Source organism: Singulisphaera sp. GP187 (genome assembly GCF_900129635.1).
GTDB lineage: Bacteria > Planctomycetota > Planctomycetia > Isosphaerales > Isosphaeraceae > Singulisphaera.
Genome location: NZ_FSRB01000001.1, coordinates 2,557,230 through 2,614,900, shown reverse-complemented (window position 1 = coordinate 2,614,900; position 57,671 = coordinate 2,557,230). Strand labels below are relative to the sequence as shown.

Annotated in this window: 42 protein-coding genes (2 of these 42 cut by a window edge); 27 read left to right on the top strand and 15 right to left on the bottom strand. The window is 63.5% G+C overall.

Translation table 11 applies throughout. The features are described 5' to 3' along the window. The 4 genes from BUS42_RS10205 to BUS42_RS10190 form a co-directional block, all read left to right on the top strand. Positions 1–399, top strand: partial view of a Mur ligase domain-containing protein gene (locus BUS42_RS10205; protein ID WP_074306819.1) — the 3' portion only. It extends 987 nt beyond the left edge of the window; only the last 399 of its 1,386 coding nucleotides appear in the window; its start codon lies beyond the left edge, outside the window; it ends in the stop codon at positions 397–399. After that, a complete protein-coding gene (gene murB, locus BUS42_RS10200) occupies positions 356–1,237 on the top strand; it encodes a UDP-N-acetylmuramate dehydrogenase (protein WP_074306818.1) in 882 nt (293 codons plus the stop codon). Before BUS42_RS10205 ends, murB begins: the two co-directional genes overlap by 44 nt. A gap of 78 nt (positions 1,238–1,315) precedes the next feature. Continuing rightward, positions 1,316–2,341 (top strand): cell division protein FtsQ/DivIB, encoded by a 1,026-nt coding sequence (locus tag BUS42_RS10195; RefSeq protein ID WP_074306817.1) that lies wholly within the window; start codon positions 1,316–1,318, stop codon positions 2,339–2,341. A 159-nt stretch (positions 2,342–2,500) separates the two neighbouring features. Continuing rightward, complete coding sequence (locus BUS42_RS10190) at positions 2,501–4,450, top strand: preprotein translocase subunit SecA (protein WP_074306816.1); 1,950 nt, start codon at positions 2,501–2,503, stop codon at positions 4,448–4,450. Positions 4,451–4,479: 29 nt separating this feature from the next. Here BUS42_RS10190 and BUS42_RS10185 read toward each other — a convergent pair whose 3' ends face one another. After that, the gene (locus BUS42_RS10185; RefSeq protein WP_083670534.1) at positions 4,480–5,481 is read right to left on the bottom strand and encodes a DUF1570 domain-containing protein; all 1,002 of its coding nucleotides are present in this window, start codon (positions 5,479–5,481) and stop codon (positions 4,480–4,482) included. A 287-nt stretch (positions 5,482–5,768) separates the two neighbouring features. Between BUS42_RS10185 and BUS42_RS10180 the strand changes: the two genes are divergently transcribed. Continuing rightward, a complete protein-coding gene (locus BUS42_RS10180; RefSeq protein ID WP_074306815.1) occupies positions 5,769–6,761 on the top strand; it encodes an ROK family protein in 993 nt (330 codons plus the stop codon). Positions 6,762–6,913: 152 nt separating this feature from the next. Here the strand turns inward: BUS42_RS10180 and BUS42_RS10175 are convergent, their stop codons facing one another. The 3 genes from BUS42_RS10175 to BUS42_RS10165 form a co-directional block, all read right to left on the bottom strand. Continuing rightward, positions 6,914–7,480, bottom strand: coding sequence for a hypothetical protein (locus tag BUS42_RS10175; protein ID WP_074306814.1), 567 nt, complete (start codon positions 7,478–7,480; stop codon positions 6,914–6,916). A 103-nt stretch (positions 7,481–7,583) separates the two neighbouring features. Further along, positions 7,584–8,573 (bottom strand): DUF1559 domain-containing protein, encoded by a 990-nt coding sequence (locus BUS42_RS10170; protein ID WP_074306813.1) that lies wholly within the window; start codon positions 8,571–8,573, stop codon positions 7,584–7,586. Positions 8,574–8,801: 228 nt separating this feature from the next. Continuing rightward, a complete protein-coding gene (locus BUS42_RS10165; protein ID WP_074306812.1) occupies positions 8,802–9,428 on the bottom strand; it encodes a GntR family transcriptional regulator in 627 nt (208 codons plus the stop codon). A gap of 487 nt (positions 9,429–9,915) precedes the next feature. Between BUS42_RS10165 and BUS42_RS10155 the strand changes: the two genes are divergently transcribed. From BUS42_RS10155 to BUS42_RS10135, 5 genes are read left to right on the top strand one after another with little or no spacing between them, the layout of a single operon-like run. Further along, positions 9,916–13,266 (top strand): PSD1 and planctomycete cytochrome C domain-containing protein, encoded by a 3,351-nt coding sequence (locus BUS42_RS10155; RefSeq protein WP_074306810.1) that lies wholly within the window; start codon positions 9,916–9,918, stop codon positions 13,264–13,266. Between the two features lie 49 nt (positions 13,267–13,315). After that, positions 13,316–14,719 carry a DUF1501 domain-containing protein gene (locus BUS42_RS10150; protein WP_254053425.1) on the top strand — a complete coding sequence of 468 codons (1,404 nt, stop codon included), beginning with the start codon at positions 13,316–13,318 and terminating at the stop codon, positions 14,717–14,719. A 42-nt stretch (positions 14,720–14,761) separates the two neighbouring features. Beyond that, positions 14,762–15,793, top strand: a complete 1,032-nt coding sequence (locus tag BUS42_RS10145; RefSeq protein ID WP_074306809.1) for a M14 family metallopeptidase — start codon at positions 14,762–14,764, stop codon at positions 15,791–15,793. A 45-nt stretch (positions 15,794–15,838) separates the two neighbouring features. Next, positions 15,839–16,960: a mandelate racemase/muconate lactonizing enzyme family protein gene (locus BUS42_RS10140; protein ID WP_074306808.1), complete on the top strand. Its 1,122-nt coding sequence runs from the start codon at positions 15,839–15,841 to the stop codon at positions 16,958–16,960. Further along, positions 16,960–18,405, top strand: a complete 1,446-nt coding sequence (locus BUS42_RS10135) for an MFS transporter (RefSeq protein WP_074306807.1) — start codon at positions 16,960–16,962, stop codon at positions 18,403–18,405. Before BUS42_RS10140 ends, BUS42_RS10135 begins: the two co-directional genes overlap by 1 nt. A gap of 161 nt (positions 18,406–18,566) precedes the next feature. Here BUS42_RS10135 and BUS42_RS10130 read toward each other — a convergent pair whose 3' ends face one another. Then, a complete protein-coding gene (locus tag BUS42_RS10130) occupies positions 18,567–19,433 on the bottom strand; it encodes an SMP-30/gluconolactonase/LRE family protein (RefSeq protein WP_074306806.1) in 867 nt (288 codons plus the stop codon). A 493-nt stretch (positions 19,434–19,926) separates the two neighbouring features. Here BUS42_RS10130 and BUS42_RS10125 point away from each other — a divergent pair, with 493 nt between their 5' ends. From BUS42_RS10125 to BUS42_RS10095, 7 genes are all read left to right on the top strand, one after another. Next, positions 19,927–20,229: a hypothetical protein gene (locus BUS42_RS10125; RefSeq protein ID WP_254053424.1), complete on the top strand. Its 303-nt coding sequence runs from the start codon at positions 19,927–19,929 to the stop codon at positions 20,227–20,229. A gap of 133 nt (positions 20,230–20,362) precedes the next feature. Then, positions 20,363–21,550 carry an acetyl-CoA C-acetyltransferase gene (locus BUS42_RS10120; RefSeq protein WP_074306804.1) on the top strand — a complete coding sequence of 396 codons (1,188 nt, stop codon included), beginning with the start codon at positions 20,363–20,365 and terminating at the stop codon, positions 21,548–21,550. Positions 21,551–21,626: 76 nt separating this feature from the next. Continuing rightward, positions 21,627–23,234, top strand: a complete 1,608-nt coding sequence (locus tag BUS42_RS10115; RefSeq protein WP_254053423.1) for an acyl-CoA carboxylase subunit beta — start codon at positions 21,627–21,629, stop codon at positions 23,232–23,234. Positions 23,235–23,449: 215 nt separating this feature from the next. Continuing rightward, positions 23,450–24,838, top strand: coding sequence for an acyclic terpene utilization AtuA family protein (locus BUS42_RS10110; RefSeq protein ID WP_074306802.1), 1,389 nt, complete (start codon positions 23,450–23,452; stop codon positions 24,836–24,838). After that, entirely contained in the window at positions 24,838–25,197 is a 360-nt protein-coding gene (locus BUS42_RS10105; RefSeq protein ID WP_074306801.1) for an AtuA-related protein, read from the top strand. The genes BUS42_RS10110 and BUS42_RS10105 overlap by 1 nt, the downstream gene beginning before the upstream one ends. Further along, positions 25,194–26,000, top strand: coding sequence for an enoyl-CoA hydratase/isomerase family protein (locus BUS42_RS10100; RefSeq protein WP_074306800.1), 807 nt, complete (start codon positions 25,194–25,196; stop codon positions 25,998–26,000). The genes BUS42_RS10105 and BUS42_RS10100 overlap by 4 nt, the downstream gene beginning before the upstream one ends. Before the next feature lie 9 nt (positions 26,001–26,009). Then, positions 26,010–27,692, top strand: a complete 1,683-nt coding sequence (locus BUS42_RS10095) for an AMP-binding protein (protein ID WP_074306799.1) — start codon at positions 26,010–26,012, stop codon at positions 27,690–27,692. Between the two features lie 70 nt (positions 27,693–27,762). Here the strand turns inward: BUS42_RS10095 and BUS42_RS44315 are convergent, their stop codons facing one another. Further along, positions 27,763–29,478 carry a hypothetical protein gene (locus BUS42_RS44315; protein WP_216821021.1) on the bottom strand — a complete coding sequence of 572 codons (1,716 nt, stop codon included), beginning with the start codon at positions 29,476–29,478 and terminating at the stop codon, positions 27,763–27,765. Between the two features lie 568 nt (positions 29,479–30,046). On the opposite strand from BUS42_RS44315, the gene BUS42_RS10085 reads away from it, so the two are divergent. The 5 genes from BUS42_RS10085 to BUS42_RS10065 all read left to right on the top strand — a co-directional run bounded on the left by BUS42_RS10085 (position 30,047) and on the right by BUS42_RS10065 (position 37,283). Next, the gene (locus BUS42_RS10085; protein WP_254053422.1) at positions 30,047–31,936 is read left to right on the top strand and encodes a hypothetical protein; all 1,890 of its coding nucleotides are present in this window, start codon (positions 30,047–30,049) and stop codon (positions 31,934–31,936) included. 317 nt (positions 31,937–32,253) lie between these two features. Beyond that, positions 32,254–33,603: a hypothetical protein gene (locus BUS42_RS10080; protein WP_074306798.1), complete on the top strand. Its 1,350-nt coding sequence runs from the start codon at positions 32,254–32,256 to the stop codon at positions 33,601–33,603. Between the two features lie 211 nt (positions 33,604–33,814). Beyond that, positions 33,815–34,093 (top strand): acylphosphatase, encoded by a 279-nt coding sequence (locus BUS42_RS10075; protein ID WP_074306797.1) that lies wholly within the window; start codon positions 33,815–33,817, stop codon positions 34,091–34,093. Between the two features lie 306 nt (positions 34,094–34,399). Then, the gene (locus tag BUS42_RS10070; RefSeq protein WP_074306796.1) at positions 34,400–35,221 is read left to right on the top strand and encodes an ABC transporter permease subunit; all 822 of its coding nucleotides are present in this window, start codon (positions 34,400–34,402) and stop codon (positions 35,219–35,221) included. An 85-nt stretch (positions 35,222–35,306) separates the two neighbouring features. Next, entirely contained in the window at positions 35,307–37,283 is a 1,977-nt protein-coding gene (locus tag BUS42_RS10065) for an ABC transporter ATP-binding protein (RefSeq protein ID WP_074306795.1), read from the top strand. Positions 37,284–37,534: 251 nt separating this feature from the next. Here the strand turns inward: BUS42_RS10065 and BUS42_RS10060 are convergent, their stop codons facing one another. Together BUS42_RS10060 and BUS42_RS41795 are read right to left on the bottom strand one after the other, a co-directional pair. After that, positions 37,535–38,269, bottom strand: a complete 735-nt coding sequence (locus tag BUS42_RS10060; protein WP_074306794.1) for an SDR family oxidoreductase — start codon at positions 38,267–38,269, stop codon at positions 37,535–37,537. 114 nt (positions 38,270–38,383) lie between these two features. Then, positions 38,384–40,201 (bottom strand): S8 family peptidase, encoded by a 1,818-nt coding sequence (locus BUS42_RS41795; RefSeq protein ID WP_159452193.1) that lies wholly within the window; start codon positions 40,199–40,201, stop codon positions 38,384–38,386. A 655-nt stretch (positions 40,202–40,856) separates the two neighbouring features. Here BUS42_RS41795 and kdsB point away from each other — a divergent pair. The 3 genes from kdsB (at position 40,857) to BUS42_RS10035 (ending at position 45,813) form a co-directional block, all read left to right on the top strand. Beyond that, positions 40,857–41,612: a 3-deoxy-manno-octulosonate cytidylyltransferase gene (gene kdsB, locus BUS42_RS10045; RefSeq protein ID WP_074306793.1), complete on the top strand. Its 756-nt coding sequence runs from the start codon at positions 40,857–40,859 to the stop codon at positions 41,610–41,612. 389 nt (positions 41,613–42,001) lie between these two features. Beyond that, positions 42,002–42,403: a BlaI/MecI/CopY family transcriptional regulator gene (locus BUS42_RS10040; protein WP_074306792.1), complete on the top strand. Its 402-nt coding sequence runs from the start codon at positions 42,002–42,004 to the stop codon at positions 42,401–42,403. Then, a complete protein-coding gene (locus tag BUS42_RS10035) occupies positions 42,400–45,813 on the top strand; it encodes a M56 family metallopeptidase (RefSeq protein ID WP_074306791.1) in 3,414 nt (1,137 codons plus the stop codon). The genes BUS42_RS10040 and BUS42_RS10035 overlap by 4 nt, the downstream gene beginning before the upstream one ends. Before the next feature lie 67 nt (positions 45,814–45,880). On the opposite strand, the gene BUS42_RS10030 is transcribed toward BUS42_RS10035, so the two are convergent. Beyond that, positions 45,881–49,663, bottom strand: a complete 3,783-nt coding sequence (locus BUS42_RS10030; RefSeq protein ID WP_254053421.1) for a HEAT repeat domain-containing protein — start codon at positions 49,661–49,663, stop codon at positions 45,881–45,883. Positions 49,664–49,850: 187 nt separating this feature from the next. Then, positions 49,851–50,414: a hypothetical protein gene (locus BUS42_RS10025; RefSeq protein ID WP_074306789.1), complete on the bottom strand. Its 564-nt coding sequence runs from the start codon at positions 50,412–50,414 to the stop codon at positions 49,851–49,853. Positions 50,415–50,745: 331 nt separating this feature from the next. Here BUS42_RS10025 and BUS42_RS10020 point away from each other — a divergent pair, with 331 nt between their 5' ends. Continuing rightward, positions 50,746–51,417 (top strand): RNA polymerase sigma factor, encoded by a 672-nt coding sequence (locus BUS42_RS10020; protein WP_074310921.1) that lies wholly within the window; start codon positions 50,746–50,748, stop codon positions 51,415–51,417. 207 nt (positions 51,418–51,624) lie between these two features. Beyond that, a complete protein-coding gene (locus BUS42_RS10015; protein ID WP_074310919.1) occupies positions 51,625–52,017 on the top strand; it encodes a hypothetical protein in 393 nt (130 codons plus the stop codon). Between the two features lie 87 nt (positions 52,018–52,104). On the opposite strand, the gene BUS42_RS10010 is transcribed toward BUS42_RS10015, so the two are convergent. The 5 genes from BUS42_RS10010 to BUS42_RS09990 all read right to left on the bottom strand — a co-directional run. Further along, entirely contained in the window at positions 52,105–54,378 is a 2,274-nt protein-coding gene (locus BUS42_RS10010; protein WP_074310917.1) for an alpha/beta hydrolase family protein, read from the bottom strand. Between the two features lie 182 nt (positions 54,379–54,560). Next, positions 54,561–55,808 carry a PDZ domain-containing protein gene (locus BUS42_RS10005; protein WP_074306788.1) on the bottom strand — a complete coding sequence of 416 codons (1,248 nt, stop codon included), beginning with the start codon at positions 55,806–55,808 and terminating at the stop codon, positions 54,561–54,563. Between the two features lie 47 nt (positions 55,809–55,855). Further along, positions 55,856–56,572, bottom strand: a complete 717-nt coding sequence (locus tag BUS42_RS10000; protein ID WP_074306787.1) for a hypothetical protein — start codon at positions 56,570–56,572, stop codon at positions 55,856–55,858. After that, positions 56,569–57,147 (bottom strand): RNA polymerase sigma factor, encoded by a 579-nt coding sequence (locus BUS42_RS09995; RefSeq protein ID WP_074306786.1) that lies wholly within the window; start codon positions 57,145–57,147, stop codon positions 56,569–56,571. The genes BUS42_RS10000 and BUS42_RS09995 overlap by 4 nt, the downstream gene beginning before the upstream one ends. A gap of 186 nt (positions 57,148–57,333) precedes the next feature. Then, a protein-coding gene (locus BUS42_RS09990) for a hypothetical protein (protein ID WP_074306785.1) crosses the window boundary here: on the bottom strand, positions 57,334–57,671 show its 3' portion. 613 nt of this gene lie beyond the right edge of the window; the window shows 338 of its 951 coding nt (coding positions 614–951); the start codon falls outside the window, past its right edge; its stop codon occupies positions 57,334–57,336.

Here is a 57,671-nt window from a genome sequence, read left to right as displayed (position 1 = left end):
GATGACGCGGGCTGTGACCCCGAATCGGTCGCCGAGACATTGTCGATCGCCCGCCAGGTCTTTGGACCGCGTCCGATCTGGGCGGTGATCTGTACGGGCGAGGACGCGAGGAGCGCCGCGGCGGAAGCCGGTTATCCGACCGCGCTGGCCACGGCGGACCATGTCTTGGTCACTGAGGGAAGTCAGGTGGGTGGGGGGCGGAGGGCGAATTCGCTCGTGGAGGCCCTGATCGCGTCCGGAGTGAACGCCCGAGAGGCGACCGGGCTCGACGATGTGATCCGTGAGCTGGATAGGAATCTGGAACCCGGTGACGTGCTGGTGACGCTCGGGGCTGGCGATGTGGGAACGATAGCCGATGCATTCATTCGACGACTTTCGCGCGATCATCAAGGCCGATGAGCCGCTGGCACCCCATATCTGGTTCCGGCTGGGTGGTCCGGCGGCGTTTTTGGCTCGGCCAAGGACGCTCGACGAACTGGTCGGCCTGCTGCGCCGTTGCCACCAGGAGCAGGTCCCGGTCAAGATCCTGAGCGGGGGCTCGAACGTCTTGGTCCGCGATGAAGGGGTGAAAGCCATGGTGATCCACCTGGAGAGCCCGGCCTTCTCGGACGTGACCGTGCGCGACAACATCGTCGAAGCCGGGGCGGCGGTCCCGCTGACCGCCTTGATCTCGCAGACCGCGCGCTCAGGTTTAGCGGGTCTGGAGTTCCTCACGGGGATCCCCGGCACGGTCGGCGGAGCGGTCCGCGGCAACGCCGGCGATCGCCAGGTCGCGATCGGCCAGCTCGTCCGCAAGGCCACGGTGATCGACGCCTCCGACGAGATTCAGGTCCGCGACCGCGATGACCTGAGCTTCGCCGATCGCGCGTCGAACCTCGATGAGCCCGTGATCCTCTCGGCCGAGTTCGAGCTGGAAGGCTCCGACCCCGAGGCGGTCGTGCGGCGGATGCGCCGGATCTGGATCGTCAAGAAGGAGAACCAGCCGTACGGCCACCAGTCGTCGGGCTGCATGTTCAAGAACCCGACCGCGGACGTTCCGGCCGGCACCTTGATCGAGCAGGCCGGGCTGAAAGGGACGCGGGTCGGAGGCGCGGAGGTTTCTGACCGGCACGCGAATTTCATCGTGGCCCAGCCGGGCGCGAAGGCGGACGATGTGCTCCACCTGATCGACCAGATCCGCCAACGGGTCTGGCAGCAGTTTGGCTACGAGCTCGAGCTTCAACTTCAAGTTTGGTAAACGGTTGGTGGAATCCCTCGTGTCTGGTTTCCGGACATTGCCCCCGTTCTGGTCGAGCGAGCCGCAGGAGGCCAGGTGATGGAACACCGCGAACCTCCTCGGATCGCGACGGCCGACGAACCGGCGGATGAGACGGATCGCGATCCGGCTCGGGGCCGTCGCTTTGCACGCTTCGTCACGCCGCCGAGCGTGCGCCGACTTTCACGGCCGCGGATCGTGCTGGCGATTCTCGCGACCGCGGGGCTGTTGTACGCCTTCTCCCTGGCCGGGCTCCACGGGCTGCGGTCGCTGCGGACCTTTGTCCACAAGCAGGATGAGTATCAACTCGCGTTCAGCGCGATTGTGCTCGAGCCCCCGCCCCCCGGCTGGTATCGAGGGGGATCCAAACCGTTCTTGGAGCGCGTTCTCAAGGAGAGCGGTCTGCCTGAGCGGTTCTCGCTCCTCGACCTGGATACCGAAAAACTCAAGCTTGCCTTTCAGCGCGATGGCTGGGTTCGCAAGGCGGTGGTCACGCGCCACAATCCTAACCGAGTCGTCGTGCACCTGGACTATCGTGAGCCGGTGGCTTTGGTGTCGGTGGAACATTCCAAGACTGAATTGATCGACCAGGATGCCGTGATCCTCAATAAGGATGACGTCATCCTGAATGTCGCGGCCACCGTGCAGCTCGAACGTGTGAATCAACCCCCTCCGTTCAAGCGCAACACGGGCGAATCGTGGAAGAAGGCGAGCGGCCCCAACCGAGACTTACCCGTGGTTGACGAAGGCGTGCTTGCGGGAGCCAAACTTGCCAGCTTCTTGAGGTCGATGCAGCGTGACCACCTCATCAAACGCGGCCCAAACCTGTTCCAAGCCGTTGTCGTTGACTTGGAGTCGAGACTCTGGGTGCAGTCGGGAGCGAACTTGCTGGTCCTCTGGGGGATGCCCCCCAACGAAGAACGGCCCGGTGAACTCTCCTACTCCGAGAAGTGGCAGGTGCTCAGCGACTGGATCAAGCAGTATGACCAGTCTAAGAACGCCCCAGAGATGGACTACTACTTCGCGTTCGATGGAGCCCATATTACAGACGCCGGGACTCGCCCTCGCAAGAAAAAAAGCCCCTGATCGATTCGCGCCGGGAGAACTTGGGGACTCGCTGTCCCGTTGTCTTGGAAGGTTGCGCGCGGCGGGGCAAGTTCTCCAACCGAATGATGAGAGCCGGACAGAACTGGCCCGATCGTCGGGAAGAACATCTTGAAGGTCAGCCGAGGAGGAGCACGGGTCATGGCGAGTCGACTGGGCCCGAAGTGGTTGAACCAGGTGCGGACGATCGCGGGACCGACCCATCAAGGGCGGCTCAGCCGTTACGCCGTCTACGCGGCGCAGATCAACGCGATGGAGCCGACGCTCGAAAAAGAGAGCGACGCCCAGATCGCCGAGCGGAGCCGGCAACTCAAGCTCAAGGCACGGCAGGGCGACTCCCTCAACGGCTTGCTCGTCGAAGCCTTCGCCCTGGTGCGCGAGGCGGCCAAACGCACTGTCAAACAGCGGCACTACGACGTCCAGATGGTCGGAGGCGCGGCGATTCACAACCGCTGTATCGCCGAGATGGAGACCGGAGAGGGCAAGACCCTCGTTGCGACTCTCCCCACCTACTTGAATGCGTTGCAGGGTAAAGGCGTTCACGTCATCACGGTGAACGACTATCTCGCCTCCCGCGACGCCGAGTGGATGACGCCGATCTACAACCTGCTCGGAATGAGCGTCGGCTGCATCCAGACCGGTCAGCCCGACCCGGTCCGACGCGCAGCCTATGCGTCCGACATCACCTACGGGACGAGCAAGGAGTTCGGCTTCGACTTCCTCCGCGACGAACTCAAGCGGCTCCAACTCGGTGACACCCATCGCAAGTCGTTCGAACAAGCGTTTCTCGGTACGGGCGCTCACGCCGAGTCCGAGACCCCCGTGCAGCGCACCCACCACTTCGCGGTCGTGGACGAAGCCGATAGCATCTTGATCGACGAGGCCCGAACCCCGTTGATCATCGGAGCGAACAACCAGCCGACCCAGGAGGAGGCCGCCGCCTACTACGGGGCCGACGAGCTCGCCGCGACCCTGATCCGCACCAAGGACTTCAAGTACGATCCGGCCGAGCGCAAGGCGGAACTGAACGCGACCGGACGCCGCAAGGTGCAGGCCGTCGCCGGCCACTCGTCGTTCGTTACCCTGACGGTGGATGGGCTCTACGAGTATGTCGAGCGTGCCCTCCGCGCCCAGATCGCCTACCTGAGGGATCGCGACTACGTGATCTCCGGTGACGAGATCGTCATCGTCGACGAGTTCACCGGCCGTATGATGCCCGGCCGCCAGTGGCAGGATGGGCTCCACCAGGCGATTCAGGCCAAAGAAAAGCTCGAAGTGACCCTCGAGACAATCACCGCCGCGCGGGTGACCGTGCAAGACTTCTTCTTGAAGTACAAGAAGCTGGCCGGGATGACCGGGACGGCGGCGAGCGATGCGGCGGAACTGCGGCGGATCTATAAGGTCAAGGTGTTCAAGGTCCCCACCAACCGTCGTTGCAGCCGGGTCTGGATCGAAGACCGGGTCTTTTCCAACGAGTCGGAAAAGTTCCAGGCGGTGGCCGACCAGATCGTCGCCTGGCACAAGCTCCAGGTTCCCGTGCTGATCGGTACACGCTCGATCGAGAAGTCGGAGAAACTCAGTGCGCTCTTGAATGCCGCCAAGATCGAACATCAAATCTTGAACGCCAAGAACCACGAGATCGAAGCCCAGATCGTGTCCCAGGCCGGGCAGCCGGGTCGAGTGACGGTGGCCACCAACATGGCCGGTCGCGGAACCGACATCAAGCTGACGGAAGACGTCTCCAAGAGCGGCGGGCTCCATGTCATCGGCACCGAGCGGCACGAGTCGCGGCGGATCGACCGCCAGCTCGCCGGCCGTTGTGCCCGGCAAGGGGATCCGGGGCATTGCCAGTTCTTCGTCTCCCTCGAAGACGAGATCATCGACGCCTACGGCGAGAAGCCGGCCGCCCGAATTCGCCGCCGCTACAAGGATCGAGGCGAATTGACCAGCGGGTCGATGCGCCGGCTCGTCCTCAGCGCCCAGGCGAAGAAAGAGCGGCAGCACTTTCGCGATCGCAAGATGCTCATGAATTACGAAAAACAGCGTGCCGAGATGAGGAAGAACATGGGCCTCAACCCGGTTCTCGGTTGACGCCGCCCAGATGATTGATCCTCCACTTCTCAGCGGCGGAGCTGTTTATTTGCGTACTGTTTCAGGTCTTTGTCGAGGCGAGCGAGCTCGCCGAGATGGGTCCTGGCATCCTCAAGGCGGTGCGACGGATCGCGCCGCTTGCGGAGTGCGTCGAGGTAGGCGCGAAACTTCGTGAGCTTCGCCGGCGTTGACCTCATGAAGTAGTGCACGAAGACCCAACTCTCCGCATAGGCGACCTGGACGGTGTCCGGATCCGTGAACAGGTCGTCCTTGGTGAGGAGCTCTTGCACCGGAATCCAGGCCGCCTGGCCGCCAGGCTGGGTGAAGACGGCTAGACGCGCTGAGTTCGTCACGCCCAGCGTCGAGCGCTGATTGGACTGCTGCCAGAGCTCGCCGAACGTCGCGAACCCTTCGCTGAGCGCGACGGGGACGTCGCCCACGCGTTCGAGCAGGCCCGTATTATAAGTCAACTGGTGGATCGCTTCGTGGACGAGCGTGAACGTGTTCACTCGTTTGGACGCGGCACGCCCGTCGTCATTGTGCCGGGAGTCGAAGACCACGAGCTGGTTCGCGTCGACGTCGTAGTGCCCGCCCACCTCGGCTCCCACGTCAGCCCCTTCCCCAGGGCCCACGAACGCCTTGTACGACTCCTTATCCTTCAGGATCACCATGATGAGGCCTGATTCGGGAGTACCGACCTCGAACCCTTTGGCCTCGAAGTAATCGCGATAGAGCTTGGCCAGCGACTCGCAAATCGAAAGCGCATCGGCGCGGAAGTCGGCGGGGGCATCACCGATCCCCACGTACTGCTTCTCCTTGGACTCAGTCACCTGGAAATCACCGAGCTTGGCCTTCTTGGCTCGCGCCAAGATGGAGGCAAGCTCAGCCGAGGTTGTTTCCGGTGGGGGCGAGCACCAACCTGAGCGGGACGTGGCAAGCCCGACCGCGCCGAAGAGTGAGCCGAGCAGCCACTGTCGCCTCGGGATTCGCTGGTCCCATCGGCTGAGTTGTGTCACCGGCGACTTCGGCATGATCGTTCCCTTTTTTTTCTTTCGGAGAATCCGGTCGGTTCGAGTCTGGCGCGGTTCGTCGCTCACTTGATCAAGCAGGACGAACGCGTCGTGGTTCGTATTCATTATAACGCGACGGAACGACGGTGGTTTTCCCAGGGAATTCAGAAGAATCGGCGGTTGCGATCCTGATTCAAGCGGGCTGGCCGGGCGACCCTGTCGACCGCTCCACGCCTTTCCTGATAAACTGAGACAGGAGTGGAAGATAGGTTTCCCTCGACTTGAATCTGATTCACTGAGACTTCTCAATGAGCGCCGCCCGCCGCCCTCCGTACTATCTTGGAATCGATCTTGGTGGCACGAATATCAAGAGTGGCGTTGTCGACGACGCCGGCCAGTCCTGCTCCTCCGTCAGCATGAAAACAGAGGCGGCGCGAGGGGCCGACGTGGGCTTGGAGACGCTGGCCGAAGCGGCCCGCCGGGCCGTCAAGGCATCAGGTCTCGACTGGAAAGACATCGAGGCCGTCGGACTGGGCTCGCCGGGCACGATGGACATTGAAGCGGGCCTGCTCCTCGATCCTCCCAACCTACCGGGCTGGGACAACCTGCCGATCCGCCAACGCCTGGCCGACCTGCTCCACAAGCCGACCTTCCTTCAGAACGATGCCAACGCCGCGGCTTACGGGGAATACTGGGCCGGCGCCGGCCGCGATGCCAAGAGCCTCGGGCTGTTTACTCTCGGCACCGGGATCGGCTGCGGGATCATCGATCACGGGCGAATCATCGTCGGTCGTCACAGCAACGGGGCGGAATGCGGACATCTGATCATCCAGATGGAAAACGCCCGCCAGTGTTCCTGTGGCGCCTACGGCCACCTTGAGGCCTACGCTTCGGCCACCGCACTCGTCAAGCGTGCCAACGAAGCCCTCGAGGAAGGAATCTCCTCACGATTGCACGAGGCACGGGCCAAGGGCGTGCTCACGAGTCGCGCGATCGCCGAGGCCGCCGAGGCAGGGGACGTGCTCGCCCGCCGCCTGATGCGAGAGACGGCCCGTTATCTCGCCGTCGGCGCCGTGAACTTGATGAACACGATCGACCCCGACATGATTCTGTTCGGTGGGGGAATGATCGCGGCGGGGACGACCCTTCTGAATGATATCCGCGGCGATATCCAATCGCTCGCGTTTCCCATCCCGGCCGCCTCGATCGTGATCGAGTATGCCGCCCTGGGCGGTGATGCCGGCTACATTGGCGCAGCGGGGTGCGCAAGGCTCATGCACCAAGGGGCGTCCGCCTCTTGAGTGAACCAGGCGGTGCGTTCTGCGTCAGCACTCGATGAGTCAGCGCCGGTGGGCCGTGCCCACCCTACAAAACAGGATAGGTAAATCCGATTTTGTAGGGTGGGCACGGCCCACCATGGGGAATTCGGCCTGGGTGGAACGGCCACTTCGCTTCAGTGCGAGATCTCAGCGGTCCCATCTTCTTTGATGGTAATATTCACCGTGTTCGAGCCGCGGCCCACGCTCGCCTTGATGTTGGACGTACTCGGATTACCAAGCTTTTCAGGGATGGTGATCCGAAACACTTTTCCATCCTTGTCGGTAAAGGTGGGGACTTCGGCTTTTTTCGTGAAATTGGTGCGTGTGCCCGCTTGAGTCTTGGCGATCATGAACTCCCGGGGCGAGGTCACGGGATCGGGCATTGCCTTTTGCGGTGAGTCTGGCATCGGTTCAAGCCCGACCACTGCAACTCGATGCAAACCAACGATGGCGCCGTCACCCGATTCTTCGGTCGACATGGTGAACGAGCCATCGCTCGTAATCGAGCCCACGGCCGCCGGACCGTTCGTACCCCGCGAAGTATCGGGCTCGAACATGATGGTGCCGTACGTGATCGGTTGGCCCTTGTACGTCACTTTGCCGTGGACCTTGGCGAGATGAAGCCCATTGTTCGCGCCGCAACCGGCGGCCGTCGTCAAGGCTGCAACGAATAAACATACGAAAGTATTTTGGAATTTCATGGCAATCTCCCGGCAATGGATCTCGGCTAGGGAGAGCCGCCCTGTCAGGCCGTATGGCTCGAAAGGGCGGCTTCTGGTTGACCGCGGTCCAAGCGATGAAGGCTTAGTAGGAGTCGGCCGAGATCACCTCAGACTTGGCCCGAGTGCTGAGTGCGGTGTAAGTTCTCGGGTTGATCGTTTGCTTAATGAATCGAATGGAGCCGTCGGAAAAACAGAAGTTGGCGCCTCCCGCATGCTTGCTCTTGAATGCGAAATTGTAGACCTGGTTGCGGAAGCAGTGGGTCGCCTGGACCGAGGTGATGTAGGCGGTACTGCAAACCGTCCCGTCGGTTGCGTCCGTTTCTCCATCCTTGAGGTTCGTCTTCCAGTTGAGCGGGATGATTGACCCACCATACGCACCGTGGCCGTTGACCCAGAGGAGTTGGCCGTTGTAGTGAGGCGAATTCTCCCCGACCAGGAAGGTATTGCTGGTCCCGTCACTACAACTCGCCAACGTCGTCACCGCGCCTGAACTGCAATCGCCGAACATGCCGGAGAAGGTGTTTCCGCAACCCCAACTCCGTCCCGCCGGTTCCGTGGAATAGATGTCGAAGATCGGGTTGCCGGTCCTCTGGTCGCCCCAACTTACAATGTAATTGAGAGGGGCTGCCGTATAGGAAGTCCCTAGATCATTGATATTAGTCCACTTGCGATCGTTAAAGAGTCGATTCGAGTCGTCGGAAGGGCAGAGGTAAGTGGCGATGAGAGACGTGTAGACGGTCTTGTGCTCAACGCTCATGTCCGCCCCATTCGCCAACGAGAAATTAATCGCGTTGTAGAGGTTGGTTTGCTCCATTTGAGGCAGAATGAAGACCGACCACGCCCACCAAGAACCACTCCAGCCGACGTTGACCATCGAACCAGGAGGAAAACTACCGAGCGTGTCATGGTAGTTGTGCATGGCCAGGCCGACTTGCTTCAGATTGTTGACGCATTGGGACCGCCGTGCCGCCTCGCGGGCCGCCTGAACGGCGGGGAGGAGCAACGCGATCAAGACGGCAATGATAGCGATGACGACCAGCAATTCGATCAAGGTAAAGCCGCGACGGCGCATGAGAGGACTCTCCTTACCGGGGTTGAAGTATTGACGCGAAGTGGAAGTCAAACAGCCAGACCCTTCCGCACTGGAGAGATGGACTCGGATGAGAAATCTTCTTTACGATGCCGATCCATGAATGCTTCTTAAAAAATCAACTTGCCATGTTTGTTGAAAATCGAGATATTAGCAATATTGGATGCATGAGTGCAGTCAAGCTTGTCGGTGGGTTCAGCCGGCCGCAAGTCATGCAATCTTTTCCTTGAGCAACCGCGTGGCGCTGGCCAGATCTTTGCCGCGGAACGATTCGAGGATGGCGCGGTGCTCCTCGTAGATCTCCATGGCATTCTCGTACCGACGTTGGGTTCGTCGGAAATGGAAGCGGATCCGGCCGACCAAGGTTTCCCAGATCAGGATCAGGTCGGGCTGTCCCGCCCGCTTCACGAGCACCCGATGGAAGGCGATGTCTGCCTCGGCGATCGCGTGGTAGTCGCGACGTTCGCAGGCATCCTGCATCCGTTCGAGGATCTCTTCCCAGAGGATGAAGTCTTCCTCCTGCAACTCGTCAAACGTCAGTTGCAACGCATAGACCTCAAGGGTACGCCGGATCGGGACGATGAGATTGCGGATCTCCCGAGGCGCTTCGGGGGCCACGATCGCACCTCGATTCGGTCGGCTCACCAGCAGACCTTGCAAGGAAAGGGTCTGGACCGCCTCCCGGACCAGGCCCCGGCCCACTCCAAATCGCTTCGAGAGTTCGGCCTCGGTCAACCTCGAGCCGACCTCAATCCGGCCCGAGAGGATTTCCTCACGCAATTGATTGGCAATCCGGCTTGATCCTGAGGAGTCGGCCGCTTCTTCTGTTGCTGCCATGGCGAGTCGTTCTCAAAAGACCAAAAGTGCTGACAAAGCGCCACGCGCCGATGACGCCCAGGCGCATCGGTGAAGACAGAAAGCTTAGATCCGGGAGCATGTCATCGAAACAAATCGGAGAGGAAGGCACACGTTCATTCCGACCGTGTCGACCGATTGTCGCCAATCAACTCTTGATTGTCTACAATCTTCCGGAAGAAGACGATCGCTTTTGTGAATTTTTTTTCGAGCCGGCCGATGAATGGGGGTGTGAGATTATTGTCGTCAATCACGTTCCGATTGTCTACAATCTTCTCGGAGGTGGATTTTTCGGCCCAAGACCCAGGGATGGGCTGCGAATTTTCCGAAAATGGCTAGTGGATTGTCGACAATCTTGTTTGGATTGTCTACGATTTGCTGGGGGATGACTTCTCCGGCCTCGACGCTCTTCTCGAGAGGCGCGATCGACTCGCTATTCCGACCCCAGGCGTTCGAGCGAGCTTTAACCATGCCTGACGACCGGCTTCGACGCAGAATCGTGTGTTTGGCGGCGACCCTCGTCGCCTTGCTTCAGGTCGTCGTGGTCGCCCAGCCGACGGCGGACCTCGAGGCGTTCGAGAAGGATGTCCGGCCGCTTTTGATCGAAAGTTGCGGCAAATGCCATGGCGCTGAGAAGCAGAAGGCGGGCTTGCGGCTCGATGCGCGACAATTTCTGCTGGAGGGGGGCGAGTCGGGGCCTTCGATCGTCGCCGGCCGGCCGGACGAGAGTCTGCTGATCGAGGCGGTTCGCCAGGACGGCGACGTGAAGATGCCCCCCGGTCGGAAGCTCGCTCCCGAACAGATCGCCGCGCTCGAGCGTTGGGTCGCCGCGGGTGCCCCTTGGCCCGCCGGCCAGGCACCGGTCGTCGATCGTCGCAAGGAGGCCTGGGCACGTCACTGGGCATTTCAGCCGGTCGCCGACCCCCAGCCACCCAAGATCAACGACGGTGCCTGGTGTCGAACTCCGATCGACGCGTTTTTGAAGGCAGGGCTGGAGGCGAAAGGGTTGGCCCCGTCGCCCCCAGCCGATCGGTATACCCTCATCCGACGCCTCAGCTACGATCTCACCGGTCTGCCGCCGAGGCCTGAAGAGGTCGATGCGTTCGTCGCGGACACCGACCCCGACGCCTACCCGAAGCTGGTCGACCGGTTGCTCGCGTCGGACCACTACGGGGAACAGTGGGCTCGCCATTGGCTGGACGTGGCGCGCTACGCCGACACCAAGGGCTATGTCTACGGCCGTGAAGAGCGATTCCTCGTACAGGCCCCTGCCTATCGCGACTGGGTGGTGAAGGCGTTCAACCGCGACCTGCCCTACGACCGGTTCCTGCTCGATCAGATCGCGGCGGACCAGGCCGAGCCTGACGATCGCTCGGCGCTGGCGGCAATGGGATTCCTGACCGTCGGCCGGCGCTTCTTGGGAGTGACGCACGACATCATCGACGATCGGATCGACGTTCTCACTCGTGGCACGATGGGGATGACGGTCGCCTGTGCCCGTTGCCACGACCACAAGTATGACCCGATCCCGACCGCCGATTACTACTCACTCTACGGGGTCTTCCAGAACTGCACCGAGCGCCTGGTGCCGATCGCCGAACCAGCCTCGCGGGACGACGCCTATCGGACCTTCGAGAAGGAACTCGAACTGCGTCGCGAAAATCAGCGCAAAGGGATGGCGGAGAGCCGTGCCGAGGCCGCAAAACGAGTTCGCGAGCGGATCGCGGCGTACCTGCTCGTCCAGCGCGATCTGTCGAAGGTGCCCCAGGAAGATTTTTCCACCATCCTAGGCACGGACGATCTGATTCCGGGCTTCGTGGGGCGCTGGCAGGCCTATCTTGCCAACGCCGCGAAGGTCGATGACCCGATTTTTCGCCCCTGGCGCCGGTTCGCGGCGTTGAGTGACGCCGAGTTCGCCGTCAAGGCTCCGGTCGTGGCCCAGGAACTGATTCGGGCCGGTGCGCCTGCCTTGAATCAAAGAGTTGCCGATGCGTTTGCCACTCCGCCGGCGACCATCCAAGAGGTGGCCGAACGTTATCGCAAACTCTTCAGTGAGGTCGATCACCGCTGGCAGGAGTCGCAGAAGCCTGCGGGCGCGACCGCCTCGTCTGCTCCCGCGGTCTTGGCCGACCCGGACGACGAGGCACTGCGACAGGTCCTCTATGCGGATCGATCCCCTTGCCAGGTGCCCGGCGAGCCGATCGTGACGACCGAGTGGTTCTATGATACGGGCACCGTCGTCAAGTTGTGGACCCTCCAGGGGGAGGTCGATCGTTGGTTGATCCAGTCACCACTGGCCCCGCCACACGCGGTGGCCGTTGTTGACCGCGCGGAGCTCCGCGAGCCGCGGATCTTCAAACGCGGCAGCTCGGCGAATCGAGGCGATGAGGTACCGCGCCAGTTCCTCTTGGCGATCGCGGGGCCCGATCGAAAGCCGTTCGCCCAGGGGAGCGGCCGCCTGGAACTGGCCCGTGCGATCATCGATCCGTCCAACCCACTGACGGCTCGGGTCTGGGTCAACCGGATCTGGATGCACCACTTCGGCGCGGGGCTGGTCCGCACTCCCAGCGACTTCGGCATTCGGGCCGAGCCGCCGAGCCATCCCGAACTGCTCGACTGGCTGGCCCGCCGCTTGGTGGGGGAGGGCTGGAGCACCAAGGCGATCCACCGGCTCATCCTGCTCTCGGCCGCCTATCAACAGCAATCGAGGAGCCCGGCGGACGCCGCGGCCCGCGACCTGGCACTCAAGGTTGATCCTGAGAATCGGTTGCTCTGGCGGATGAACCCACGCCGTCTGACCTTCGAGGAAGCGCGCGACACCCTCCTCACTGTGACCGGGGAGCTCGACCACGGCATGGGCGGCCGGTCCACGAACCTGTTCCCAACGACGGGGACCAACACCCGGCGCTCGCTTTATGGCTTGGTGGACCGTCAGTTCCTGCCGAACGTGCTCCGCGTCTTCGACTTCGCCAATCCCGACCTCCACATCCCGATTCGGAGCGAAACGACCGTTCCGCAGCAGGCCCTGTTCGCGATGAACCATCCGTTCCTCGCCGACCGTGCCCGGATCTTGGCGGGTCAGCTCCCGACCGACGACCCCGACGCCGCGATCCGCCGACTGTTCCGCGCGGTCTACCAGAGGGATCCGACCGACGCGCAGCTTCAGGCGGCCCGCGCCTTCCTTGCCGCGCCCCTCAATGAGGGGGCTCCGGTCGTTCCTCCCGAGACCCTGGCCTGGCAATACGGCTTCGGTGCGGTGGATCCGGCGTCGGGTCCGGCCCGTACGGACTTTCAGCGGCTCCCCCATTTCAATGGATCGGCGTGGAGCGGCGGTCCGCAATGGCCCGATGCCAAGCTCGGTTGGGTGCAGCTCACCGCTCAAGGAGGGCACCCGGGCGACGACCTCAAACGCGCCTCGATCCGCCGCTGGACGGCCCCGATCCACGGCAAGGTGGCGATTCAGTCGACCCTGGTGCATGCGGAGGCCACCGGTGACGGCGTTCGCGGCTGGCTTGTTTCCAGCCGTCATGGCGTCCTCAAGACGGCGCCCGTGCATAACAGCCGACTCGATTTCAACGCCGACTCGATCGCCGTGGAGCCGGGTGATACGATCGACTTCGTCGTCGACATTCGCGATGGCCTGAACAGCGATCAGCACCTCTGGACCGCCAAGATCCGCGAATTGGGCGACTCCGCGGGCGCGGCCACGACCTGGGACTCGGCCCGTGACTTTTCCGGACCCCCCACCCGCCAACTGAAACCGTGGGAGCAACTGGCCCAGGTGCTTCTGATGGCCAACGAATTGATGTTCGTAGACTGAACCAATGGGGGATGAGGCCATGCCCGACCACACGCAAGATCCATCGCGGATGAGCCGCAGAAGCCTGCTCCAGCGCTCCGCGCTCGGCCTGGGGGCGCTCGGTCTGGGCGACCTCTTCAGCGAGCAAAAGGCGTACGCTGGCACCGCTCTCGAAGGCGGGGTAGGGGATGCCCTGGCGACGAAGTTGCCCCATTTTCCGGGCAAAGCCAAACGGGTCATCCACTTCTTCCTCAACGGCGGGCCCAGCCAGGTCGACACGTTCGACCCCAAGCCGGCGCTTTTGAAGTACGCGGGCCAGCCCGCGCCCGATCACCTCAAGACGGAGCGCAAGACCGGCGCGGCGTTCCCCTCTCCGTTCAAGTTTCAAAAGTATGGACAGAGCGGCATCGAAGTCAGCGAACTGTTCAGCAAGACGGCCCAACACATCGACGACATTGCCGTCATCCGCTCGATGGTCGCCCAGGTGCCCAATCATGAACCATCACTGATGCTCATGAACTGCGGTGATTCCGTGCTTTCACGACCCAGCGTTGGCGCTTGGGTGATGTACGGACTCGGCACCGAGAACCAGAACCTCCCCGGCTTCGTGGCGATGTGCCCCAGCGGATTGCCGATCAAGGACTCCGAGAACTGGCAATCGGGCTTCCTGCCGGGAATCTTTCAGGGCACGTTCATTGACCCTCAGTATACGGAAATCGATAAGCTGATCGAAAATATCCGGAGCCCGCACGCCACCCAGGCGGTCCAGCGCCGGCAACTCGACCTCTTGCGCTCCCTGAACGCCGAGCATCGCGAACCGAGGGTCGATGCCCGGCTCGACGCCCGCATCCAGTCGTTCGAGATGGCCTTCCGGATGCAGATGGAGGCCGCCGACGCGTTCGATATCGTGCGGGAGCCGCAATACATCCGCGAATCGTATGGCAACGGCGTCCACGGCCGTCAGACCTTGATCGCCCGTCGCCTTCTGGAGCGTGGTGTCCGTTACGTTCAGCTCTGGCATGGCGCGGGGCAACCTTGGGATCATCACGCCCAGATCGAGCAGAATCATCGCAAGCTGGCGGCGGAAATCGACCAACCGATCGCCGCGCTGTTGACGGACCTGAAACAGCGAGGGATGCTCGAAGACACCCTTGTGATCTGGGGCGGTGAATTCGGCCGGACACCCACCGTCGAGCTTGACGGTAATGGCAAGTCCGCGCTCGGCCGCGATCATAATCACTACGGTTTCACCGTCTGGATGGCGGGCGGTGGCATCCGCGGTGGGACGATCCATGGCGCCACCGACGATTTCGGATTCAAGGCGGTGAAAGATCCGGTCAGCGTTCATGATTTTCATGCGACCATTCTTCACCTGCTTGGTTTTGACCACGAACGATTGACCTACCGTTACGCCGGCCGTGATTTTCGCCTCACCGACGTTCATGGACAGGTCGTGCGCTCGATCCTGGCCTGAGCTTTTGTCCCCTTCCTCTTTTCTCGCGGGAAGACCGAACGCATGACACGGATTGTGGCTCGTCCCGACCGACTCGACCTCGATTCCCCCGGCCGGCGCGACTACTGGGTCGCCCTGGAACACGACAGCGTCTGGGGCGACCATTTGCTCCCCCTGACGGTCTGGGTGGGCCCGGAGGCACAGCCTGACCGTGGCCTCGTCGCCTTCGGATCCAACCACGGCAACGAGTACGAAGGGCCGATTGCGCTCAAGCACCTGCTGCGTGAGATCAAGCTCGAGGATGTGCGCGGCCGGATCATCATCATTCCCGTACTGAACCCTTCTGCGTTTCGCACCGGAACCCGCGAGAGCCAGGGGGACGACGGCGTCAACCTGAACCGCGCGTTCGTTGATGGGGCGGGGGTCACCCCGGCCCTGGCCGGCATCACTCACCGGATCGCCGCGTTCGTCCGGTCGTCGATCTGGCCTCGGGTTCACACGGTCCTCGACCTCCACTCCGGCGGCGATGTCGCCCGCTTTGCCCTTTGCGCCAACTACCACCCGGTCGACGACCCGGCGCTCGCCGCCGAGATCGAACAGACCGCCCGCTGGTTCGGCACCCCTTGCCTGATGGTCTACCAGAACGTCACCCCCGGCCTACTGCCGAGCGAGGCCGAACGGCTGGGCAAGATCACGGTCGGCACCGAGCTGGGATGGGGCCGCGCGGTGAACGTCGACGGTGTTCGCTACGGCAAACAGGGCGTGCGCGCGGCGGCGATCCATCAAGGCCAGCTTCGCGGCGAGATCGAGCCGATCGACTATCACAAGGCGGGGACTCAGCGTACATTGGAAATGGTCGACCGCGACTGCTTCACCGTCGCCCCGTTCGACGGCCATTATGAACCGCTGGTGGAATGCGGCACGGCCGTGCGTCGCGGCGAGACAGTCGGCCTGCTTCATGATTTTGATCATATTGACATGGATCCATGGCCAGCAGTGGCCGGAGTCGACGGCGTTGTGCTCGCTCAGGCCTGGGCCTCCCAGATTCCCCGAGGCCAGCATATCGTCGTTGTCGGCCGCGACATCTCCGCCTGATTCGGGTCCTTGGCTGGCCATCTACTCACCCGCTCGGAAGCGTGCATGAAAATCACTGAGATCGTTTGCCAGATCCTTCGCATCCAGAACGTTGAGGCGAAGACGGCGAGCAGCCAAGACTCCGTCCTGGTGCGAGTCCGGACCGACAACGGTTTGGAGGGGATCGGCGAGGCTGACTCGTCTCCGGAGATGGTCAAGGCCATCATCGACGCCCCGTTCAGCCACAACATCGCAACCGGTCTGCGCTCGCTGCTGATCGGTGAGAATCCGCTCGAAACCGAGCGGATCTGGCAGAAGATGTACCGTCGGACGATGTACTGCGGCCGACGGTCGACGACCATCACCGCCATGGCGGCCATCGACATGGCGCTCTGGGACCTCAAGGGCAAGCACTTCGGCGAGCCGATCCACCGGCTCCTGGGGGGAAAGCTCCACGATCGCTTCCCCGCCTATGCCTCGATCTTGTTCGGCCGCGACGGCAAGGAAACCGCGGCGATCGGCCGGCGCTGGCGCGAGGCCGGCTACCGCGCGGTCAAATTCGGCTGGGAGCCGATGGGGCAGAGTGAGGCCGTCGACCTCGACCTCGTCGCCGGAGCGCGGCGGGGGCTGGGCGATGACGGCACTCTGCTGATCGACGCCGGCTGTGTCTGGGATGCACGGACCGCGCTGGAGCGGGCCAAGGCGTTTGCCGACTTCAAGATCGGCTGGCTCGAGGAACCACTCGGCCCCGACGACTACGAGGGCTATCGCTGGCTCCGCGACCGTTCCCCCGTCCCGATCGCGTCGGGCGAGGAAGAGTGCGGGCGGCAGTCGTTCCGCCCCTTGATCGACGGCCGCTGTCTCGACGTCTACCAGGTCGATCTCTCGCGCAACGGCTTCACCGAGGCCGCCTACATCCGGCAACGCGTGGAGGAGATTGGCGCCCGACTCTGTAACCACTGCTACACCAGCCCGGTCACGGCCGCCGCCAGCCTGCACTGGCTGTCGACCTGTCGCGACGCCTTCCTCTTTGAAGACTGCGTCGAGGATTCGCCGCTCCGGCACGAGCTGACCTTGGAGAAGATTCAGGCCGAGGACGGCTGGATCCTCGTGCCCAACCGCCCCGGCCTCGGGGTCACGATTAACGAGGACTTCGTCCGATCCGTCCTCATTAGCGAGTCGCGCTGATGACGGAGTCACGGCCCGCTTCGCCGTCCGCCGCGCCGACGAGCGTCCGCTACCGGGTGCTCGGTTTCGCCTGCACGCTGTCGATGATCACCTATCTCGACCGGGCCTGTTTCGGCGTGGCGGCCCCGTCGATCGCGGGCGAGCTTGGCCTGACCGACGTCTCCCAGCTCAAGTGGGCGATCACTTCGTTTGCGATCGCCTACGCCGTCTTCGAGATTCCGGCCGGGGCGATGGGCGACCTGATCGGTCCGCGTCGCACTTTGATCCGGATCGTGGTCTGGTGGTCGGCCTGCACGGCCCTCACCGCCGCGGTCGGCCTTCGGGTCGGCGGGACCCTGGTCGGTGGCCTGGGCGCTCTCATCGCCCTGCGCTTTCTCTTCGGTGCGGGCGAGGCGGGCGCCTATCCCAACATTACGCGGGCGCTTCACAACTGGTTTCCCGCGCGAAGCTGGGAGATGGCGCAGGGGCTCGTCTTCATGTCGGGCCGGCTCATCGGCGGCCTCACCCCGCTGATCCTGGCAATTCTGGTCGGCGGAACCGCCACCTCCGCTCCGCTGATGGGCTGGCGATCGGCCTTCCTCCTGTTCGGCATGATCGGCCTGGTCTGGTGCGTTGCGTTCGGCCTCTGGTTTCGCGATCGCCCCGATGATCACCCCGGGGTCAACGCCGCGGAGCGCGACCTGATCGGCTCCGAGTGGAATTCCTCGACCACTCACTCGCGCGTCCCCTGGCGGGCCTTGCTCACCAACCGGAGCCTGTGGGCGCTCTGCCTGATGTATTTCTTTATCAATTATGCCTGGGCATTCAATATGACTTATTTGCCCACCTACATCGAAGAACGCTTTTCGATGTCGGCGGGCGACAAGTTCGGCGCGATGTATAAAGGGGCGCCCCTCTGGATTGGAGCGGCCGGCTGTTTCTTGGGTGGGTTCTGCGTGAATGGGCTGGCGCGTCTCCTGGGGGATCGACGGCTGGCCCGGCGCGTGCTCGGCATGACCGCGCTCTCCACCGGGGCGGCCTGCTGGTGGGGTGCCAGCCACACCGATAACGTTCACCTGTTCTGCCTCCTGATCTCCCTCGCCGCCTTTTGCGTCGACCTGACCCTCGGTTCCTCCTGGGCCACCTGCCAGGATCTTGGCCGCGAGCACGCCGCGGTGACCGCAGCCTGCATGAACACGATCGGAACCCTCGGCAACGCCCTGGCTGGCTGGTTAACAGGGACGCTGGTCGAGCGCTCCCTCGCCACCCGGGCGGCTGCGCAAGAGCTCACGATCACCCAACTCCCCTCGATCGACCGCCATCTCGCCGTCCTTTCCGGTTACGATTCGGCGTTCGCCACGTATGTCGCTGTGTTTATCATGGCCGCCTTGTGCTGGACCTTGATCGACCCCTCGAAACCGATCGCCGTCGATCAACCTCCCGTTGAGCCGGGACTGCTTGCATGATCCCGAGGCGAGCGGGGAGGGTGAGGTCTTTGGCTGAATTGAAGGATGGACATCGTTGTGAGATCGACAGCCAGCGCAGTGGTATGGCTCAGTGTGAAATAAAGAAACCGGTGGTCAGGAGAAAAGGCAGGGTCACAGTGGATTCGGGCCTAGTTCGAGTCCTATCTGAACCCCTCCGGGAGTCGTCGATCGAACTCGGCGTTCGGGATGAGCCACTTGGCCCTGTAGGCCGCACCCATCTTTTCGACCTGGGTGACCCCGTGCCTCATCCCAAGATAGATCGCTCCCGACGGAGCCAGGATCATCGACTTCGGGTCGAGTCCGCCCCAGAAGGCATCTTTCAGGAGCACGTCGATACTCCCGGAGTCAAGATGGACGCGAAGCAGTCGGTCATGCGTCGCCACGATCAAGGCCCCGTCGGCACCTATGACGGCCGTCTCCGGAGCCCCCTTCAGATCGACAAAATGCTCCGAATGCCAGAAACCATCTCCGCCCCTGGTCAAGCGGATGATCCGGCCGCGTGAGATGGTCCCGTGTGCGATGCCCGACAAGGCCAGCAGTCCCGCGTCGGTCTTGAAGAAGCCGGAAACTTGGTCGCCCGAGATCTTGTACCGCTTCTTCCCGTCGGGCGAGAACCACCAGAGCGCGCCACCCCACTCGCCCTTGTCGAAGCCAATGACCCAGCCGTCGGTCACTTGGACGCTAAACCACTCCCCGGAGAGCCCCTCCTGCATTGAACCCTGCTGGATGGTGAAAGGCATCGGCGGATACGCCTCCTGCCTCTCGGGGTAGGGTGAGCCCTTCTCCCGAGCGTCGATGCGCGGGCGCACCGACGGTCGATCGCCGCGCAGGAGGACGACCCACTCATGTTGGGAGTCGGCGTTCGCGGCGTTCCAGCGATCGTCGCCCACTTGGGGCGGTGGTAACGTGATCCAGTTCGACAGGTCGGTGGGGGAGTCGATCAACCCGGCGGCTATGCCCATCGGGGTAAGCAGCACGGCCAGAACACAGCCAGCGATCCGACCCATTGAGGGCTTCTCCTGGTGCGAACTCAATTCTCTACATCGTCCTTTTAGCAGACCGGCGTCGCCGTAAATTCTTGTCAATGGTATCAGAAACCGCCTGGCCCGGCGATTCTCGCAACGCCGTTTCCGCGTACGGGCGGCCGCCGGGACGAACCCCTTGGGATGTGCGGTTCGATCAACGCCCATGAAGCTTCGGTGATGTCGCCAGGTTGGTGGTGTGTTCTGGTGCTACTTATGCGTTGTTCGGGTGCTTTTATGTTCCCCTTATGGGACAGTCTAGGCGAAGTGCCAGCGCCCAGCCGGGGCTCGCTCGCCTGAGGAAATCAGGGGATTCTGCATCCACACAATCCGAATAATAGGATGTGCCGAACCTGATTTTGAGGTCTGTCCGACTTGCCAAACCGCCTCTGACTACGTACTATTTGTATAGATGGAGGCGCCGCCAATGATTCATGAGCGCGGTCAGTCGTTCGGGACTCAAACGCGAGACCAAACGGTGTTGAGCCACCTATATTTGACAATCAATCAAAGCCTTTACCTGGTGGAGCCGCTCGAATGCGGACCGGGTGCCGCTTTGCGTGCGTTTCGCTTGAATAAGGCGGATGGGACGCTCTACGACGTGGCTCAGACGAGTTTCGGGCCTGAGTGCGACTGCCCTGATTTCGTCTTCCGCCGCGCCGGTCTCGATCCGTTGGGGTGTAAACACGTCAAAGCGCTCGTGGGTCAGGGGTTGATTGAGGCCGGAGCGGCCGCGAGCGCCCCAACCGAGCGGGATCGACGGATTGTGCGTCGTCGTTGACCTGTCCCTCGGTGGCTCTTAGAATCCCCTTGGTGGTGAGGCTATGTCGCCGGTCTTTTGGGACGGCGCGGCATGGATCGTGCGAGGTAGGCATCAACGGATTGCCTCCCTACCCAATCTCGAGGGGACCGCTATGTCGCGTCCGATTCCCGTGATTCTCTCGGCTTGTCGGACGCCGATCGGCCGCTATCTCGGTGGCCTGTCCGGTCGGTCGGCGGTGGACCTGGGGGTCGTCGCGGCCAAGGAAGCGCTGGCGCGATCCCAGGTGGATCCGGACCAGGTCGACGAAGCGATTGTGGGGAACGTGCTGGCGGCGGGTCTCGGCCAGGCTCCGGCACGACAAGTCGCGATTGGTGCCGGGATCCCGACGAAGGCCAGCGCCTTGACGATCAACATGGTCTGCGGCTCGGGCTTGCGGTCGGTCATGCTCGCGGCAACGGCCATCCGTGCGGGGGACGCCGATGTTGTTCTTGCCGGGGGGATGGAAAGCATGAGCAATGCCCCCCACCTGCTTCGAGGAGGGCGCAGCGGCTGGAAGCTGGGCGACGGGGTGCTGGTTGACTCGATGCTGCACGATGGCCTGACCTGCGCGGTCGAAGGCTGGCCGATGGGCGAGGCTGCCGAGCGGACGGCCGATATGTGTAAGCTCTCGCGTGAAGAACTTGATAGTTTTTCATGCGAGAGCCATCGCCGTGCTCTCGAGGCGCAGCGTTCCGGGGCCTTCGACCTTGAGATCGTCCCGGTGACGATCGAGGGCAAAAAAGGGGTCTCCACGACGATCAAGGGCGATGAAGGGCCGCGGGCCGAGTCGGACCAGGCGGCCCTGGCGCGGCTCAAGCCGGCATTCTGTGCCGAGGGGGTGGTGACGGCGGGTAACTCGTCGAGCCTGAGCGATGGGGCGGCGATGTTGGTGGTCGCCTCGGAGGCGAAGGCCGAGCAGTTGCGGGTCCGACCGGTCGCGCGGATCCTCGCGACGGCCATCTCGGGCCTTGACCCGTGCGACCTCTTTCTCGCTCCCATCGGCGCGATTCGAGCCGTCCTGGCCAAAGCCAGGCTAACGCCCCAGGACGTTGATCTCTACGAGATCAATGAGGCGTTCGCCTCGCAGTTGCTCGGCTGCGTGAAGGGGCTGGAGATCGACCTCGCTAAGGTCAACGTCCACGGAGGTGCGATCGCGCTGGGGCATCCGATCGGTGCCAGTGGCGCTCGCGTTCTCGTGACACTCGTTCATGCTCTTGAACGTCATGGCAAGAAGATCGGAGTCGCCGCGCTCTGCCTCGGGGGAGGCAACGCCGTGGCCTTGGTCGTGGAGCGGGCTTGATTCGCGGGGTCCTTTTGCCAAGAAATGACAACACGATATGCCGGCCGCTGAATCAGGCACCGATCACCGACGTCCCATGGAACCCGACCTGCGCGAAGTGACCGTGCGCCTGCTCGCCGAGGCGGACGGGATCCGCCAAGGGGGCGGGTCCGAGGCGATCGCGCGGCAGCATGCCAAAGGACGAAAGACCGCGCGCGAACGGATTACCGCCCTGACGGACCCTGATTCGTCATTTCTTGAGCTCGGGCTCTGGGCCGGCTATCAGTTGTACGAAGAGTGGGGCGGGGCCCCGGGCGCGGGGGTGATCACGGGAATCGGCGTGGTCGCCGGGCGGCGTGTGATGGTCATCGCCAATGATGCCACGGTCAAGGCCGGCGCGTTCTTCCCGATGACGATCAAGAAGGTGCTCCGAGCCCAGACGATCGCGGGGCGGAACCGGCTGCCACTGCTCTACCTCGTCGATTCTTCGGGCGTCTTTCTGCCGATGCAGGATGAGGTCTTTCCCGACGACGACGACTTTGGCCGGATCTTCCGTAACAATGCCGTCCTCTCGGCGCAAGGGGTCCCCCAAATCGCCGCGATCATGGGCAACTGTGTGGCTGGAGGGGCGTATCTGCCGGTCCTCTGTGACACGGTGCTGATGACCGAAGGCTCCGGCCTCTACCTCGCCGGTCCCGCCCTGGTCAAAGCGGCCATTGGCCAGGATATCACGCACGAGGAGCTCGGTGGCGCGGGGATGCATGCGGCGATCAGCGGGACGGTCGACTACCACGAGCCCGACGACGATTCCTGTCTCGCCCGCTTGCGCCGGCTGGTCGCTCTGCTCCCTCCCGATCCCAAGGGATCGGCCGAGGGGGTTCCCGTCGATCCCCCGGCGCGATCGGCCGACGATCTCTTCTCGATCGTTCGGACCGATCCCTCGGCGCAGTACGATGTGCGCGACCTCCTGGCGGCGCTGGTCGACGGCGGCCGGTTCGACGAGTATCGCGCCGATTACGGCAAGAGCTTGTTTTGCGGGTTCGCCAGGTTGGGGGGAATTCCCGTCGGGATCGTGGCCAACCAGCGGCTCCGGTTCCGGCCCGAGGGGGGAGGTCCTTACCAGTTCGGCGGCGTCATCTATGCCGATAGCGCCGACAAGGCGGCCCGTTTTGTGCTCGATTGCAACCAATCGCGAGTTCCGTTGCTCTTCATCCAGGACGTCAACGGGTTCGATGTGGGCCGCGATGCCGAGCGGTCGGGGATCATCCGCCGGGGCGCCAAGCTCGTGAACGCGGTCAGTAACAGCATTGTTCCGAAACTGACCCTGATCGTCGGCCACTCGTTCGGCGCGGGGCACTACGCGCTCTGCGGCAAGGCGTTCGACCCGAATTTCTTGTTCGCGTGGCCGGGTGCCCGTTATGCCGTGATGGGCGCTCAGCAGGCGGCTCGGACGATGCTCGACGTCCAGGTTGCCACCGTAAAGCGGCAAGGCAAGCAGGTTGACGACCGCGAACTGAACGCGATGGCCGATGAATTGCGGGCCCGGTACGACCGCGAGACCGATATCCGCTATGCGGCGGCCCGAGGTTGGGTCGATGCCATCATTGATCCTCTGCAAACCCGTGAGGTCCTCGTCCTGGCGCTCGACGTGGCGACACGACAGCGTGAGACCGATGGATTTCCGGTCGGTGTCTTTCAGGTCTAAGCTCAGTTTAAGAGTCTGTCCAAAAGGTGAATCCCACGGGGGTTTTTGATGATCTGCCGGGTGCCATGCGGTTCCGTACTTGGAACCCATGTGGGAATGCTTTGGCCTGGCGCGCACGGGTTCCGAGTACGGAACCCGTGGCACCCAAACGTCCTTCATTTCCCGGTTCACCCTGACCTTCTGAGACGGACTCTAATCTAAGGAGGCCAGCCACGATGGCGAACCGCCCACTTCGTGTCGGCAACGGCGCTGGCTTCTGGGGCGACAACCTCGATGCGCCCTTTCTCCTGGCCAGCGCGGGCCAGCTCGATGTCCTGACTCTGGAATATCTCGCCGAACTGACCCTCGCCATCCTGAGCCATCTCCGCACGAAGGATCCAGCCGCCGGCTACGTCGCCGACTTTCCCGAATTGCTCGAGCGGTTGACGCCACTCTTGAAGGAACAGGCGGGCCTGCGGGTCGTCACCAATGCGGGCGGGCTCAATGCGAGTGCGTGCGCCCGGCGGTGTGCGGAGATTCTCGAGGCCGCGGGGCAGGGGGCCGAGCCGCTCGGGGTCGTGACGGGCGACGACCTGCTGGGCTCGATCCCGCGCTGGATTCGAGAGAATGTTGACCTCGCGCACATGGAGACCGGGGAACCGATCGCGACCGTGGCCGATCGCCTGGTCAGTGCCAATGTTTATCTGGGCGCGGAGCCGATCGCCGAGGCACTTCGAGGGGGAGCGCGGATCGTCCTGACCGGGCGGGTGGCCGATGCCTCGTTGACCCTCGGGCCGGCCTGCGCCCACTTCGGGTGGGCCTGGGACGACTGGACGCGGCTGGCGGGTGGGTCGGCCGCCGGTCATGTCATCGAGTGCGGGGCGCAGGCGACCGGCGGGCTCTGGCATCGCTGGCATGAGATCCCCAACCTCGAGAACATCGGCTACCCGATCGCCGAGATCGACGCCGACGGCACGAGCGTGATCACCAAGCCGGACGGAACCGGGGGGCTGGTCAGTGTCGGGACGGTGGCCGAGCAGATCGTCTACGAGATCGACGACCCCACCTGTTATCGAACGCCCGACGTCGATGTGGACCTGACCACGATCTCACTGACCGAGGATGGCCTGAATCGCGTGTTGCTTCGGGGAGCGACCGGCCGGCCGCCGAGCGATCGGCTCAAAGTCGCCGCGGTCTATCGCGACGGCTGGACGGCGAGCGGTTTGCTCGCCGTGGTTGGCCGTGGGGCCGAGGCGAAGGCGCACGCGTCGGGTTGGATCGTGCTGGAGCGGGTCCGGCGCGCGGGGTTTGAACTGGCCAACTCGCTGGTCGAATGCATTGGCGCAGGGAGCGTGGTGCCGGGGGTGGTGGGGGCATCGTCTCCTCCCTTCGAGGTCATGCTGAGAGTCAGCGTGCGCGACCCGAACCGCAAGGCGGTCGAGCGGTTCTGCCGCGAGTTCGCCCCCCTGGTCACTTCGGGGCCGTCGGGGATCGCGGGCTATGCCACGGGCAGGCCCTCGGCCCGCCCTGCTTTCGGGTACTGGCCCACGCTGGTCCCCCGCCACCTGGTTGAGGCCAGGACGGAAGTCAGACCGGCCGCGGAATGGTTGCGGAGGACGCTTTGATGTTCAGCGATCACCCGTCTGCCTCGCTCGTTCGCGTTGGAGACGTCGCCCACGCCCGGAGTGGCGATAAAGGGAACCGAGCGAACATCGGCGTCGTTGCGAACGATGCGTCTGGTTATGATTGGCTTAAGGAGATGTTGACTGCGGAGGCGGTCGCCGAATTCTTTCGACCGCTCGGGATTGGCGAAGTCCGGCGGTACGAGCTTCCCAACATTCATGCGCTGAACTTCGTGTTGGAGAACGCTCTGGGTGGAGGCGCGAGCCGGTCGCTCCGGATCGACTCGCAAGGCAAGGCCTTGGGGGTGGCGTTGCTCGAGATGCGGCTGCCTGGAACCGAGACCGCGAAGGGGGAATCATGAATGAACCGACCATTCTCCGGCACGATCAGGGGCCGGTCGTCATCCTGACCTTGAACCGTCCCCAACGTCGCAACGCCCTGTCACGGGACCTGGTGGCCGCGCTGAGCGATCACCTCACCAAGATCGAGGCTGAGCATAGCTCGCGCGCCGTTGTGCTGACGGGGGCCGACCCCGTTTTCTGCGCGGGGATGGACCTGAAGGAGTCGCTCCTCTCCGGAGAGTCCGAGGAGTCCGAGAAGCAGGCGATCGCCGACGTCCAGGGGATTGCCGACCTCGTGGATCAGGTCCATCGCCTCTCGAAGCCCACGATCGCTGCGCTCAATGGCGACGCCTTCGCTGGCGGGGCGGGGCTGGCTGTGGCCTGCGACTTCGTGATCGCGGCCGAGCATGCCAGGATCGGCTATCCCGAGGTCCGCCGCGGTCTGGTTGCGGCGGTCGTGATGTATGACCTGGTGCGGCAGGTCGGTGAGCGGAGGGCCCGCTCCTTGCTGTTGACCGGGGAGCCGATTTCGGCCGCCGAGGCCGAGCGCTGGGGATTAATCAATCGGGTCGTCGACCGTCGAACCTGCCTGAGTCAGGCGATCGAATTCGGTGTCTCACTCCTGGCCTCCGGGCCCCGGGCGGTGGCCACGACCAAGCGGCTGCTCGACGAGGTCAACGGCCGCCCCGCCAACCTGCGCGGTCCGGCCGCCGTGACGGCCGCCGTCCGTGTCTCCGAGGAAGCCGAGGAAGGGATGCGTGCGTTTATCCACAAGCGACCACCGCTGTGGAATTGGGGGCGTGATCGAGCCGCCGAGGAGTGAGCCCGAACCATGGCCCCTCAAAATGACCTATCGACCCCCTGGGTTTCTGACCTGACCGTGGGAGCCGTGCTGCGCCGGACGGCCGCGCGCTATCCCGACCGGGATGCCGTGGTTTTCCCGTCGTTGGCGATCCGCTGGTCGTGGCGCGAGTTCGATCGGCGGGTCGACTCGGTGGCCTCCGGCCTGCTGGCGCAGGGGGTCGAGCGCGGCGAGCACGTCGGCATCTGGTCGATGAACGCCCCGGAGTGGGTCATCGCCCAGTTCGCGGTGGGCCGGATCGGAGCGATCCTGGTCAACATCAATCCCGCGTATCGGCTCCACGAGCTGGAAGGGATGCTCGCGATGGCCGACGTCGCGACCCTGATCGTGGGCGATTCGTTCAAGGATTCCCACTTCGGGCAGATGGTCGAGACGATCTGTCCCGAGGTGGCTCGGGCCACGAGTACGAGTTGGACCTCGGCGAAGCTCCCCCAGCTCCGGCGTCTGATCTCCGTGAGCGATCGCCCCGGCCCCGGTTGGCTGAGCTGGACCGACCTCGAAACCGACGTCGTGCATGAAGCGTTACACGAACGTGAGTGCTCGGCGCAAGCGACCGAGGTCTACAATATCCAGTTCACTTCGGGAACCACGGGACTGCCCAAAGGGGCGATGCTTACCCATCGAAACGTGTTAATGAACGCGTTTTATATTGGTAAGCGCGTTCGGTACGGACCCGACGACCGAGTCTGCGTTCCGGTGCCGTTCTACCACTGTTTCGGGTGCGTGCTGGGGACCTTGGTGTGTGCCCTGACCGGTTCCGCGCTGGTGGTGCCGGCGCCGAGCTTCGATCCCGGGTTGACCTTGGCCGCGATCGACTCTGAGCGTTGTACCTCAATCTACGGCGTTCCCACCATGTTCGTGGCGGAACTCGGCCACCCCGATCGAACGCGTTTCGACCTCTCGAGTTTGCGGACCGGGATCATGGCGGGAAGTCCCTGTCCGTTGCCGTTGATGGAGGCCGTGGTCCGCGACCTGGGGGCGTCGCAAATCACGATCGGCTACGGTCAGACGGAAGCTTCGCCCATCATCACCCAGACTTCGGTGGATGACCCCATTGAGGTACGGGTCGGCACGGTCGGCCGGCCGATCCCAGGGGTCGAGGTGCAACTCGTCGACCCGGTCACGCGCCAGGAAGTCGAGGCGGGGCAAGCGGGAGAGTTACGGGTCCGAGGCCACGGCGTGATGGCCGGCTATTACAAGGCCCCTGAAGCGACGGCACGGGTCATCGACGCGGCGGGATGGCTGTACACCGGGGATCTCGCGATGCGGCGCGAGGATGGAAACTACCGGATCGTTGGCCGTTGCAAGGAGTTAATCATTCGAGGCGGTGAGAATATCTATCCGCCCGAAATTGAGGAGTTCCTTCATCATCATCCGGCCGTCGCCGAGGTGGCCGTGGTCGGGCTACCCGACGCCAAGTATGGTGAGGTGATCGCCGCCTGGGTCGTGCCTCGGCCAGGCCAGACCGTGACCGAGGATGACTTGCGCCACTATTGCCGGGGGCAAATCGCCCACTTCAAGGTTCCCCACTACATCCGGATCGTCGGCCAACTCCCCAAGACGGTGACGGGAAAGATCCGCAAGGTGGACCTCCGCGCCGAGGGCATCAGTCATTACGGGCTCGAGACCACCGAGACGATCCCGACGGCCTGAGCCTGCGTTCCCCCAAAAAAATAGGGACGGGCAATCCGGTCTTTGCACCGGATCGCCCAACCCCGTTCGATTAGAGCCCGCTGAGGTCGGCGGCGAGGAGGTCGATTCCCTTCTTGAGGTTCAGCCGGTCCACCGTGTCCGCCGCGATCGATACGGTCCACGACCGCCGGGGGGGCAGGCAGAAGCCGGCCAGGGTTGAGGGGAGGGCTGCTTCTTCCGTGGCGTCCGCATCCTTGGGGCCTCCCAAGGTCAGTCCGTTCAAAATCAGGGGTGAGCCGTTGTCGATCCGAATTTTGTAGGTCTTCTTCCCCTTGCTCATCTCTCCTTTGGAGAGCTTGCAGTGGACGAGCCGACTGAGGATCCCCGCCGCCGTCGAATCGGCGATCGCGGCCGCCTGATGAGCGACCTTCGCTTCCGCTTTATCGCTCGAGACCGGATCGATCTTCAACGTGAAGGAGCCGAGAGGGACCCAGGCTGCGCCTTGGCCGTCGGTAGAAGCCACCTGGATTTCGGCTTTCACGTCATCCAGGGCGGCCCGGAACGCGATTGCGGGCCCGGGCGGGCGGGCGGGGATGCTTCCCTTGGTCCGGAGACCGAGCATCGTCGATTTCTCTAAGAGGGTGCGAAGCTCGGCGGCTAAGGTGACGGTCGCTCCCTCGGTAGTCCGTACGTCCCAGTAGATCGTGCCCGACTCAAGTTCAGGCTTCCCACCCTTTATTGGATTGACCTGTGCGACGAATTGTCGCGCGAGCGCGATCTCATAGTCATTCGCCCACGGTTCGGCCATTCGCCTGACGTTCGGCCAGTCGATTCCCGCCGCGGTGTGCCACATCACGAGCTGGCAGACCGCCTGCGGCGCCTTATCCGTGGCGAGCCGCTGCAACGCGGCCTGGGTTCGCGGGTCGAGATTTAACTGACTAACATCACCGATCGCAAGCTTTTCACCCTTTTCGGGAAACCTGACCGTCGTCGCGTTGCCCGGATCGTTCAGGCTCACCAGGGCGGTGGGAAGGTGGCGCGTCTGCTTCGGATTGAGCGTCGTCTCTGGCAGGCTCGTGGGGGGAACCGAGCGGAACCCTCCCCCCATCATGCCACCCATACCACCGCCCATGCCACCCATGCCGCCCATGCCTCCCATGCCGCCCATGCCCATCATCATTCCTGACATGAGCGATTTCTGATCCCAACTATCCCGATCGCCGACGAGCGACATGATGAGGCGTCCGAGCATCATCATTCCCATCGACGCGGGCATTGTCCCACCCGACATGCCGCCCCTGCCGCCCATCATGCTGCCGCCCCTGCCCCCCATGCCGCCGCCCATGCCTCCCATGCCGCCACCCATACCCCCCATGCCGCCACCCATACCCCCCATACCGCCGCCCATACCCCCCATACCACCACCCATGCCCCCCATGCCTCCGAACTGGCCCGAGGCTCCGGTGGCGAGGAGCCCTGGGGGGAGGACAACACGGAGCTTCTGTTTCGACCGGTTGGTCAAATTAAGCGTCATCCGGCCGTCACCCGTGCCTTCGGCCTTGGCGGCGAGCTGCCCCGAGCGGAGTCCTTCGAGGACGTCGATCGTTTTGACGGTGTCCGCATCCTCGACGGTCACCTCGGAGCTCGTCGGCGCTTCGACAAGGTCGGACTCCCGGGCACGTCTCAAGACGGTTCGGACTCCGCGGGTCGGATTGGGACCCGCGTAGATCAAACCCGCGGGAACGACGGCGAACAGCCCTCCCGAGAGAAACGCAGGCAAGACGAGTACGCGTAGACTCAAGGCCATGAGAGACCCCCCTTTTCCGAAGTGAAGAGACAAAGCCCATGCGACGAAACAACGAAGACCCCGAGCGTATTCGGAATCAAGGCTCGCGTGGGGGGGAATGATGCAGAAGCATCAGCGCTGAGGGGAGGGATGCACAAGCACCAGCGCGGGGGGATGGGATGCGAAGGCGTCGACGCTTTTGTGACTCGGCAGTCAAAGAACTATAACGCGCAACGCCGGCATGCGAAAGAACATTCTCACTCACGTTTGCGCCCTCGATTCGTCCGATCAATCCGAAGCTTTTGGGACTCGCGGGGCCCGACTCAGGTCGTGCCACGAAATTGGGGGCTTCGGCATGAGGTTCCCCTCGCGACGGAGCACTCAGAAGCGGTATGCTTCTGGAGGGCGCAAAGTCATAGGAGACTGAATCCCTCGACGAGAACGCGCCTGGGAGTCGTTCGGATCCCGATCCGCCGGGTTGAATCGAGGCGGGCTCAATCGGCGCCTCGGGGATCCGGTTTTTGTTGCGAGTTTGCCGCCCCAAGCCGTGATCGCTCGCCCCAATCCGACGGGTTCGGAGTCGGTCCTTTTGCTCCACCGCTTGTGGTCAAGCCCCTTGAAACCGACTCTCAAGGATCGAGGGATCGCGCTGGTCTGCCTTCTTGGGTTCACCCAAGCCCTGGCTCAAGGCCCATCGCCCCCTTCGGCGTCGCGAGCGTCCCTCAAGGAACCGGTCCTTACGGGGTTGTCCCCCCCGGGCGTCACCGTGGGTCGTACGACGAAATGGACGCTCAGCGGGCGAAACCTTGATGGGGGCACGCGGCTCCGGAGCTCCGGAGTCGGGGTCGAGGTCTTGGAACCGAAGCTGACGGCCGACGGTCGGCTCGTGGTGTCGGCCCGTGCCAGCGCGTCGGCAGTGCCTGGAATTCGTGAGCTGAGGGCCGATGGCCCGTTCGGGCTCTCCAACCTTTTGCTCTTCCGCGTCGACACGCTCGATCCGTTCCCGGAAGTCGAACCGAATGACGACTCCGCCCACGCGAATTTACAGCGAGTGAACACGGTCGTCAGCGGAGTTCTCGAGGATCGCGACGTCGATCACGTTCGAATCGATGGGCCCGCGGGCGGGCCGCTCACCGTCGAGGTTGAGGCGCGTCGGTTGGGCTCACCCCTCAGGCCGGTTGTTACCCTCCTCGATCGCGAGGGCCGTTCCCTGATCCAAGGACGGGAAACCCCTGGCCTTGACGGTGACTGCCGTGTCACGTCGCGGTTTCCGTCCGATGGAACGGTCATCGTCCGGGTCCACGACGCACTCTTCCAGGGGGGCGAAGCGGCGAGTTACCGAATCCGCGTTTTTACGACTCCGTTCGCCACGGCGCTCTTTCCACTGGGGGGACCGCGCGGAGAGTCGATCGATGTCACGGCCTCCGGCGGCACTCTGGACGTCCCCCTGCACCAGCGGATTCTGCTGCCCGATCACCCTGGCTCGCTCGTCGAGCTCACCCCGTTTGACGGGCCGAGCGGGCGCCTACTCGTGCCCCACCGCCTCGTCGTGGGCGAAGGACCGAACCTTGTCGAACCGCGACTCGCACCGCAGGACCGGTCCGGGACGCGGCTCCCACGAGGTTCCACCGCCAACGGTTGGATCGCGATGCCAGGAGAGGTTGATCACTATCGCGTGGCAGTCCGGCGGGGTGAGCGACTCCGAGTCGCGATCCAGGCGGCGTCGCTCGGTTCGTGGCTCGACTCGGTGGTGACGATCCGCGATGACCAGGGGCGTCGAATTGCGGAAAACGACGATCCGATGGAGGGCGGCCCCTCTCTCGTTCCTCCTTGGGCTCCAGGTCGAGGGGCTTTTCCCACCGACAGCTTGCTCGTTCAAGAGGCGGAGGCCGATGGAGAATGGATCATTGAGGTTGCCGACCGTTACGACCATGGAGGCGCTGAGTTTGCGTACCGATTGACCGTCGAGCCGGCTCGGCCCGACTTCCGCGTGGCCTTCCCGCCGGATCTCGGTGCCCCGCGCTTCGGCTCAGGGGCCGACTCGCAAGGGCCGGAGCGGTTGAGCGGCCCGGCAGGGGTTTTGAACCTGGCCCCTGGATCGCGTTGCCGCGTGAACTTGAGGATCGCGATCGACGGTCGGATTGGCCCCATCGTACTGCGCGCGACCGGCCTGCCGGCCGGGGTCACGGCCGAACCGGTGACGATCCGGGCGGGCGGCAGTCGACCCACTACCGGGACAACTCGTCCACCGAGCCTTGTCGCGACGTTGATACTGCAGGTCGCCGACGATGCGGGGCCGGCCCTGGGGGAATTGAAGGTCATTGCCACGAGCACGTTGGCCGACGGGTCGGCCCTCACGAGGGGGGCGACGGTGTGGGTTCCCCTCGGGCTCGGGGATGACACACCGGCTCTCCGGCCGGTCTTCCGCGAGCTGTCCGCGGTACCGGTCAAGGTTCTCGGCCGGCGGGAGCCGAAGTGACCCGGAGGATCGCAAGGGGAGGGGGGCTTGCGTCGTTACGTGGGACCGGTCGTCGTTGGCATGACCGTTATTTGAGGGACATCAGAACCCCTGGTTGATTGCGTTTCCCGAAATCGACCGATGGCGAATGGTCGAGTTGCCGAAGAATAAGGGGAGACCCGTTCGAATAAACCGGGGTCGTCGGACGTCCAACGTCCTTGGAGCCTCACGGTTGGGACGGGTCAGTTTGGGAATACACTGGTGAATAATTCGGGCCAGGGAGGGCGATCTTTGAACGGGTCCTCCAGCAGCGGCCCCGTCCAGAAAGGTCCAACGCGATGTTGTGGCGACACCTTTGCCTGGCCCGGGCCTGGTCGGCCGCGGGCCTCTCGACCTGTTTGATCTTCGCAGGTTCGGCGTTCGCCGAGCCGGAAGAGCCGTCGCCCGCGGCCGGAACCGTCACCGAGACGGTTCGCGTGCTTGATGCGCGGCAGGCTGGCGATATTGAACTCGAGGTTCGCGGACAAGGTCAGGATCGGGTCCGATTTGCGATCCGCAATACCTCTGCCAAGCGATTGAACGTGGTGCTTCCTCCAGGCTTGGTGGCCGCGAGTGCCACGGGTCAGCGGGGCGGCGGTGGCGGTGGGTTCCAGAGCATGGGCCTGGGAACTCCGACCAATCAGCCCGGGGGATTCGGCCAGTTCCGTGGCGCGGTCGGCAGCGATGCCGGTCTCCATTCGATTCCGGTCGCTCCGACCGACGCGCAGACGAGCACCGTCACCGTTCCCGCGGGAAAGACGATCGACCTGACGCTCCCGGCGGTCTGCCTGAATTTCGGCATGCCGACGCCGACCGGTCGTGACCGGTTCGAGCTGATGGACGTCAACGAGTACACAGGCGACGCTCGGGTTCGCAAGGCTCTGCGAAGCCTCGCGACCCTTGGCACCAGCCAGGGTGTGGCCCAAGCCGCCATGTGGCGCGTATGCAATGACGTTCCGTTCGAGTTGATGCGCGCCCAGGCGAGCAAGGTGATCAACGGGCACGAAGTGGCACTGGCCGCGCGGTTCGTCGAAGCGATCGACGCATCGGGTGAGTCCGACGTGATCGAGCCAAGTTATCTCGCCGAGTCGCGTCTGTTCATCCGGGTTCAGGGTGAGGGTGAACTCGCGACCGAGGCGGCTCGTCTTCAGGAGGCGCTCCAGGGCTTGCACCTGATGGGCCTGCCGCTGTGCGTCGTCAGCGACAATGAGGAGCCCACGGCCGCCGTCCCTGCCCTCTTCTTGAATGTCACCCTGACCTCGAGCCAGGCGGGGGAGACTCGCGGCCGCGTGTTGGTGAGCCGTTCTTCGCAGCGGGAAGGGTGGCTTCCCTTGGGTAAGACGAGCTTCACGGAAGGCTCCACAGTTACGGTTCTCGACGGTCCGGGACTCGCCCGGGCGCTTGACCATGCCATGGCCGCCACGTTCGTCTCCGTCAAGGTCGCCCGCAAGGGAGCGAATAGCACGACTTTGAAGGTTGAGAACCGACTTCCCTTCACCCTGGCCAACGTCACCATCAAGGCGGGCGGATCGTCCGGTTCCCCGGCCGCACCGTACCGGGCGCTTGGAATTGGGCCGGCCCGTACCGGGCAGGTTTCGATCCAGGCCGCCAGTGGAACGATCGACCGCATCGAGCTCAACGGTCTTTGATCGCAGGCCCGAGGCCACACTCGAATCGGCGGCGCGGACTTCGCTCTGAAGACCGCGCCGCTTTGTCGAATCGTTCGGGACCAAGCTTCATAGGCTCGCGGTTTGCCAGGCTTGCCTTCGCCAGTTCTCTCCCGCTAGAATACAAATGTTGAAGCGCGACGGACCCGCTTGAGGTTCGTCGTTTCGATCGGCCTTTCGCGAGTGGAGTCTCATGCCGTTGGAGCGTCGCCGAGTGTATTACTCGGGCCGGGTGCAAGGCGTGGGATTTCGGTTCACCACCCAGCATCTCGCCCAGTCGTTTGAAGTCTCGGGCTATGTTCGCAACCTCGACGATGGTCGGGTCGAACTGGTCGCCGAAGGGGAGACGGCCGAACTTCAGTTGCTCCTCGACTCCATTCATCACGCCATCGGAGACAAGATCCACGCAGCGCGAACCGAAAGCCTACCCGTGGGCGAGCCCGAACTTCAGGGCTTTGAGATCCGGTATTAGTCCTCGTGTTTCTTGATCTCTGGCGAATCCAGGTGGCTCCAAGGCCGCCTCGAGCGGGCTCCTCAGTCATCGCTTCGAGGATTGTGGTTCGCTTCGGGCTTCGGCAGGGTTCAAGAGGACGATCAGGCGAGCGGCCTCCTTTTCCTTGGTTTCGACGGTTTTCGGGGGAGCATTCCTGATTCGTTTGTCAGACGGGGCCGGGATTTCAGGACGCATACGATCACTCAGGGGATTCTCAGGTCTCATAATCTCGGCCGAGCCAAATCTAGGGGTAAGGCCTCCTCCATCTTTCGAGTTATCGCCTCCATGAAAGCTCTCACCATCGCGTTCGCGACCGCCAAGGAAGCGATCAGGCAACCGGCCTTCTTCGTCCTGACGTTCATCGCCGGATCGTCCTTGATCTGTTCGGTCTTCGTGTCGTACTTTACGTTCGGCGAAGACATCAAGATGTACAAGGATACCGGGCTGACCACGATCTCGTTCGCCGGCCTGCTGCTGGCGCTGCTCACGGCCAGCTCGACGGTTGCCGAGGAGATCGACGGGAAGACGGCGATCACGCTGCTCTCCAAGCCGATCAATCGCCGGCAATTCATCATCGGCAAGTTCTTGGGAATCGAGATGGGGGTCTTGCTCCTGTTCCTGATCCTCGGATCGCTCTTCGGGATGGGCGTTTGGTACAAATACGCCTACGACCTGAGGGAATCGGCCGGTGGTGTTGCCGAATCCGCCAAGCAGCTCGATCAGGTCAAGCAGGTCTTGCCGGGCCTGGCCCTCGGGTTCTTTGAAGTGACGGTCCTGGCGAGTCTGAGCGTGGCGATCTCGACGCGCTTGCCGATGCTCGTCAACCTGGTGGTCTGCATCGCCGTGTTCTTCCTCGGTCACCTTTCGCCGGTCCTCGTGGATGTGACGGGCGGCGGCAATGTGAACGAGCTGATCAGCTTCATGGCGCAGCTTTTCGCCTGGATTCTCCCTTCACTCGAGTTCTTCAACGCCGGTCCGGCAATCTCAACCGGGGTGATGATTCCCTGGGTTGGTTACGTTCTGCCCGCTCTGGGCTATTGCGTGTTGTACAGTGGAGCATGCCTTCTGCTCGCGTTCCTGCTTTTCGAGGATCGCGACCTGGCCTGAACCAACGTGGGTCCCGGGCGACACGTGGGTTCTCCAAGACCGAGTTCCGACACCGCCCTCCTCTCACGTCGACGGGACATGACGCATGCAGCCGGACGCGTATCCTCGCGCTCGAAAGCTCCTCGAGAATCGCCCCAAGACGTTGGCGATCGCCAACGTACTGGGGGCTTTGCACTCGTTGCTGATCCTCGGGTTGCTGGGAGTGGCCGGTTTGCTTGCGGGGCTCCTCGCCTCGCGGGGCGTGGCGCAAATGCCCACCCGCGACCTGGCCAAGTTCCCCACCTGGGTGACGAGCCGCGAAACCGGGGTCGTCCATGACCAGACGGTCTTCGACGACAGTGGTCTCTTCCCGCTGGTCGCGGCCAACTGGTCAAGCCCGAACACGTTGCACCGCCAAGGAGCCCGAGCGCTCCTCAAGGTGATCCGCAACGTTCCCACCCTGATGAACAACGTCGGCGCGCTGACGAGTCTGCTGGCGATGGCGGCGGGCCTACTCTTGGCGATCAGCCTGATCGCCCAATATCGACGATCGGTCTTGGCCGAGGCGGCCAGCGAGGTCGCCACTTCCCTGCGCCGCCAGATTCACCGACAGATGTACCGGCTCGGTCAGTCCTCACTCCCGACCGAGGGGATCGGCCCGGTCGTCAACTTGCTGACCCGGGAAGTCAACGACATCCGTGACGCGATCTTCGCCGAGCTCGATCATTCGGTTCGGATGCCGGTCCTGGCGCTCGGACTCCTGGGGCTCGCCGTCTTCGTCTCCCCGATTCTGACCGTCTTTCTCGCCTCGCTCGGCGGCTTGATCTGGCTCACAGCGCGAGTTGTGAACAAGGATGCACGCCTCGTTTCCGACGCCGCGATGCGTGACGCCGCCGTTCAGCTCTGTCTTTTGCATGAAGACCTCGGCCTGCTCAGGCTGGTGCGCGTCTTCGGCATGGAGAATATCGATAAACAACGGTTTGACGAGCACCTCGAACGCTACCGTGACGCGGACTCGCGGCGGATCAAGACCGAGGGAAGGCTGAACCCGGCGAACGGTCTGCTCTATGGCGCTTCGGCCATCCTGGCCATCAGCCTGCTCGGGTACAATGTCGTCGTCGCACAACGGATCGCGCCGGCGTCCGCCCTGATTCTGGTCGTCTCACTCGCGGCGATGATTCATCCGGTGCTCGAGTGGATCCAGATGCGTCGGGTCCTCCGCCAGGCGAATCGGTCGGCCGAGGGGATCTTCGAGTTCCTGGAGCGAAAAACGGAGCTGCACCAGCACGGTGGAGCGCACTTTCTGCCGCCGATGCGCGATCGGGTCACCCTGGAAAACGTCTCGCTCGAGAGTCGCTCCGGGCGTGTCTTGCTCGACGGAATCTCCGCCGAATTTCGGGCAGGCACCCGGACCGCGGTGATGGGGTTGGATGAGGATTCGAAGCTCGCGCTCGCGTGTCTGATCCCGCGACTGATCGATCCTCAAGTCGGTCGGGTCCGGATCGATGGGCAGGATTTACGTGACGTGACCTTGGAGTCGGTTCGCGCTCAGGTCGCGATCGTGCTTCAAGCCGATCTCGTCTTCACCGACTCGGTGGCGATGTGCATCGGTCTGGGCGATCCGAGCTACGCGCTGCCCCGGATCATCGAAGCCGCCAAGGTGGCCCACGCACACAACTTCATTCAAGACTTGCCCCATGGGTACGACACCATCATCGGGCCCCTCGGTCACTACCTCGAACCTGACGAACTCTACCGGATTGCGTTGGCGCGGGCCTATCTCCACGACCCCTCCATCGTGATCATCGAGGAGCCGAGTGGTCCGCTCGACGACGACACGAAGCACTTGATCGATGATACGATCGCGCGGATCGGCCAGAACCGGACCTTGATCATTCTGCCCCATCGGCTCTCGACGATCCGGTCGTGCCACCAGATCATCATCTTGCAGAACGGCCGGGTCGAGTCGGTCGGTCAGCCCAAACAACTCCAGAACGAGAGCAAGCTCTACCGCCACCTCCAATACGTCGAGTTCAACCAGTTCGCAACCGGTGACATCGAGGCTGGGCAGATGAACGGTTAGAGTGGATCGTCGGCCCGGCCCTCAAGTTTTCAGCCCTGGAGGGACGGCCGTTCCACTGGGGCTGCGACGAACCCGCCAGTGGCGACGAGAAACCTTGGGTTGTTGCGATACTATTGCGATTCAAAATATCTGCGAGAATTCATGTCTTGTAGAGCGGGCACGGCCCACCATCTTCACTCCTTTTTGACAAGGAGATCGGGATGGTGGGCCGTGCCCATTGCGACTGTGAATTGGCGATGTCGCACACCTGATCAAAAGAAGTCGTCGACGGTCGGTGTGATCACCAGTTCGGGGACGTGGGCCCGCGGGTGGAGCTCCACCAGAAAGCGGACGGCCGCGGCGATGTCGGCCGGTTGAAGAATGGCCTCGCGCCGCTCTTGACCGACGGGGACGGGTCGGCCGTCGAGAATCGGGGTGTTGACTTCGCCGGGGTAGATCACGGTCGAGCGGATTCCCCGGGGGCCTTCTTCTCGGCCAATGCTAATTCCAAGCGCGGCCTGACCGAACTTGGAGGCGGAATAGCCTCCTCCACCCAGGACGCTGACTCGTTTTCCGGAGATTGAGGCGACCTGGATCACCAATCCTTGACGCCGTTCTCTCATCGAGGGGAGCACGGCGTGAACGAGGTTGAAGGCCCCGGTCAGATTGGTGGCGATCATCAGGTCCCAATCGGCGGGATCGAGAACTTCCAGCGAGCGATTGCGGACGTTGGTCCCGGCGTTACAGACCAAGACGTCAATGGCGCCGAGGTCCTTCAAGACGCCCTCGACCACGGTATTGACGGACGCTCGGTCGGCGACGTCGCAGGCGGCGACCAGGGCCGGCCCTGCCTTCTGCGTCAACTGATCGCGCGTGCGCTCGAGCTTCGCCTGGTCACGGCCGACCAGTGCGACGCGCAGGCCCATCTGATCCAGCGCCAACGCGATTCCCTGACCGATCCCACTGCCCGCCCCCGTGATCAGGGCGGTCTGAGTCTTTGTGGCCAATCCAACCTCCTGAATGCGAGAAAGCCCCGCCGTCGCGTCCCGAAGGACGAGACGGGCAGGGCCGATGATCGCTCGTAGCGCCGCGGATCGCGGACGACTCACTCGCGGCCGATTCTAACGGATTTTCCGGCTACGGGCAAACGCCGCTCGACGACCATGGTGCAGCGGTCCGGAGGGAGCCGCAACCGGAGGTGCGACGGCCTCGGTCGAGTCGGTTTGCTTCAGCTTTCCCGTCGGCCGCGTTTCGCCGAGCTGAATGCCTTTCCCGTTCGATCCCCAGAGTCGGATTGTGTTTTTGCCCGGTGTGCCACTGGCGAACGTATTGGAGAAGAGGCCCGCCAACTTGTCGGCACTCTGGTTGGTCACGAGCCGCCCATCAATAAAAATCGAGATGCCATTTGTTGTTGATGGGTCTGGTCCCGTACCGGGAGTGGGCGTCGGAGTCGGAGTGGGCGTCGGAGTCGGAGTCGGAGTGGGTGTGGGCGTCGGAGTGGGCGTCGGAGTCGGAGTGGGTGTGGGCGTCGGAGTGGGCGTCGGCGTCGGCGTCGGCGTCGGAGTGGGCGTCGGAGTCGGAGTCGGAGTGGGCGTCGGAGTCGGAGTGGGCGTCGGCGTCGGAGTGGGCGTCGGAGTCGGAGTCGGAGTCGGAGTGGGTGTGGGTGTGGGCGTCGGAGTGGGTGTGGGCGTCGGAGTGGGTGTGGGCGTCGGAGTGGGTGTGGGCGTCGGAGTGGGCGTTACCTCTTGGGGTTGGAGGTTCGGCTTTCCCGGCGGCGAGGGGATGAGACCGGCGGCCTTGGGAATATCGAGTCTGCCGATGCTGATTCCCGTTGCGGGGTCGGAGGCGGGGTCGGAACCCTGCTTGAGCCAGGTTTCGAGTTGATTGACGGTGGGAAGGGAGTTAAACCGCTTCGCATAAATCTGCTGGAGCAAGACGACTGCGCCGGTGACTTGCGGAGCGGCAAAGCTGGTTCCGTCGCCGCTGGAGAAGCCGCTGCCATTGGTGGGAGCGACGATCCCCTTGCCCGGTGCGGCGATATCCGTGGCCGCGACGCCGCCGATGGCAACGCCCAGGCGCTGAGCATCGGAGACAAGCTGATCCGACGAGTCGGTCGCGGTCACGCTGATGGTGTCGGGGATGATGGCGGTAAAGCCTTCGCCCTGCGCACCTCTGAAGCTGTTTCCCGTCGCCGAGATCACAGGAATCTTGAGCGTTTCGAGCGTGCCGACCAGGCTGGTAATGCGTTGGCCGACGCCGCCATCATGGGCGAACCAGTTCTGTGCGTAATTATTGCCGTCGGAAAGAGAAATATTGATGGCAGTAATGTTGTATTCGCTGTGGTGGTCGATCACCCACTGAAGCGCATCACCCACCCGGTTGAAATCGCTCTTGCCGTCGGTGCCGAAAACCCGAAGCGCAACGATATCGGCGCCGGGGGCGACGCCCGGATTCGACTTGTCGCTGGAGGCGATGATCCCGGCCACGGCGGTTCCGTGCGAGCTACCCGAGGGCATCGGATCCGAAGTGTTGTTGGAGAAGTCGAACCCCGCAACGACCTTATGTCCCGGGCCCAACCCCCCACCCAAGGCGGAATGGTTGTAGTTCACCCCGGAGTCGATCACCGCGACCGTCATCCCGGTCCCATCGACGCCGAACTGGGCTCGCGCCTGGGAGGCACCCACCAGGCTGTCGTAGTTTGCGATCGACGTGTCGTTGAGTGATGATGTGGTGGTGTGCGGCGTTGCAATTTGCGAACCACGTAAAGGCTGGTGGTGGGCCGCCGCGAGATGGGATGCGCGAGTGTGCGGGAGCTGCTGATGGTGTTGGGCGTTGTGGAACCGAGGAGTCGCCGATAAAAGGGTCCGTCCCTCCAGCGTTTCAATCTCAGGCTTATTCTGACAACGATCCGGGCGACGGGTCTTGCGGATCCACCCCATGAATTCAACCTCCCCAGACGACCGCCAAACCATTGGCTATGGCCGCCCCGCAATTCGATAGTGAACGCCCCCCTTCCATGGCGCATCACCGTCCCAAGCTGACTTATGAGCTGGGAGCGAGACGCGGCTACCGGAGTCAAATCAACGACTCCTAAGTAGGCAGAGCGCAAGCAATAGTTGATGGCGACGGACCATTCGAGGACGGAGGGCGGAGGACGGAGGACGGAGTCGTTCCGCTTCGCCAGACACCAGTCTCGAATGGGAGCCCCGAGAGTGTTGAATCACTGACCGCACACAACAGCAACGAGAGTGCCCGCGGGCGTCTCATCTGATCAATTGCGATGGCCTTGATTCATCCGATGAGCAGTCTGCTGGGGAGCATTAGACATCTTAGTCCAACATTCGTCCGGCACGGTTCCTCCCACGATTTCGGCACGCCAGGCCACGCTGCATCTTGCGGCGCGGGTTCAACCAGGCACCCCTCCGAAGTTCCATCACGATGGGGTTCGACTCTCTCCGCGAATTGGATCCCTCCGGTTGCGAGAGAGTCGGGCTTGGCTATAGTGAACGTTCCTGTCGATGCACTCAATCGAAGGCGACTGTCCTTCAGTGCCCCTTGTATCGGAAGAAGACCGCAGGGAGTTTTCGTCGAAACATGGAAATCATTGCTGTGATTCCGGCCCGCTTCGCTTCAACCCGACTGCCCGGCAAACCCCTTCTATCCGAAACAGGACGACCCCTGATTCAGCACGTCGTCGAGGCCGCACGCCGCTCAACCCGCCTCGACCGGATTATCGTTGCAACCGACGACCGGGCCATCGCCGAGGCCGTCGCCGGCTTCGGTGGTGAGTACGCAATGACCCGCGCCGACCACCCGAGCGGCACCGACCGCGTCGCCGAGGTGGCCGAGGGCTTGCCCGAGGCTGGGATCGTCGTCAACCTCCAAGGGGATGAACCGGAGATTACTCCCCACGCGCTTGACCTCGTCATTGCGCTTCTCGAAAACGATCCCGACGCCTCAATGGCCACCCTCGCCACGCCGATCCGCTCCGAGGCGGATTATCTCGACCCCTCATGCGTCAAGGTGGTCTGCACCGCCGCGGGGCAGGCCCTCTACTTCTCGCGCAGCCCCATCCCGTACCATCGCGATGGTCGGCCCGACGCCGCCTCGTCACTCCCGTTGGCCTATCTCCATCTCGGACTCTATGCGTACCGCCGTGATTTCTTGCTGAAACTGGCGACACTCCCCCCGTCGCCTCTTGAGAAGATCGAGAAACTCGAGCAACTCCGTGTCCTCGAAGCCGGCCATCGAATCGCCGTCGGCCTCGTCGATGAACCGAGCGTCGGCATCGATACGCCCGACGATTACCGCCGCTTTGTCGAACGCTGGCGGTCCGCGGGGGGCGAATGAGAAATAGGAAAAATATAAATATATTGATGTGGTTTTGCCGCGTTGCCGGGTTTTCCGCCCGGGTCCATTAACCCGGTGCCGTTGCCACAGCGTCAAACGAGCCAGCCCATGCGAAGGCCCAAAGACAGGGAGCTCACGCTCCCCGCTCGCCTTTCAGGCGAGCGAAATCCCTTGGTCGTTGGTCTTCGCTCGCCTTCCAAAGGCGAGTGGGGAGCGTAAGCTCCCTGGGTTCCGACTGACGAAGAGCCCCGGTAATGTGGCGACAGTCTCGCCATGAGCGGACTCACTCCTTTTCGCCAAAGGGTGCGTATTGATCCCCTCGGCCACTTGACCTTACCGTGAACCTAGTAGATACTGGGTTTATAGTAGCCAGGCGAAGGGGAGGCTTGATGAAGACGACACGACCGTCCGAACTGGAATTGCAGGTGCTTGCGGTTCTCTGGGACCGAGGGCCGCTGTCGGTGCGGGGGGTCCAGGAGGCGCTTCCCGACGGGAAGGATCGCGCGTACACGACGGTCCTCTCGGTGTTACAGGTGATGGAGAAGAAGGCCCTGGTCGGGCACTCGCAGCAGGGCCAGGCGCACGTCTATCACACGTTGGTGAAGCGTGGGCAGGTGTTACGACCGATGATGCGCGAGCTGTTGCGCAACGTCTTCGGCGGCAGCCCGGCGCGGGCCTTGCAATCGCTGCTCGACGGATCGAAGCTCGACGCGGACGAGCTCGCGCAGATCCGGCGGGTCATTCAAGACGCAGAGCAGAAGCTGGGCCCAGACGAGGAGGAGGCACCATGAACCACGCCCTCGCTCGCTTTGCGGAGCCGGCCTGGCGGCACCTTGTTTTTGCGCTCTTGCACACGCTCTGGCAAGCGGCCGTACTGGCGCTCTTGCTGGTCGTGGCCTTGCGGTGGGTCTCGGTCCGCCGTTCGCAAGCCCGATACCTGATGGCTTTGGTCGCGCAGTTCGCGGTCCTGCTGGCCGGGCTGGCGACCTGGGCCGTTCTTGAATACCAGCCGACGCTTCCACCGTCAGTTCGACCGGTCCCGCTCGCGGCCGACCGGGCCGGCGCCCTGGCGCCGCGGGTCCGGCCCGCGATCATCGGCGAGACCGCCGAGGCACCTACGCCAAGGAAGGTCGGCTGGGTGCCGGTGGCGGCCCTGGGATGGCTGGCGGGCGTGGTCATCATGCTGGCACGCACGACCGGCTCGGCGCTGGCGGCCGTTCGCCTGATGCGTGGACCACGGGTCCAGGATCGGGATCTCCTCGACCTGGTGGAACGGCTTAGACGCGAGATCGGCATCCGCTGTCATGTCCAAGTGGTCTCGTGTGGAGACAACCTCGGGCCGTGCGTGCTCGGCCTGGTCTGGCCGACAATCGTGCTGCCGATCGCGTTCGTGACCGGAGTGCCGGCCGAGGAGTTGCGGGCGATCCTCGCCCATGAGCTCGCGCACATCCGTCGACGCGACTATCTGTGGAACCTGGCGCAGATGCTCGTCGAGGCGCTCCTCTTCTTCAACCCGGTCGTCTGGTGGCTGGGCCGGCAGGTCCGGGTCGAGCGTGAGGCCTGCTGCGACGCGATGGCCGTGGCCTTGACCGGCCGGCCCCTCGACTATTCGCGGACCCTGGCCGACTGGGCCGAGCGCGTGCAACGGTCGACGCCGCACGCGGCTGCGGTCGCCTGGAGTGGGCCGCGGAATCATCCGTCCCTCCTCCGCGAACGGATTCTCCGGATCCTTCGGCCGGGCGAGCGGCCTCGGGCGCGGATCTCGTGGGGTGGGCTGCTTGTCCTTCTGGTGGTCGGGCCCGTCGTCCTGTTCGGTTTGCACCGAGGGACGCTCGTCGCGGTCAAGCTCGCCGCCCAGGTGCTCGCCCCCGCCGAGCGGCTCGAGCGACTCAAGGTCGCCCAGGCCGAATATGCGCCGGAGGAGCAAGAGCAGGGGACAGCGAGGGAGGGTCAGCGCAAGGCCACGATCAAGGGGACGATCCGCACCCCCAATGGCCTGCCCCTGATCAAGCCGATCAACGGTTTCTCCATCACGCGATCGCGGAACTCCACGTCCATGGCTGCGCTGGGGCCACTCAAAGAGACCTTCTCCTTCGAGTCGAGTGACGCGGGTTCGATGTATCTCTACGTCGAGCCCGAAGACTATGCCCCGACCTTTGTCGGCCCTTTCATCGCGAGGTGGGGCCAGACCGTTGAGGGTATTAACATCCCACTCGAAGCCGGTTTCCCCGCGCGAGTCCGCGTGGTGGACGAACGGGGGAAGCCGGCCGCCGGTGTGCGCGTCAAGGGGGGCCTGGTCATGGAGGGGGGCACCTGTTACAGCGGAGCGGGCTGGGTCACCAACGACGCGGGCGTCGCCACCATCCCCCATGCGTCGCGGCGCACCTATAGCCTCTCGATCAACGGTCCCGGATTTCAGCCCCTTTCCGCGGCTAGTGTGACGTTCAAACCGGACGTCGAGACCAGGCTGACTCTTAACCATGCACAGCCGACTCGTGGCGTGATCGTGACCAACGATGGCGAGCCGATCGCCGGCGCGCGGATCAAGCCCTTCTTCGTCGCCGGGCCGACCCAAAGCTGGTATCACGGCGCCGTCGAACCGGCGATGGCCGCCACGGACTCGGCGGGACGATTCACGCTCGATCGGCTCGAGGATGAGAAATCCTATGCGTTCTTGATCGAGACGGACACGCACGGTCGTCGGGTCGTGCCGGGGATCGTCGCCGGCCAGAGCGGCCTGCGCTGGGAGGTCGGTCCCGATCGGACGATGGCCGGCACGATCCGGGGCGATCTCGCTCCCCTCCAACAGGAGGGCGGCAAGCCGATTGTCCGGGTCAGCCAGACGGTTGCCATCCCGGATCTCCAGCGTGGCCAGCACTTTGAGGAATTCTCCTGGAGTGTGCCCGTCGCGCCGGCGGACGGTGGCGGCTCGTTCCAGGCCAAGGGCCTGCTGCCGGGCAAGACGACCGTGACGGCGGGAAAAGAGAGCCTGCGGCTGGTGGTCGAGCGGCCGGAGAACGCGGTCACGATCGACCTGTCTCAGCCCTTGGCGGAATCGAACCTGCGCCACGTGATACTCCGGATCAGTACGCCCGATGGGGCGGTCCGGCCGTCGGGGGCAATCGAGGTCGACGCGGCGCCCCGCGTGGTCGGGCCACCGGTCGTCAGTCTCAAGTTGCCGATCGAGCAAGGGAAAGTGGAATTCGATGCCCCGGTGCCTGGCCACGTGGCCTACCGATCGGCGTCGGTCATCGGCTACTGGTTTCCGAGTGACAGGTTTGATATCGAGCCGGGAACCGAGCCGAAAGAGGTCGAGGTACCGGGCGTGCCGGCCGGAGCGATCGTCGGGCAAGTGCTCGACCCTGCCGGTCAGCCGGTTGTCGAGAGTGTCTCTATCGGATACGCGGCGGTCGAGATGCCGTCGGAATTGAAGGGAGTACCCATCAGGGGATCTCAGAACGACGTCGCAGTCCAGGGTCGCATCTTTCTCTCCCCGTTACCGATCGGCGGCACATACGTCGTCGTTGCGTCCCAGGGCCACAACAAGCAGGTTAGCCGTCCAGTCAAGCTTGACGGCACGCGGGCGACCGAGCGCGTCGAGATCCGACTGGCGAAGCCCGCCACCGCCTCGGGGCGGGTCGTCGGCCCCGACGGGCAGCCGCTCCGGGGGATGCCGGTCAAGCTGAACTTGACGCATCCCCAGGCCGGCACGAGTTGGGACCCGCCCTTGCTAACCGATCGCGAGGGCCGGTTCCGGTTCGACGACCTCAACGCTGAGATTGGTCCTTACCGTGCCGTTCTCGACCTTCGCAAGGACTATCAGCCCGGCGAGGCCAATCTGAACCCGGGCGGCAGGCCGATCGAGATCCGTTTGAAGTCCGGCCACCTGGTGGCGGGCCGCGTCCTGGACGCGGCGACCGGGTGGCCGATCCCGGGGGTCGAGCTCTACGCTCACCTGCCCGAGTGGCGCGTGGGCGAACGCTACGCCTACGAGGCCGAGGGGCGGACCGACGCTCAGGGCCGGTTCCGGTTCAGCAACCTGCCGGACCGGCCCGTCAGCCTGAACGACCGTAGCGGCCTGCGCTGGCAGCCGCCGGACGGCTCACGCCGGGTCGAGCCCGGCCGGGGCGTGACGCTCGAGATCCGTGCGAACTTGCCGACCTGGAGCTCGCTCAAGCCGGTCAAACCCGCCGGGAAGTGACTCGGTGAACGCTGGCTTCCTTTGTGAGAGCAACTTTGATTTTTGCCAACGGAAGCCGGCCTTGAGGTCATGGTGCCGCGGGGGAGGCCGGGGCCGATTTCAGGGACTGGAGGAAACTGATCAGGTCGGCGAATTCGACCGGGGAGAGGGTATCGGCTAACCCCTTCGGCATCAGCGAGACGTCGCTGACGCGACGCTCCTCGATCTGGTTCTTGGGGATCCGGGAGACCTGAGCTTCCGCATCGACCAGTTCGATCTCGGTCTCGGATTCTGAACGGACGAGTCCGGTCAGGACCTTGCCGTCCTGCATCGAGAGGAGGACCGGTTGATAGCCCGTCGCGAGCCGATTCGAGGGCTCGAGGACTGAGCGGATGATCTCGGCTTTATCATATTTGAGCGCCAGGCCAGTGAGGTCGGGCCCGGCGTTCGCCGTCCCTTGGCCGCCCGCGGCGTGGCACTTCACGCAGCCGATGCCCTTGGTGTCGAAGAAGAGCGACTCGCCCTTTTTCGAATCACCGTCATGAGAAAGTGCAAAGGCCTGCAATTTCTCGGGCGAGTTCTCCTCGGGCCGGGCGGCCAGGGAAATCGAGGACGGTTCAGAGACGCGCACGCTGAACGACCAGACGCCGATGCCTTGACGCGTGACGACCAGGAATCGGTTTTGCCCCTTCTTGAGGTCGACTCGCACGAGGTCGGAGTCAGGAGCATACGGCCGACCGGCCTGGCTGCTCTCATGATGAACGACGCGTTCGTTGACTGTGAGAGTGATCGGGCCGCTCGAACCCACCAGCAAGAGCGCGGGGCGATCGCGGTCGGAAGCCACCTCGGCGTAAGCGAAGGCGCAGAGGTTGGGAGATCCGTTGGTATCGTAACCGAACCCACCGCGGTCGCCGGCCCCCTCCTTCAGGTCGTCGAGGGTCACTCGTCCCGTCAGTGCATCGGTCTTGCGCGGGGTCCAGGCGATCGTCCGTCCCTCGGCGCCGGTGTGGGATCGGGCGAAATCGATCGCCGTTTCGGAGACGAAGACTTGCGCGGTGGTCCGTGGGAACGGGCCGATCACCCGCCAATCGACGATCGGTTGGAACCGAGCAAGCACTCGCTCCAGCGCCAGGGCCGCGGGTCCACTGAGCTTGCCGGATTGCAGTTGCTTGGTAAGGTCGCCAGCCACCTGGTCGCGGATCACCAGCAGGGCGGATTCCCCCGCGCGGCGAAGTTCGGGGTTCCGGTTCTGAATGGCGGAGAGGTAGAGCGGCAACGCCTGCGCGTCGGGCATGGCCGCCAGCGCCATGGTGGCGTAGTCCCGGTACGCATCCTCGTTAGCCACCGTGAGGAGCCGAGGAATCGCTTCACGAATGTTCAAGCGGGCCAGCACCGTGATGGCCGTGATCCGGACCTCGGGCGCCTTGTCGGTGAGCCGGTCGATCACCGACTGCTTGACCTCCGCGGGGAGTTTCCGCTTGGGGTTGAATGACAGCAAGGCGGCCTGACGGATCTCAGCCGTCGGATTCTCGAGGAACGCGGCCACGTCGTTGGCGGGCAGAACTCCCTCTCGGCCGAGCTCCGGCAAGGCGCGGGCGATTAGCGAGGCCGGGGCCTTCGGGTCATAGACGAACGAGAGCCGGGCTCGAAGCACTTGCGCTCCTCCCAACCTTCCCAGGGCGTCGAGTGCCGAGGCACGGACCGGCTCCGGCCGTTTCGGATCCTGAGCGATGAGTGCCAGGTTGGTCGATGCGTGGACGTCGCCCAAGACCCCCAGCGCCTCGATCAGACCCTTGAGGTTGGGCTCGTCCGTTTCCGTCATCAAACGCGACCGAAGATAGGGGGCGGTCTCGGATCCGATTGTGCGAAAGGCGACGATCGCTTGGGCGCGAACGGCCGGATCGCGGTCCTCCAGACCAAGCGCCAGGCCTCTCAGGACGTTGGCCATCGCCTTGCGATCCCAGTCGACGGTTTTTTGGGGGAGCTGTCCCGCGAGCGGGTTGGTGCCGAACCATTGGCCGGTCCATGGGGTGTACTGGCGATAGAGTCCGCCGAGGGTGACGACGATCCGGGATCGGATCGTGCTCGATTCCGTCGCGGTCAACGCTTTCACGAGAGCTTGGACCACGGGCAAGGCCCAGGCCTCGTCGGTCAACTTGAGGGCATCGTCGCGGCGGCGGTCGTCGAGCAAGGCTTGGACGAGTGCCTCCTCATTCCAGGTCATCAGCGTCCGGATCGCATGCCGGATCGCCCAGGCGGCCACGTTGTCGGAGTCGCCTAGGGCCGCCATGAGCGCGGGTCCTGCGCTGGGATCACCGAGTTTGCCAAGCGCGATCGCCGCCTCGCGACGAACGGCCGGGTCGCGGTCGCGAAGCAGGGAGCTCAAGCCAGTCAGGAGGTTACGGTCACGGCGAATCCCGGCGTGCCGCGCGGCTTGGAGGCGAAGCTCGGCCTGATCGTCCGTGAGCACCGCGGCGATCGCGTCGCGGGCCTCGGGGGTATCGATCGCGTCGAGCGCCCAGAGCGCGTGCAGTCGGCCGAGTCCGGGTTCACTCTGCTTGAGCCGGGTGGTCAGGGGGGCCACCTGGCTTGAACCGAGCCGCGCCAGGCTGCGCTGCGACTCGAGGCGGACGGAGAGTGCCGGGTGATCGAGCGCGGCCAGTCGCGTCGTGGGGTCGTCGCCTTGCGGGCGTGGGCTTTTGTCGGGGCGGTCCGGCCCCTCGTAGGTCAGATGGTAGAGCCGCCCGGTCTGGGGGCCGTCGGCGAGCCAGCTATTGAAGGCCCAGTCGACCAGCCAAAGGCCCGCGCCATCGGCGGAAACCGCGAGCGAGAACGGTCGGAAGTCGGTCAGGTCTCCCTTGGTCACGAACGGGGTCTTCTCTTTGAGGCGGAATGTGCCGCCGGCTTGCTCGACGTTGTATCGGAAGACGGTGGACAGCCCCCAGTCGCAGAAGAACAGGTTCCCGCGATACGACGCCGGCAGTCCGTCCTCGTTGTAGCAGAGGCCCTGGGCTCCCGAGCCGCCGATCTGGCCGGCGACGATCGGCAAGGCTCGGTTCGGAGTCAGGAGAAATTCGTAAGGATAGCCGTAGTGGCCGCCAACAATGTGGTGAGTCAGGCTGTTGGGCCACTTCTTACTGTCGTCGTCATTGCCGTATGTGAATATGTCGTCGTTTGCGCTGAGCGCCACCGACAGGGGGTTGCGCTCGCCGGTTGAGACGACCTCGAGTCCGGTGCCGTCGGGTCGGATCCGGATCACGCCCCCGCCGAAGAGCTGAATCGTGGCGCCGTCCTTGCCGACTCCCTTGGGAATTCCCTTGTCACCGACCGCGATATAAAGATATCCGTCGACCCCGAGGCGGATCCCGGAGGGGACGTGGTCGTTGATTCCGTTGAAGCCGGGGAGCTTGGGCCCGAGTCCGGTCATGAGGTCGACGCGGGAGTCGGCCTTGCCGTCGCCGTCGGTGTCGCGGAGCGCCGAGAGGTACGGGGCGTGGACGACGTAGAGGGTATTTTGAACCCACTCAAGACCCATCACACTCCAGAGCTTGTCGGCGAACAGCTTGACCTTGCCGTCCTTGAACGAGACGATCGAGTCGATTGGCTGGGTCGGTGGCCCCGGCATGTCCATCGGGTCTTGGCCGATGTAGAGGGTCCCGTCGGTCGCGGCGACGATGGCCGTCGGGAACAGGATATCCGGCGCCTGGGCCGCCCGTTCAATTTTCCAGCCGTCAGCCGGCTTCGGCAGCGGGACCTTGTCGGCGGCCTGGGCGGAGCTGGAAACCAGGCAGACCACGAGTCCGATCGACCGGAGATGATACATTGCGACGTAAACCTCGAACGGGATGCCAACCGGGGTAGATCGTCTCAATTCGGCAGGGAGTCGTTCCCGCAGGATTGTAGCGAATCCATGATCCTCATGACACCTGGAAAACAGGTCGTCAGGATCGGTCCGGTCGCCGGCTCGCATTGAGGGTCGATGAGGGTAAGCACGGTCGACGCTCGCTGCGCGGCGTGAAGCGTTGCGCTCCGAGGTTGGGGCAATGATGCCTGAACGCCTACTTTGGGACGTTGGCATCGTCGCCGGAGGGGAGTCGTTCGCCTTCAGGGGAGACCCAGATCTCGCCGAGCGTGCGCCGGACCGCGGACCTGGTCTCAGCAACAACGTTTGAAGATCCGCTGGCTTGAGCCCTGATGGCATAGAAAGTTTTTGGAGTTCGGATCGATACAGACTCATTGCCATCATTCGTATTATAAAATCCGACATGAATTAATTTTGTGTTTTGGGTAAATGAATGGGCAATCCCATTTTTGTCGTAAACCAAACTGAAATGTTTCTTTCCAAGAGGATCGATCACTTCGAGGTGGAGACTGTCGTTTCCGGCGGGCACTTGCGTCATGATTTTATAGTGATTCTCCTCTTTCTCGACCCTGACCGGAAACGACTGTTCCAAAGCCTGTCGCTCGGATTGGGCGGCCGGCCCTGCCATCATGCCAAGGACGATTGCGAGAGCAAAAGCCAATACCGTAAGCTTCCACGCGAGACCTAAACTCATACGTGTCGCGTAAAATAGCTGATCGTATTTCATTTTGCCGATTTCCTGGTCGAATGAATGGGTCATAAAAATACATATTCCGAATCAATAGTCATCAGTGTAAAACGCGATCACCTCGGCGCGGATGCCGCGCAGTGCCCCGCGGGTCAGAGTTTCCGATCATTTCCTTCCGCCGGAGCAGGTGGAGTTTCGAGCGGCGGATTTGGCTTTTGCCAAGAACGGGGAGATGCGAACCGGGTTCGGTTCCCCTTCGTTTGTTCGCCGTTCCGAACGACTCGGGTCGCGGATTCACAAGAGAGTCAGTAGAATTGGCGACGACCTAACGCGAAAAACGGAAATTCTCCCCAACTATTTCGCTTCCGACGTCGAAGCGCTTGTCAAATCAGGGGATCGGACTGTGGATGAAGCCCAGTTCGCGTCAACTAACATGCTGCTGCTCGAGCGCTTGCGGAACAGTCCGCGCGACGAGGCGGCCTGGGATGAGCTCGTGCGGGGTTACGCGCCCGCCATTCGTCGCTGGTGTCGTGCCTGGAGGTTGCAAGACGCCGACGTGGACGATGTCACCCAGACCGTCCTCCTCAAACTCTCGCGACTCATGGCAACGTTTCATTACGACCCGTCGCGTAGCTTTCGGAGCTATCTCAAAACCTTGACGAATTATGCCGTGCGCGATGCCCTCAAGGTGCTGAGTCAGCGTGGGCTCGATTCCAGGGATCCCGCGATGCTCGATTGGTTGGCAGTGGTCGATACCCGCACGGATCTGGCGCGTTGTCTCGAACATGAGCTCAGACGCGACCTGTTCCGTGAAGCGGCCGCCCGCGTCTCGCAGCGGATCGATGTCAAGACCTGGAACGTGTTCCACATGCTCGTCCATGACCGTCTGGCCGGTCAGGACGTCGCGGACCGGACCGGCCTGACTCTCGCCGCGGTTTACATGGCCAAGAGCCGGGTTCTCAAGATGATGCGCGAGGAAGTCAGGAAACTGAGCCACCTGCTGGTCGAGCCCGACCCCAACCCCGCGAACGCGGAGCGCGGCCTCCTCTCGAACCTCGAACAGCCCCTGTCATAAATCACCGGGGTTGGCCTCGAGTCGTTCAAGGTCGGAGAAGTCCCTGGGCTTGAGCCGGAACGACCGAGTTTCGCCAACAGGTCGGGTGGTGCGATTGACCAGCCACCCCGGATCTCCGTACCATGGCCAGATCCGTAATGCCCGGGACTGGCGCTCTTTGAGTTAGCTTGGGTGTTCTGGCGAAATTGCGAAGAGTTTTCGAGTTCGATGTTGGGAGCCGACGCCGTGACCATGTCGCAGCCCGTGTCCGAGGGCGAGTCCAATCCGTTGGTCAAGACGGAACCCCTCAACCCCCTCAGGAATCCCTCCTATCCCCAGCGGATCCATATCCACGAGCGGGCTCACTGGCAGGGTGTACTCAAGTCGTGTGAAGAGCGGATCGCTAAGGCCGGGCAGAAGCTCACCGCCATCGGCGCTGGACCCAACCGCGCGACGGTCGAACGGCTCTATGCCCAGATGCTCGGAGCCCGCGACCAGGTTGCCGACGCCGCGCAACGCTTGCCGAGCGAGACGGGCGGTCTCTATGAGGAAGACCGCCACCGACTCGAGGAAGGGGTCGCTGCGCTCGAGCGACTCCTCAAGCGTTGGGAATCGCTCTGAGCACTGGCCGACACGCCTGGTGTCCGGATCAAACGGGACCGCCGTTTGATCCGTGACCCGAAACGGGTCGATCTCCAGACCCGCCGGTCAACGACCGGTGGGCCAGTTCAGGTGCTTGGCCAGGAAGTCGAACGTCCCCTTGCCCTCGACCTGGTGGCCGGCATTGAAGTAGGTGATGTCCACACGATCGGCCAGGCCGAGCGTGTCGTAGAGCCGTTTGACCTTGGCGAACTCGTAGCCGATCCACTCGTCAGGCGCCACGGCGTCCTTGTGACCGCGTTCGACCTGAAACGGACGTGGGGCGATCAAGGCCGCCATCTCGGCATAATTGAACCGCTCGGCCAGGCCGAATTCGTACATGTCGTACTCGTGTGTGAACATGTAGCTGTATTGCCTTTCGAGGTTGGTGTTCTTGACCACCCACTCGTTGAAGTCGCCCGAGCATATCGAGAGGCAGTACTGGGTGAGGATGGCAGGCACGCGCATCGCGGTTTTGCCGCCGTAGGAGAGGCCGTAGAAGGCAATGCGCTGGGGATCGACCTGGGGCAAGGTCGAGAGCCATTCGAGCGTTCGCGCGTGTTGGCCGACGATGACCGAGAAGAGCGACCGCTTCAGGGGATTGAGCTTGCGCTGAAGGAGTCGGAACTCCTCCTTGCCGATGTAGGGGTTCTGAGGCGCATAGACGATATACCCGCGGTCGGCGAGTTGAGCCCCGAAGGCGTTGTAGACGTTTTTGAGCTTGGGGTCGACCAGGTCCTCGGGACGCCCTTCGAGGCCGTGCTGGCAGACGACCACCGGCCGGCGCTCCCCCGGCTTCAGGTCCTTGGGGAGGAGGAGAATCCCCGAGGCGACCACGTCGGGCCAGACGGGAAGCTCGACCGCGTAACCGGTCCACTTGGGTTCGTCGGAGAGCCGGACGGTTTTGGCTTTGAGCGGCTCGGTGGCGTTGGGGAATGCGCCGATCAATTCCTCGTGAAAGGCCGTGCGATAGGGATCGATCGACTTGAGGTAACGTTCGGGCGATGCGTTGTCCGCTTTCGCCCAATAGGCATAGCGCCGCAGCTCCGAGGTTCGAATCAGCGATTGCGTGTACTCGGAAAGTCCCTCGACGAGTCGCTTCATCCGGGTGCGCGGGTCGAAATGAGGGCGAGCGTCCTTGAGTGATTCCGAGGTTTCGCCATTCGAGGCGTTCTCGAGCGTGCCGAAGATCGAAACCGGCTGGTCCGTGGCAAGGGGGCCGGCCAATTTTTTCCAGCGCTCCGTTTCCGACTCGACGGCCTCGCGTTTCGGCGGTTGGATCCGGCCGCTCGCCGCGTCGGCCCGGCCGTTGCGAGCCGGTGGTGGGCCGGCGACCACGGGGGCCAACGGGTTTCCTTGCGAATTCGCCGGTGAGTTTACGATGACGAGGGGGCGCGGCGCGATCAGGCTGGCGATCTCGGCGTCGCCAAACTCTTCGAGCAAGCCCCAGACGTTGCGGTAGATGGGTTCGGCCCAGACCGACTCGCGCGCCGTGAAGTAGCTCTCAACCAAGGCCTCGTCGATCCTGGGATCGGCGGCCGCGCTATAAAGCGCGATGAGGCCCCCTTCGCCGGCTCCGGCCACGCCCAGGGGCAACTTGGGCTGCCCCGGCCTCGTGAACAAGTCAACTGCCGCGCGAACCTCATCCACCTCGTAGCCAATGATGTGGCGGCCGGTCTCGTAGGCTTGACGATAGATCCATTCCCGGTGCGGTAGGTTCGTCATGCGGACCTTGGAATTGCCCGAGAACTCGTCCGAGCGATCGATCAGGGTCGGGACGATGACCCGGCAGCCATCGAGCGCGAAGTTGCGTGCCCGTTGCGCCGGGCGGGGCAGGCCGGGGGCGATCCCAGCGAACTGCTCGGGCGTGATCGCACAGTCGGGCAGGGCGATCACGTTGGCCTTGATCGTTCCCTTGGGCTCGAGCAGCAAGCCCTCGGCGTCGACTCCCGGATAGACGGACCAGCGCACGGCGTAGATCGACAGATTCGCATCCTCAGCGACCTTGGCCGGTGAATCGGGTGTGGAAACGAAGGAGAGCTCGACGGGCGAGACTCGCTGCCCGATCGCGCCGATCCGCTGGAGGAACCGCTCCCGATTCGGCGCGATCGATTTCGAGTAGGCCTCGTGTGAACTGAGATCCCGGTTCCAGTGGGCCTGGCGACGCAGGACGCTGGCCGCGAGCTCACGATCGGCGAAGCGATGAATACCCGCGACCATGGCCGTTGCGGCGTTGCCTCGGTCATTCCAGAGCTGGGTCTCCGGCAGCGACTGAGCCGGCGACGCGGAATCGATCAGGCCGAGCATCGCTGCCAGCAAGGCGGGGAGGGCACGTCGGGACATCGGAGAAGTCCTCGAGAGGTTGGGCGGGCGAAGGGCGGTCGGCCGCGGGGCTGCAACGGGATCGGCCCTCAAGATGGCCGAACCGATCGGCGACCGCAAGGGCCGACCTTCCTTCACCCGAGTCACCTCTCTCGGTTTGCGGTTGTCCTCCGATTCCCAAAGCACGAGAACGAGCCGGGGAACTATCGCTCCGAATGATCCGAATCGGTTTGCGCTTGCAACGACTTTTGGAGTTTCTCGATCAACCGCCGCAATTCTGTCACTTCACCCTGGAGTTCGCCGAGTTCTGGTTCCGAAGAATGGAAATTTCCGGGCTGCTGACGCCAGAGCGGATCGTAATGCGTCGGGAACGGAAAGGTCTGCGGCCGATGGCCCGGGAAGGCCGCATCCAAGTTTTGCGGCAACACCAAACCCGAGGGACGCACAGCCCGGAGGCTGGGTGCGAGGCCGTGCTCGAGGGAACTGGACTCATCGTCCGGCAGGATCGCGGGTGTCACCTCAAGGGTGATCGTCTTGCCGCCGCGGAGGAGTTTGAAGGTCAAAGCCTTTCCCGAGGAGTTCTGAATCTGGTTGACGAGGTCTTCCGGACTCTTGAGCGATTGATCGCCAGCGGCGAGGAGGATGTCGTACTTCTTCAGCCCCGCCTTCTCGGCCGCGCTACCCGGTTCGACGGCACTGACGAGAAGTCCTTCTTGATCGGCAACTTTGAGCTGGGCGCGAAGTGTGTCATCGAGCGAGGCCACTTGAACGCCGAGCTGATAACGAGGGCGAGTGGTCTCCACCGGTCCGAAGCTCACATGATATTCGGGTTTGACCTGGATCGACATCGACTTACCCGATCGCAGGACCTGGAGTGGCACCGGTTTCTCGCCCGCCTCTTTGAGTTGCTTGACCAAATCGGCGGGAGTTGTCAGCGGCTTATCGCCAAGCGATGTGAGAACATCATTGACCTGGAGGCCGATCCGGAAGGCAGGGCCGCCATGCGCGACGGACTTGACGATGAGTCCCTGTCCGTCGGGGAGACCGAGCTGGGTGCGCAACGACTCCTCCGCGGGCACCACGCTCATCCCCAGGTCATTGGGACGAGGCTCGGAGAAGTACCAGTCTCCTTGGACGTTGAACCGGAAGGGATGAGTTTGAAACTCGATCCTTCCCATCGGACGCTCTCGATGCAAGTTCCGCGCCCGGTTCAAGCGACGCACCGAGTTGGAGAGTTCCTCGGCCTGCTTCTTGAGCGACTCCTCGGCCGGAGTCAGGCGAGCCGAACTTTTTTCTCGGCTCGATTTCTTCTCGGGAGCCGCGTTCGGCTCGCGTTGGGCTTGGTCGTCCTGATTCGGTTTATCGGTTTCTTGCTGAGCCCAGCCCACTGTGCTCCAAATCATGGCCGAGCCGAGCGCGGCCAGGCGAACGACGGATTGTAAACCGGTCATCACAGCCTCCTGATCAAAAGGGAATCCTGGGGGTTTCCGCGATGCCTTCAGTAAGTGCGATTCCCCACGTAGTGAAGCTCGACCTCATCAACGGGGACCGCCAGACTCTGGCCGTTTTTCAGTTCCATGGAAACCAGACCGCTGCGTTCTTGGACGTGATAGCCCCGCCGCTCCAACTCCCGGCGGACCGGCTCGGTGAGGACGAGCGAAGTTTCGGTCTGCCACCCGGCTTCCTCCAGTTCTGGCAGGCGCGCCGGTTCGGCCGGCTCGAGGTCCCGCTGGACCGTCGACGCTCGACTTTCAGCGACAGCCGGTTTTGAACCGTTCGATGACTTGGGAAGCTCGGCGACTCCGTAGACCGAAAGCGGTGTCGGCGTCGGACTGAACGGACCTGATGCTCCATTCGCGATCCAGCCGGCTGCAAACGCGAGCAGAATCCCGGCCGCGAGGATTCCCGCTTTTTGAACGGGGCGTCGTCGCGAATCTTGTCGTGGTCGGATGGGGTTCGCAGGCTTGCCGGAATGGATCAAATGATGCGTGATCATGTCAGGATGGTCAGAGTCGAGCGCTTTGGTCTCGGAGCTCGAGGCGAACGTGCGAGTCCAGGCTTGGGCCTCGAGGAAGGCGAGGGCGCATCGCCGCCAGCCCCCCGGCTCGTTTTCAAGCCGAGCGAGGAGGCGTTGCCGCTCGCTCTCCTCAAGCTCGCCATCGACGAGGCGGTCAATCCAGCGGTCGTCGACCGGATTCTCGTAGTTCACACTCATGCCGAGCCCTCTTTCCCATCAACCCGACTGGCAAGCGATTCACGAAGTCGCTGACGTGCGCGATGAAGCCGCGTTTCCAGGGCGCTCTCTGCGATCCCGAGATGTTCCGCGAGCTGGCGATAGCTCCAATCCTCGGTGTACTTGAGCAGGAGCAACTCCACGTCGCGGCTCGGGAGCCCCGCCAATGCGTTCCGGACGTTCTGGTCCCGCTCGATGTCGATCAGCCAGTGGAGCGGATCGGGCGCGGCCCGCTCCGCGGTGACTCCTCCCCCCCGTCTGACAAATCGGTCGAGGAGCTTGAATTGCCGGCCGCGGCGGCGCCGGTAGAGCAAGCATTGGCGGATTGCGATCTGACGCAGCCAGGCCCCCACCTTGCCCGATTCGGCGAGCGGTGCGTGCTGCGCAACGGCGGCCAGCGCAACCTCTTGCATCACCTCTTCCACCGCTTGCCGTTCGCCGAGTCGCGAACTGACCGCAATTCGCAAGCGGTGATCGTGCTCGGCCAGCGTCGCACCCCAATCGATCGGGATGCTCCCCGGCGCTTCAGGAATGGGTGAAGGCTCGATCTCCGTCATTAAAAAGAATTGTTGCCGCGGACGGAGAAATCTTGCAGCCTTTTTTTGGGTGAGCCCCGTTGAGGTGAGCGGACAACGGTTCGCGCGCCCCCAGGGCGAGCGAACCGTTGATTCTGAGGCGAGCGGGGAGCGATTCCCTCCCCGCTTCGCTGGACGGTCTCAGACCAGGCGGGTCGACCGCCCGGCTCAGTGAGCTTGCCGGGCACGCGGCTGGGAGCTGATCCGCTTGGGCGACTTCCGGTGGGTAACGGCGGGGAAGCCGGGAGGCGCATCGGCCTTGAGGGTCAACGTAAAGCCGAAGTCATCATGAGAATCCCCCTTGAACGGGTCGTGCTCGCGCTCCCAGGCGTCGAGGTCTTCGCTTTCCGTCATGAAGATCGCCGTCGAATGGGCGTCGAGCAGGCCCGATGCCGAGGCGGAGACGACGAACGTGGCGTGGAGGACGTAGCGGCCCAGGGGCATCGGCGGCGCCTTGACCGGCTCGAGAGGGGTCTCGTATTTATACCCCTTCGGGCCGCCGTTGC

Coding starts and splice junctions, on each gene's coding strand:
- BUS42_RS10100 (WP_074306800.1), top strand. CDS start 25,194: ATGAATGAACCGACCATTCTCCGGCACGATCAGGGGCCGGTCGTCATC.
- BUS42_RS10005 (WP_074306788.1), bottom strand. CDS start 55,808: ATGACCGGTTTACAATCCGTCGTTCGCCTGGCCGCGCTCGGCTCGGCC.
- BUS42_RS10070 (WP_074306796.1), top strand. CDS start 34,400: ATGAAAGCTCTCACCATCGCGTTCGCGACCGCCAAGGAAGCGATCAGG.
- murB (WP_074306818.1), top strand. CDS start 356: ATGCATTCATTCGACGACTTTCGCGCGATCATCAAGGCCGATGAGCCG.
- BUS42_RS10140 (WP_074306808.1), top strand. CDS start 15,839: ATGAAAATCACTGAGATCGTTTGCCAGATCCTTCGCATCCAGAACGTT.
- BUS42_RS41795 (WP_159452193.1), bottom strand. CDS start 40,201: ATGGGGTGGATCCGCAAGACCCGTCGCCCGGATCGTTGTCAGAATAAG.
- BUS42_RS10190 (WP_074306816.1), top strand. CDS start 2,501: ATGGCGAGTCGACTGGGCCCGAAGTGGTTGAACCAGGTGCGGACGATC.
- BUS42_RS10105 (WP_074306801.1), top strand. CDS start 24,838: ATGTTCAGCGATCACCCGTCTGCCTCGCTCGTTCGCGTTGGAGACGTC.
- BUS42_RS44315 (WP_216821021.1), bottom strand. CDS start 29,478: ATGGCCTTGAGTCTACGCGTACTCGTCTTGCCTGCGTTTCTCTCGGGA.
- BUS42_RS10080 (WP_074306798.1), top strand. CDS start 32,254: ATGTTGTGGCGACACCTTTGCCTGGCCCGGGCCTGGTCGGCCGCGGGC.
- BUS42_RS10010 (WP_074310917.1), bottom strand. CDS start 54,378: ATGTCCCGACGTGCCCTCCCCGCCTTGCTGGCAGCGATGCTCGGCCTG.
- BUS42_RS10165 (WP_074306812.1), bottom strand. CDS start 9,428: ATGGCAGCAACAGAAGAAGCGGCCGACTCCTCAGGATCAAGCCGGATT.
- BUS42_RS10170 (WP_074306813.1), bottom strand. CDS start 8,573: ATGCGCCGTCGCGGCTTTACCTTGATCGAATTGCTGGTCGTCATCGCT.
- BUS42_RS10145 (WP_074306809.1), top strand. CDS start 14,762: ATGACACGGATTGTGGCTCGTCCCGACCGACTCGACCTCGATTCCCCC.
- BUS42_RS10015 (WP_074310919.1), top strand. CDS start 51,625: ATGTTGGGAGCCGACGCCGTGACCATGTCGCAGCCCGTGTCCGAGGGC.
- BUS42_RS10185 (WP_083670534.1), bottom strand. CDS start 5,481: ATGCCGAAGTCGCCGGTGACACAACTCAGCCGATGGGACCAGCGAATC.
- BUS42_RS10095 (WP_074306799.1), top strand. CDS start 26,010: ATGGCCCCTCAAAATGACCTATCGACCCCCTGGGTTTCTGACCTGACC.
- BUS42_RS10120 (WP_074306804.1), top strand. CDS start 20,363: ATGTCGCGTCCGATTCCCGTGATTCTCTCGGCTTGTCGGACGCCGATC.
- BUS42_RS10180 (WP_074306815.1), top strand. CDS start 5,769: ATGAGCGCCGCCCGCCGCCCTCCGTACTATCTTGGAATCGATCTTGGT.
- BUS42_RS10035 (WP_074306791.1), top strand. CDS start 42,400: ATGAACCACGCCCTCGCTCGCTTTGCGGAGCCGGCCTGGCGGCACCTT.
- BUS42_RS10065 (WP_074306795.1), top strand. CDS start 35,307: ATGCAGCCGGACGCGTATCCTCGCGCTCGAAAGCTCCTCGAGAATCGC.
- BUS42_RS10130 (WP_074306806.1), bottom strand. CDS start 19,433: ATGGGTCGGATCGCTGGCTGTGTTCTGGCCGTGCTGCTTACCCCGATG.
- BUS42_RS10110 (WP_074306802.1), top strand. CDS start 23,450: ATGGCGAACCGCCCACTTCGTGTCGGCAACGGCGCTGGCTTCTGGGGC.
- BUS42_RS10000 (WP_074306787.1), bottom strand. CDS start 56,572: ATGAGTGTGAACTACGAGAATCCGGTCGACGACCGCTGGATTGACCGC.
- BUS42_RS10155 (WP_074306810.1), top strand. CDS start 9,916: ATGCCTGACGACCGGCTTCGACGCAGAATCGTGTGTTTGGCGGCGACC.
- BUS42_RS10135 (WP_074306807.1), top strand. CDS start 16,960: ATGACGGAGTCACGGCCCGCTTCGCCGTCCGCCGCGCCGACGAGCGTC.
- BUS42_RS10075 (WP_074306797.1), top strand. CDS start 33,815: ATGCCGTTGGAGCGTCGCCGAGTGTATTACTCGGGCCGGGTGCAAGGC.
- BUS42_RS10115 (WP_254053423.1), top strand. CDS start 21,627: ATGGAACCCGACCTGCGCGAAGTGACCGTGCGCCTGCTCGCCGAGGCG.
- BUS42_RS09995 (WP_074306786.1), bottom strand. CDS start 57,147: ATGACGGAGATCGAGCCTTCACCCATTCCTGAAGCGCCGGGGAGCATC.
- BUS42_RS10150 (WP_254053425.1), top strand. CDS start 13,316: ATGAGCCGCAGAAGCCTGCTCCAGCGCTCCGCGCTCGGCCTGGGGGCG.
- BUS42_RS10195 (WP_074306817.1), top strand. CDS start 1,316: ATGGAACACCGCGAACCTCCTCGGATCGCGACGGCCGACGAACCGGCG.
- BUS42_RS10040 (WP_074306792.1), top strand. CDS start 42,002: ATGAAGACGACACGACCGTCCGAACTGGAATTGCAGGTGCTTGCGGTT.
- BUS42_RS10025 (WP_074306789.1), bottom strand. CDS start 50,414: ATGACCCATTCATTCGACCAGGAAATCGGCAAAATGAAATACGATCAG.
- BUS42_RS10175 (WP_074306814.1), bottom strand. CDS start 7,480: ATGAAATTCCAAAATACTTTCGTATGTTTATTCGTTGCAGCCTTGACG.
- kdsB (WP_074306793.1), top strand. CDS start 40,857: ATGGAAATCATTGCTGTGATTCCGGCCCGCTTCGCTTCAACCCGACTG.